36 protein-coding genes and 2 pseudogenes are annotated in these 40,735 nt (G+C 46.0%); 21 read left to right on the top strand and 17 right to left on the bottom strand.

Annotated elements, in window-relative coordinates; all coding sequences use genetic code 11:
* The 5 genes and pseudogenes from A596_RS23610 to A596_RS19290 all read left to right on the top strand — a co-directional run.
* A pseudogene (locus A596_RS23610) lies at window positions 1–210 on the top strand (glycoside hydrolase family 6 protein); the annotation flags it as partial.
* A gap of 187 nt (window positions 211–397) precedes the next feature.
* Complete coding sequence (locus tag A596_RS19305) at window positions 398–643, top strand: TIGR02647 family protein (protein WP_039917858.1); 246 nt, start codon at window positions 398–400, stop codon at window positions 641–643.
* Between the two features lie 147 nt (window positions 644–790).
* Window positions 791–1,777: a DUF4380 domain-containing protein gene (locus A596_RS19300; protein ID WP_160280185.1), complete on the top strand. Its 987-nt coding sequence runs from the start codon at window positions 791–793 to the stop codon at window positions 1,775–1,777.
* A gap of 548 nt (window positions 1,778–2,325) precedes the next feature.
* Window positions 2,326–4,923 (top strand): cellulose-binding domain-containing protein, encoded by a 2,598-nt coding sequence (locus tag A596_RS19295; RefSeq protein ID WP_084128659.1) that lies wholly within the window; start codon window positions 2,326–2,328, stop codon window positions 4,921–4,923.
* A gap of 334 nt (window positions 4,924–5,257) precedes the next feature.
* On the top strand, window positions 5,258–6,082 hold the full coding sequence (locus A596_RS19290) for a MipA/OmpV family protein (protein WP_039917856.1): 825 nt from the start codon (window positions 5,258–5,260) through the stop codon (window positions 6,080–6,082).
* Between the two features lie 82 nt (window positions 6,083–6,164).
* Here A596_RS19290 and A596_RS19285 read toward each other — a convergent pair whose 3' ends face one another.
* The 5 genes from A596_RS19285 to A596_RS19265 form a co-directional block, all read right to left on the bottom strand.
* Window positions 6,165–6,614 carry a DUF2383 domain-containing protein gene (locus tag A596_RS19285; RefSeq protein ID WP_039917855.1) on the bottom strand — a complete coding sequence of 150 codons (450 nt, stop codon included), beginning with the start codon at window positions 6,612–6,614 and terminating at the stop codon, window positions 6,165–6,167.
* A 50-nt stretch (window positions 6,615–6,664) separates the two neighbouring features.
* Window positions 6,665–7,561, bottom strand: a complete 897-nt coding sequence (locus A596_RS19280) for a lipid kinase (protein WP_052417700.1) — start codon at window positions 7,559–7,561, stop codon at window positions 6,665–6,667.
* Between the two features lie 21 nt (window positions 7,562–7,582).
* Window positions 7,583–8,335, bottom strand: coding sequence for a phosphatase PAP2 family protein (locus A596_RS19275; RefSeq protein ID WP_052417699.1), 753 nt, complete (start codon window positions 8,333–8,335; stop codon window positions 7,583–7,585).
* A gap of 124 nt (window positions 8,336–8,459) precedes the next feature.
* Window positions 8,460–10,961, bottom strand: a complete 2,502-nt coding sequence (locus A596_RS19270) for a glycoside hydrolase family 95 protein (protein ID WP_052417698.1) — start codon at window positions 10,959–10,961, stop codon at window positions 8,460–8,462.
* Window positions 10,962–11,164: 203 nt separating this feature from the next.
* Window positions 11,165–12,169: a serine hydrolase domain-containing protein gene (locus tag A596_RS19265; protein ID WP_052417697.1), complete on the bottom strand. Its 1,005-nt coding sequence runs from the start codon at window positions 12,167–12,169 to the stop codon at window positions 11,165–11,167.
* Between the two features lie 155 nt (window positions 12,170–12,324).
* On the opposite strand from A596_RS19265, the gene A596_RS19260 reads away from it, so the two are divergent.
* The 3 genes from A596_RS19260 (at window position 12,325) to A596_RS19250 (ending at window position 14,509) form a co-directional block, all read left to right on the top strand.
* Window positions 12,325–12,759 (top strand): GNAT family N-acetyltransferase, encoded by a 435-nt coding sequence (locus tag A596_RS19260; RefSeq protein ID WP_039917853.1) that lies wholly within the window; start codon window positions 12,325–12,327, stop codon window positions 12,757–12,759.
* A gap of 163 nt (window positions 12,760–12,922) precedes the next feature.
* Window positions 12,923–13,375 carry a GNAT family N-acetyltransferase gene (locus A596_RS19255; protein ID WP_039917850.1) on the top strand — a complete coding sequence of 151 codons (453 nt, stop codon included), beginning with the start codon at window positions 12,923–12,925 and terminating at the stop codon, window positions 13,373–13,375.
* 114 nt (window positions 13,376–13,489) lie between these two features.
* Window positions 13,490–14,509, top strand: coding sequence for an alpha/beta hydrolase (locus tag A596_RS19250; protein ID WP_052417696.1), 1,020 nt, complete (start codon window positions 13,490–13,492; stop codon window positions 14,507–14,509).
* A 4-nt stretch (window positions 14,510–14,513) separates the two neighbouring features.
* Here A596_RS19250 and A596_RS19245 read toward each other — a convergent pair whose 3' ends face one another.
* The 3 genes from A596_RS19245 to A596_RS19235 all read right to left on the bottom strand — a co-directional run bounded on the left by A596_RS19245 (window position 14,514) and on the right by A596_RS19235 (window position 18,837).
* Entirely contained in the window at window positions 14,514–15,902 is a 1,389-nt protein-coding gene (locus A596_RS19245) for an amidase (RefSeq protein WP_039917847.1), read from the bottom strand.
* A 338-nt stretch (window positions 15,903–16,240) separates the two neighbouring features.
* Window positions 16,241–17,557, bottom strand: coding sequence for a methyl-accepting chemotaxis protein (locus A596_RS23820; RefSeq protein ID WP_039917846.1), 1,317 nt, complete (start codon window positions 17,555–17,557; stop codon window positions 16,241–16,243).
* Window positions 17,558–17,709: 152 nt separating this feature from the next.
* Window positions 17,710–18,837, bottom strand: coding sequence for a lytic polysaccharide monooxygenase (locus A596_RS19235; protein ID WP_039917845.1), 1,128 nt, complete (start codon window positions 18,835–18,837; stop codon window positions 17,710–17,712).
* 312 nt (window positions 18,838–19,149) lie between these two features.
* Here A596_RS19235 and A596_RS19230 point away from each other — a divergent pair, with 312 nt between their 5' ends.
* Entirely contained in the window at window positions 19,150–19,908 is a 759-nt protein-coding gene (locus A596_RS19230; RefSeq protein ID WP_039917843.1) for a hypothetical protein, read from the top strand.
* Window positions 19,909–19,982: 74 nt separating this feature from the next.
* Here A596_RS19230 and A596_RS19225 read toward each other — a convergent pair whose 3' ends face one another.
* The 3 genes from A596_RS19225 to A596_RS19220 are packed head-to-tail and all read right to left on the bottom strand — an operon-like array spanning window position 19,983 to window position 21,236.
* Window positions 19,983–20,396 carry a CBS domain-containing protein gene (locus tag A596_RS19225; RefSeq protein WP_039917840.1) on the bottom strand — a complete coding sequence of 138 codons (414 nt, stop codon included), beginning with the start codon at window positions 20,394–20,396 and terminating at the stop codon, window positions 19,983–19,985.
* Window positions 20,397–20,436: 40 nt separating this feature from the next.
* The gene (locus tag A596_RS22975) at window positions 20,437–20,646 is read right to left on the bottom strand and encodes a hypothetical protein (protein WP_152600234.1); all 210 of its coding nucleotides are present in this window, start codon (window positions 20,644–20,646) and stop codon (window positions 20,437–20,439) included.
* A gap of 17 nt (window positions 20,647–20,663) precedes the next feature.
* A complete protein-coding gene (locus A596_RS19220; RefSeq protein WP_039917839.1) occupies window positions 20,664–21,236 on the bottom strand; it encodes a DUF4142 domain-containing protein in 573 nt (190 codons plus the stop codon).
* A gap of 268 nt (window positions 21,237–21,504) precedes the next feature.
* On the opposite strand from A596_RS19220, the gene A596_RS19215 reads away from it, so the two are divergent.
* Window positions 21,505–22,629 (top strand): YihY/virulence factor BrkB family protein, encoded by a 1,125-nt coding sequence (locus A596_RS19215; RefSeq protein WP_052417695.1) that lies wholly within the window; start codon window positions 21,505–21,507, stop codon window positions 22,627–22,629.
* Window positions 22,630–22,651: 22 nt separating this feature from the next.
* Here the strand turns inward: A596_RS19215 and A596_RS19210 are convergent, their stop codons facing one another.
* Window positions 22,652–22,903 (bottom strand): hypothetical protein, encoded by a 252-nt coding sequence (locus tag A596_RS19210; protein ID WP_052417694.1) that lies wholly within the window; start codon window positions 22,901–22,903, stop codon window positions 22,652–22,654.
* Window positions 22,904–22,956: 53 nt separating this feature from the next.
* Complete coding sequence (locus tag A596_RS19205; protein WP_039917838.1) at window positions 22,957–23,160, bottom strand: DUF2934 domain-containing protein; 204 nt, start codon at window positions 23,158–23,160, stop codon at window positions 22,957–22,959.
* A 244-nt stretch (window positions 23,161–23,404) separates the two neighbouring features.
* On the opposite strand from A596_RS19205, the gene A596_RS19200 reads away from it, so the two are divergent.
* The 4 genes from A596_RS19200 to A596_RS19185 all read left to right on the top strand — a co-directional run bounded on the left by A596_RS19200 (window position 23,405) and on the right by A596_RS19185 (window position 25,896).
* Window positions 23,405–23,740, top strand: coding sequence for a GntR family transcriptional regulator (locus tag A596_RS19200; RefSeq protein ID WP_039917836.1), 336 nt, complete (start codon window positions 23,405–23,407; stop codon window positions 23,738–23,740).
* An 88-nt stretch (window positions 23,741–23,828) separates the two neighbouring features.
* Entirely contained in the window at window positions 23,829–24,311 is a 483-nt protein-coding gene (locus A596_RS19195) for a hypothetical protein (RefSeq protein WP_039917835.1), read from the top strand.
* Between the two features lie 23 nt (window positions 24,312–24,334).
* Window positions 24,335–25,219 carry an ABC transporter ATP-binding protein gene (locus tag A596_RS19190; RefSeq protein WP_039917834.1) on the top strand — a complete coding sequence of 295 codons (885 nt, stop codon included), beginning with the start codon at window positions 24,335–24,337 and terminating at the stop codon, window positions 25,217–25,219.
* Window positions 25,216–25,896 (top strand): ABC-2 transporter permease, encoded by a 681-nt coding sequence (locus tag A596_RS19185; protein ID WP_039917833.1) that lies wholly within the window; start codon window positions 25,216–25,218, stop codon window positions 25,894–25,896. The genes A596_RS19190 and A596_RS19185 overlap by 4 nt, the downstream gene beginning before the upstream one ends.
* Before the next feature lie 258 nt (window positions 25,897–26,154).
* Here the strand turns inward: A596_RS19185 and A596_RS19175 are convergent, their stop codons facing one another.
* Window positions 26,155–28,227 carry a S46 family peptidase gene (locus A596_RS19175; RefSeq protein ID WP_052417693.1) on the bottom strand — a complete coding sequence of 691 codons (2,073 nt, stop codon included), beginning with the start codon at window positions 28,225–28,227 and terminating at the stop codon, window positions 26,155–26,157.
* A gap of 75 nt (window positions 28,228–28,302) precedes the next feature.
* Between A596_RS19175 and A596_RS23180 the strand changes: the two genes are divergently transcribed.
* On the top strand, window positions 28,303–28,452 hold the full coding sequence (locus A596_RS23180; RefSeq protein ID WP_160280182.1) for a hypothetical protein: 150 nt from the start codon (window positions 28,303–28,305) through the stop codon (window positions 28,450–28,452).
* Between the two features lie 173 nt (window positions 28,453–28,625).
* Here the strand turns inward: A596_RS23180 and A596_RS19170 are convergent.
* Together A596_RS19170 and A596_RS23895 are read right to left on the bottom strand one after the other, a co-directional pair.
* A pseudogene (locus tag A596_RS19170) lies at window positions 28,626–29,792 on the bottom strand (acyltransferase family protein).
* A 1-nt stretch (window position 29,793) separates the two neighbouring features.
* Window positions 29,794–29,895, bottom strand: a complete 102-nt coding sequence (locus A596_RS23895; protein ID WP_412130338.1) for a PAS domain-containing protein — start codon at window positions 29,893–29,895, stop codon at window positions 29,794–29,796.
* Window positions 29,896–30,151: 256 nt separating this feature from the next.
* On the opposite strand from A596_RS23895, the gene ggt reads away from it, so the two are divergent.
* The gene (gene ggt / locus A596_RS19165) at window positions 30,152–31,825 is read left to right on the top strand and encodes a gamma-glutamyltransferase (protein ID WP_039917830.1); all 1,674 of its coding nucleotides are present in this window, start codon (window positions 30,152–30,154) and stop codon (window positions 31,823–31,825) included.
* A 14-nt stretch (window positions 31,826–31,839) separates the two neighbouring features.
* A complete protein-coding gene (locus A596_RS19160; protein ID WP_200882972.1) occupies window positions 31,840–32,898 on the top strand; it encodes an FUSC family protein in 1,059 nt (352 codons plus the stop codon).
* A gap of 81 nt (window positions 32,899–32,979) precedes the next feature.
* On the opposite strand, the gene A596_RS19155 is transcribed toward A596_RS19160, so the two are convergent.
* Window positions 32,980–33,786 carry a 3-oxoacyl-ACP reductase family protein gene (locus tag A596_RS19155; protein WP_084128648.1) on the bottom strand — a complete coding sequence of 269 codons (807 nt, stop codon included), beginning with the start codon at window positions 33,784–33,786 and terminating at the stop codon, window positions 32,980–32,982.
* Between the two features lie 131 nt (window positions 33,787–33,917).
* Between A596_RS19155 and A596_RS19150 the strand changes: the two genes are divergently transcribed.
* The 4 genes from A596_RS19150 to A596_RS19135 all read left to right on the top strand — a co-directional run.
* Window positions 33,918–34,859, top strand: a complete 942-nt coding sequence (locus tag A596_RS19150; RefSeq protein ID WP_039917919.1) for a LysR family transcriptional regulator — start codon at window positions 33,918–33,920, stop codon at window positions 34,857–34,859.
* A gap of 128 nt (window positions 34,860–34,987) precedes the next feature.
* Window positions 34,988–35,515 carry a DUF4142 domain-containing protein gene (locus A596_RS19145; protein WP_039917829.1) on the top strand — a complete coding sequence of 176 codons (528 nt, stop codon included), beginning with the start codon at window positions 34,988–34,990 and terminating at the stop codon, window positions 35,513–35,515.
* A 49-nt stretch (window positions 35,516–35,564) separates the two neighbouring features.
* Window positions 35,565–36,458 carry a substrate-binding periplasmic protein gene (locus A596_RS19140; RefSeq protein ID WP_052417690.1) on the top strand — a complete coding sequence of 298 codons (894 nt, stop codon included), beginning with the start codon at window positions 35,565–35,567 and terminating at the stop codon, window positions 36,456–36,458.
* 188 nt (window positions 36,459–36,646) lie between these two features.
* A partial coding sequence (locus A596_RS19135; protein WP_152600236.1) for a S8 family serine peptidase occupies window positions 36,647–40,735 on the top strand: 4,089 nt, incomplete at its 3' end.

The raw sequence follows: 40,735 nt of genomic DNA, 5'->3' as shown, positions 1-40,735 counted from the left end.
CCACCGGGTGAGTCGGATGGTGCTGCATCAAAAGAACTTTCCTATGATCCACAAGATCCTGCGAAAGGCTTTGATCGCAACTGTGATCCAACGTACACCAATGCGGCGGGAACCACGACCGGGTCATTGCCTAATGCCCCAGTTGCTGGCCGCTGGTTTAAAGAAGGCTTCCAGGTACTGTTGAATAACGCTTATCCACCGTTGCAATAAATTACGGTGGTACGTTAGAAGTAAAAAACTCCCGGCCTAAAAACCGGGAGTTTTTGTTGTGATTTCCCCTGAAACACTGGCGATACCGGAGGACTGTGCTATTTGTTAACGGGCCAGTTTTTTACAAGACGCATTACACGATAATTTTTAATAATAACTAGTTTAATAATTAACGAGGTAAGTGATTATGCCTATCCCTAGTGACTTGATTGCCGAAATGCAAATTTTGCGGATGTTCACCGCCGACAGCCATCAGTCTGGCCTTAAGGTGCATTCCGATGCAGCACCGGAATTGATTGCGGCTACCCATCGCCTGTATGAAAAACAATTAATTACCCAGGTGGATGGCGGCTACCCGACTGCACTCGGTTATGAATGCGCGCAACATTTGCAGCAGTTATTGCACATCCTGAATACCAAACCTTTATTGTAATTTTTAAATTCAACTAGTGACTTTTGCGAATGGCAATGAGAGCATTCGCCGCCCCGTCCAGAGGGCAATCAATACATAAAAAAACAGATCTGTGAGAGAGCAAATATGTCCCGATTTCGCGCTTCTTTATTAAGGAAATTGTTCATTATGTTTGTTCCTCTCGCATTATCGGCGCACGCTGAAGTGGAAAGAATAATTTTAGACAATGGAACTGTCGCTGTTGAAATAACCCCGGATATTGGTGGGCGATTATTGTCAGTCCATTTGGCGGGGCAGCCTAATTTTTTAAAAATTGGAGAAGCTGTTGTCACTGAACCTAATCCACTGGTGACCCCGGAGGCAAATAATATTGGTTATTTAGGGCATGAAATCTGGGTCGGTCCGCAGAGCGAATGGTGGACACATCAATTGCTAAATGACGAGCGTCGCGCGCGAAAAGCAGTGTGGCCACCGGATCCTTTTTTAATTCTGGCAAAAAATAACGCCGTAGAAAAAACTGATCAAAAAGTCGTTTTACGCAGCCCCAATAGCCCGATTTCCGGCGTTGCGATAAAAAAAACGTATTCGTTAGTGGATGGAAAACCAAACCAAATCCAGCTGAATGTTGAAGCAACCAATATTCGCGATACCAAAGTATCCTGGGATATCTGGTTTAATACGCGGGTTCCTTATAGTGCGCAGGTTTATGTTCCCATCGCGAATGAAAGTGATGCGCGTATCGAACACTTTTCCGATGCAACCTACGATGGTTTAACGCATCATTTCAGCGATGGATTTTTCGCGCTGGAAAATTCCAATTCGACGCAAAAACAGGGCCGCAAAGGCAAAATATTTATCCAGCCTTCCCAGGGATGGATGGCCGCATTTCGCGATAAGCAGTTATTAATTATCCAATTTAATTTACAACCGAAAAGTGCGATCCACCCGGAACAAGGGCAAATCGAGTTGTACCAGGAATTTTTGCACGCGGAGTCTGATGAGGGATTATTGGAACTGGAGGTTCATGCCCCGTACAGAACCTTGCAGCCCGGTAAAAGTATGAGTGCAGCCGAAACCTGGACCCTGCTACCCTATGATGGACCTGCAACCCGAGCCGCCCATATTGCGTTTCTCAAGCAGCTCTCGCTGCCTTAATACTTAACTCCCATCGTATTGCGACCCGAAAGCTTATCGGGTCGTTTTCTCGTGTGAATCTCCTTACCCGTTTTTCAAGCCTACTCCCCAACTGGGATTAACACATATATCAAAAAGTGAGTTTAAGTCAGTTTGACAATAGCTAAATAGTGTTTGGTTATTGATTTTCAATCTATTAGTATTAATTAACATATTTAACTCATAAAACCATTAATTCTAATAAAAATAATTGGTAAAAATAGAGCTATATAGGGCACTGTCCCATGAAAGCCTTGATAGCTATCTCGCGTCACCGAAGGCTACGCGTCACAGAAGACTATTGATGTTTAATGATTTCCGGAGGAAATGGCCTCCGTGTGCAGTTGTTAGCTGATGCAGCTGCCACCCGAATTTGTGCGGTTACTGGCGGCAACCAGCCAGTGAAGGGAGAGGGAAGGCCCGTTGGTAACCGTACAAATCCAGCTACACCCAAGACCACTACTCATTTCCATCAGTGTTAATAACAAGAAGCACGAATAACGATAAATTGCTTTTAACAGGAAACGCCTATGAAACTCAAAACACTGGCCACAGGCTTAGCCTTGGGGGCCGCATTAATCACTCCATTATTCAGCGTTTATTCAATCGCACAGACTTCCGAAGCCTATAACTGGAACAGCCTTGCTATTGGCGGCGGCGGATTTGTCTCAGCAGTTGTGCCCAGCAAAACTGAGCAGGGTTTGGTCTATGCCCGCACCGACGTAGGCGGTGCCTACCGTTGGGATAAAGCCGCCAGCCGTTGGGTTTCCCTGCTGGATTGGGTCTCTGAAGATGAGACCGGCTACCTTGGCGTAGAGTCGCTCGCGCTGGACCCTAAAGATCCTGCCAAGGTGTATCTGCTTGCCGGCATTAGTTATTTCAATAACGGTAAAACCGCTATTTTACGCTCCAGCGATTACGGCAAGACCTTCACCATTATCGATACCACCAGCCAATTTAAAGCCCATGGTAACGGTATGGGGCGCCAAAACGGCGAGCGTTTGCAGGTGGATCCGGGGTCAAGCAACGTGTTGTATGTGGGAACGCGCTGGAATGGTTTATTCAAAAGTACCGATTCCGGTTCCAGTTGGACGCGTCTGGGGGGGTTAAATATCACCACCACGCCCAATGAAAATGGCATCAGCTTTGTTGCGTTGGATCCGTTAAGTGTTTCGGGTGGCACGGCGCAACGTATTGTGGTGGGTGTGTCGCGCTTTGGTTCGGTGGGCGCCAACCTCTACCGCAGCAACGATGGCGGTGCGACTTTTACCGCAATTTCCGGGGCTCCGACAGCCTATATGCCCCAACGCGCTGCCTATGCGGGCGATGGCAATCTTTATATCACCTACGGTAACGGTGCTGGTCCCCATGGCCATTGGGCGCAACCTGAACCTATGGATGCCGGCCAGATCTGGAAATATAACCTCAACAGTGGTGCCTGGACCAATGTAACACCCAGCGGCTATACCCGGGCCTTTGGCGGTATCAGTGTGGACCCGAATAATGCCCAGCGCTTACTCGCGACCACCGTGAATACCTACATGCAGCAGGGCGATGCCTGGGGCGATCGCATTTTTATTTCCACCAATGGTGGCAGTAGTTGGACCGATGTTATCCAGCGCGGTTTTGCGCGCGATGCGCAAGGTATTACCTGGATCAACGGCCATGCCATCCATTGGGCTGGAGCCATTGAGTTTGATCCCTTCGATACCAATGCCGCCTGGGTAACGTCCGGTAACGGTGTATTCAAAACCTCCAATATCAATGCAACAACCACAACCTGGGCTTTCAACGTAAAAGGGTTGGAGGAAACAGTACCGCTTAATATCGTCAGCGTACCCAATGGTCCGTTGCTAACAGTGATCGGGGATTACGACGGTTTCCGCCATACCGATCCCGCGCAATACGCCCCTATCCATACTCCCCGCATGGGAACTACCACAGGCCTGGCCGTTGCAGCGCAAATGACTAACATTGTGGCGCGTGCGGGTGGGGGCGATACGCCGGCTCTTTACACTTCTACCGATACCGGGGTTAGCTGGACCAAAGCGGCGAGCATGAATGGCAAGAATGGCCAGTTGGCGCTATCGGCTAACGGCAGCGTTCTACTTCACAGCCCGCAGGATTCCACCACCACCTATCGCTCCACGAATCTGGGGTCCAGCTGGGTTGCCGTGTCGGGATTGAGTGTTAATAACGCGCGACCGGTTGCGGATTCGGTAAACAGCAACAAGTTCTATGCCTACAACAACGGCACCATGATGGTCAGTACCAACGGCGGTGTTTCATTTGCGGCGGCCGGTTCACTGGCATCCGGTGGTTCCAATGTGATTCGCGTTGCGCCGGGGATTGAGGGCGATATCTGGGTTGCCTTATATGGTGGTGGTTTGGCGCGTTCAACAAACTCGGGATCATCGTTCGCCACGATCAGTGGTGTTAGCTACGCCGGTGCAGTGGGTTTTGGTAAAGCGGCAACGGGTGCAACTTATCCAACGGTTTACATCTGGGGAACGGTGAATGGTGTGCGCGGCGTTTATCGCTCTATCAATGCCGGCAACAGTTGGACGCGTATCAATACTGATGCACAGGAATTCGGTGGTCCCGCCAATGGCCAGTTTGTGATTGGCGATATGAACACTTTTGGATTGGTATATATGAGTACGGCGGGACGAGGTGTTGCCTACGGTAAGCCGTCGGGCGTTGTGACTTCATCCAGCGTATCCAGCAGCATTGCTGCGACCAGCTCAAGCCGCTCCTCCAGTTCCAGTAGCGCGCCATTGAGTAGTTCATCCAGCAGTCGCTCCTCAAGTTCGGGCGCGAGCACCAATAATTGCACCTACGTTGTAAGTAACCAATGGGGTACGGGCTTTACTGCCGCGATTCGCATTAAAAACAATCGCACCACCGCAATAAACGGCTGGAACGTCAGTTGGAGCTACAGTGACGGCAGTGCGGTCACTGGTGGCTGGAATGCAACCATCACCGGTTCCAATCCTTACAGTGCAGTGAATGTCGGCTATAACGGTACCATCCAACCCGGACAAACCGTTGAGTTCGGTTTCCAGGGCACCAAGCCTTCAAACCTCAATGCATCAACACCCATCGTGAGTGGTGCAGCGTGTAATTAATATCATTGTATTAACATGTGATTTATCTCCTTGTAGTTTGATGTTTGTTGTCGCCCGGTTGAAAAACCGGGCTTTTTTTTGCCTGCGGAAAAATTAACCCGCGTAATTTAAATAATGTTCGTACGCAGCATTCGCGCCGATTTAATAGTCATAGACTCAATCGATATTTCGTCACATTGAGTTTCCCGGAGTTTGTGATTATTGTGTGCCCCGATTAATAGTCAGGCTGGCAGTAATCGGGATGGCTGGCAAAACCATTGCCAGTAAAATTATCACCGGCTAAATCATGTTAGCTACGGATATGGGCGAGTTTATGGTCAGGAATATAAATCACATGTTACGCAAGCCAATAGCAAAACGTGCGATGCTATTTTTGTGTTGCATCGGCGCTGATTCCTATGCCGACGAATTCAAACATGAATTGCAATTCGGGCTGGGTGTTGGCGGGCAATATTTGCCACATTATCGTGGGTCCGATGAAACCCATCTCAAAGTGTTGCCAATTCCGGTAGTGGAATATCGCGGCAGGATTTTCAAATCTGATCGCGACGGCACACGTGCAGAATTTTCACTTGCGGAGCGAATTGAATTTAATGTCAGTGCAGATTTGGCTCTCAACGACGGCGCTGAAGATAATCGCATGCGTGAAGGTATGCCGGAACTTGAATCTGAATTCCAGTTAGGCCCATCAATCAATATTGATTTGACTGGCCATGGTTTTAATCGCGGTTTAATTTTGCGTTTGCCTGTCAGGCCTGCATTTGCTGTGGGTAACGGCATTGACTATATCGGTTATACCGCCAACCCAATGTTGACCTGGGTCCAACCAAAAGTGTTTGATAAATGGCGATTATCGCTGGATGTAGGTGCACTCTATGGATCGAGCGATTATCACGAACATTATTACAATGTCGCACCAAAATATGTTACGGCAACCAGGCCGGAATACGATGCTGCAGATGGTTTTAGCGGCACATTCACTGAGTTGAGTATTTCATCGCGGGAAGGGAATTTGGTGTACGGGGTCAGCCTGCGTTATGACAACCTGCGCGATGCTGTTTTTTATCCAAGCCCGTTAGTGGAAACCGGTGATTACTGGAGTTTTTCGTTTGGTGTGGGATGGTTGTTTAAAAGTTGGTCCTGGACGGAAAAAATTTAACCATACCTGGTATCTGGCGTTAATTCTTCTTCACAATACACCTGCAATAAAAACCTTTTTTGCAGGTGTATTTTTTCAGTTTCTACGCCGGCTGTTGTGCCAGGCGGGAAAGTGTTTCGATTGTGCCATTGACTTGTAATGCCAGATCAGCCAGCAATTTTCCGCACACATTGTTTTCGTCACTGCTGTTCGCCTGATCAATTAATTCCACTATTCTTGTTTCAACGTCGATTCGTTGTTGCAGTAATTTGCTGGTGTAATCTTCAGAAACGGCGGCGCTAATATGATGAATCAACATCTCGCCATCTTCTTTATCCGGGTCTGGCATGGAGGGCAAATCCCCGAGCTCACGGATTTTATTTTCGAGCGCCGGGATAAATTGTTTCCGCTCATCCGCTATTTTTTTAAATTCATTGGCAATTTTTTCATCCGTAAGCAACTGCACTGCATCGCGATAGTGATCAACAGATTCTCTGCTGGTCACCAAAAGCTCGTTTAATGACACTTCCAGGTCGGAGAGTAAACGAAACATTTGTTAGCTCCTTTATAACTATGAAATTGCTGGTTCAAACGGGCGAGTTATCAATCTTCAGTGGTACCGCAAATAACTTCCAATGCTTGTGGAATAACTTCAAACTCGGCCGGTGTTTTACTGATTTGTTCTCCATCCGCATGAATTTCAAGGGGCGGTATAGTGGTGATCGTAATTTTTTGCGTAGACAGTGTGCAGGTTTTATTGGTGAGTTGATGTTTGCCAAAGCGCAACAGGGGAGCGCAGGTTAACATTTGCCAAAATGTTAATGGATAAATGCTGTATAGACACAATTGGCCATCATCAATCTCGGATTTCTCATCAATGATATTCCCGCCGCCATAATAACGGCCATTACCTACCGCCAGCTGGATGGATTTCATTGAGCGAGTATTGCTGCCGGTTTGCAAAATAACGCGAAATGTTTTGTGCCTGCTGAACGCACTGAAAATGGCTTTTAAATAACTGAATACTCCCCACTTTTTTTTCAGGTCAGGCGTCAGTTCCTGGGTTACCTTAACACCTAATCCAATATGGGCAACATTGAGAAAGTACTTCCCATTTACTTTGCCGAGATTAATACGGCAAGTCTGCTGTTGCCGTATCACATTAAATGCTTCGGTTAGGTCAGTCGGGATGTTTAACGTGCGCGCCAAATCGTTTGCTGTGCCCAAGGGTAAAATAGCAAAACGTAATTGGTGCTGGTAAAGTTTTTCCAATGCAGAATTAATAGTGCCGTCGCCACCACCAATAATTACCAGTTGTATTTGTTGATGATATTTTTCAATGATTTGTGCAGTGGTTGTTGAATCGTCCAACATTTTTAGCTGGACTGTTATACCAGCGTTATTGAGTGAATCGATACCCTCCTGGATTTCCGCCTCATTACCATTGCGGCTATGAGGGTTAATAATCAGTAGAGCAGAAATTTTTGTCAGGGCACCCAAGATTTTCTCCCGCACTTAACATTATGCATTCGTCGGTGTTTCAGTATCGCGGCTTTGCAGCCACCGTGCTAATAACCAACAGGCTATTGCCCAGGCCGCGCCGGCAGTCCAACCGGCCAATACATCAGTGGGCCAATGTACGCCGAGATAAACGCGGCTTATTCCCACGAGCAATGTAATAGTCGTACAAAATGTCAAAATAAAAATTTTTATCCGTTTGCGCCGTTGCGTAGTGGCTAGCAGCGCACCCAATGTTAAATAAGTGCTTGCCGATAGCATTGAATGCCCGCTTGGAAAGCTTGCGGTATAAACAACCGTATTGTGGGGGACGAGGTCAGGGCGGTCGCGATCAATCGTTTCCTTTAGTGTGCTGCTCACCGCTAATGCCCCCAGCGTTGCAAGAAGTACAACCAAGGCCAACCGGGGTTTTAAATCCATCAATAAATAACCCAGCACTGCCAGGGTTAGCAATATCAGCACCGCGTTGCCGCCCAACGCTGTAATATCCCTTCCAACTTCTTCCAGCCAGCGCGGCCCGAGTGGATCGCTCAAATCACCGGGGTTGCGCATCAATAGCAATAAGTAGCGATCAAGTTCATGCGGCGTATCCTGCACCGCTAACTGGGTCAGTAGTGCAAATATCAAAAGCGCTGCAAATAATGCAAATATTGCCAACAACACTGGCAATTCCCGTTTCCACAACCAATCCCAACTGGTCACCAGCCAACTCTTTGAAAGTTGATTGATATCCTTGTTATCTAAGGTTGTTTTCATTGTTTTTGAATGCTCCGGAAACATTGGTCAATGCAATCTACTGTCTCGATGTACTTACATTTAAAACGTAAGAGCAAGTTACGAGCCAAGAGTTCTACTGTTTATGACGGTATTAAAATGATTGTTATAACGCTTTATTGCTCCATAAATACTCCTGCCCTGCACGAGTGGGTACGTCGATGACATAGGTTTGATCCAGGGATAAGTACGGCAATTTCTTATGGGTATGTATTAACGGTTTCTTAATTGCCGGCACTGCAAATAACGGATTAGGATTTTCTCCGCGCGCATTTTTTATGGGGAATCCGCTTGCCTTTGGTAATGGGGCGTAAGTGCGCAAGCGCAAATTTCCTCCTAGCTGAGACACGATTTTCAATTCGCAAATAACGCCTTTCTCCCAGCGCATATTGACCAGAAAGCCACCGCGCATCAGTAACCCTTTTACTTCACCATCGGGCCAGGCTTGTGGCAGGGCAGGTAAAAGATGGATGGCGCCGTCATGGCTTTGTGCAAGCATTTCTGCAATGCCTGCGGTAAAGCCGAAATTGCCGTCAATCTGGAACGGTGGGTGTGCATCAAACATATTGGGGTAGGTACCGCCTTCTTGTGAAATAGTCTCTGTGTTAAGTGATGCGGGTTTAATTTGTTCGCGAATGAGTTTCAGTGCGCGGTCACCGTCAAGCATGCGCGCCCAAAAATTAATTTTCCAATTCATGGACCATCCGGTCGATGGATCACCACGTTGTTCCAATGTTACGCGCGCCGCGTTGAATAATTCCGGTGTGCGCAGGGGGGATATCTGGTTGCCGGGATGTAGGCCGTATAAATGGGAAATATGGCGATGTGCATCCAACGGATGATCCCAATCATCCTGCCATTCCTGTAATTGATGGTATTGTCCGATTTGCATAGGCGGTAACTGATCAATAATTTTTTGCCAACGTTTTAGTAGTGGTTTTTCCTCTCCAAGGGCGTTTGCCGCTGCGATACTGTTGGTGAATAAATCAAACACTAATTGATTATCCATGGTTACGCCTGAAGCAATTTTTTTACCAGTAGCCACGGGTTCGTTTTCGGGAGACATGGAGGGTGATACAACCAGCCATCCTGTGCGGGGATCTTTAACCAAAAAATCTTCAAAAAATTCACACGCGCTTTTCATAATAGGAAAAATTTCACGCAGGTAATTTTTATCACCGGTGTATAAATATTTTTGCCATAAGTGTTGAACTAACCAGGTGTTGCTGGTTGGCCATGCCCCCCAGGACCAATCAACACCACCGGTGATACGCCAGATATCGGTATTATGGTGCGCCATCCAACCGCGTGCGCCGTACATCTGGCTCGCACTTTGTTGCCCTGTTTGCGCAAGGTCGCGAATCAATTGGATGAACGGCTCTTCCAGCTCTCCCAGATTGGTAACCCGGGCTGGCCAGTAATTCATTTCGGCATTTATATTAATCGTGTATTTGCTATCCCATGCAGGATCTTGCCGGTCATTCCAGATACCTTGCAAATTTGCCGGTTGCGTTCCTGGTTGTGAAGATGAAATTAATAAGTAACGCCCAAACTGAAAATAAAGATTGATCAATTGCGGGTCATGGCGTTTGGAAAACTCACGAATGCGTTTGTCAGTTGGTTCATTAGCGAATTCATTCGTGCCTAAATTCAAACTGGCACGATCAAAATAATTTTTATAAAAACTGCTGTGGGCATTCAGTCGATATGAATAAGCGATAGGCGATTCGGTGAATTTATTGGTGGCATTTTCCATGGCCGCCTGCGCACGTTCCAGCGCATTGGCACTAATATTGTTATAGTTAACAAAATTAGTGGCCATGGAAACCAAAATAATAACTTCGGAGGCATTGGATATTTTCAGCTTTTTTCCATCGCTGGTTAATTTGCCATCATGTTTTGCCACTTTAACCAGGCTGGCAAGTTGTACTTGCCCTTTAATGCCCTCATGGTCACGTGATTTTCCTTGCATTAACAGCGTCGATCCGATTGCATCTGCGTTGACCGGCATATTGTCCGGGTGCGCAAGCGCCATGGAAAAATTCAATGCACCTTTGCGACTTGCGTGAATTCGTATTGCAATTACCTGATCGACCAGTGAGCTAAAAATTTCCCGCTCATAATTCACTCCATTCGCTGAGTAGCGTGTACGCGCAACAGCATTACTAATATCCAGTTCGCGGTAATAATTCGTCGCATGGGTGTGATCGGGAAAATCCAGAAAAAGATTGCCAGCAGTTTGGTAGGGCATGCCGTTAGAGTCCTGGCTAGTGATGGTTTTTTCAGCCAGGGCAGATGCATCAGCATAATTTCCCTGGTTAATTAACTGGCGAATGTGTGGTAACGCCTCCCGCGCTGCGGGATTAATATTATTATGCGGACCACCGGCCCAGAAAGTATCTTCATTTAATTGCAAATTCTCATGTGTAACGCCACCGTACACCATTGCGCCCAGGCGACCATTACCTAATGGCAGGGCTTCTTCCCATTGATTGGCAGGTTTATCGAACCAGAGCTTCAATGGTTTTTGTTCCGCCGCGCAGGGCAGGGTGATAAACGCGATGTAAATTAATGTGTATTGTGTTAATGAGCGCAGAGTGGAATACATACGTTAATTCCCGGAAGCATTAAATAATTTATGTGTTTTATGAATGTGGAATTGTAGCGGCAAATTTATTGTCTGTTGTGTCGTGAGTTGACCGGGTATGATTAAAAAGTGCAAAGGTTTGTGGGGGCGTTATGAAAGGGGATGCCAGCCAGCGGTAAATACCGATTTGCTGGCTCGCCGTTCATCAATATGCTTATATGGTGCTAATTATTTATTTCCAGCAGCTCCATCACTATATCTTCCATTGCTGTCCAGGTATTAATGGCCGGGCTATTTGCCAGGCAAACAATCCATAATTGCTTTTCCGGAAAATTTGCTATCACCGTATTAAAACCAACCCAGCCACCGGTATGGTAGGTATGTTTATAGTGCTCATAAGTATCAAATTCCCAGCCATATCCGTAATCCACTTCTTTGCCCGAGCGTGTTGTGCCTGTAGTAAAAATTTTCTCCATCATGAGAGGGCTGATGAGTGAGTGACTTTCCAGGGCGTAAATCCATTTTTCCAGATCATCAATGGATGAATAAATTCCGCCTTCACCTAATAATGTGTTTCCCCTGTCGAAATCTATATTTTCAAAAAATGGCCAATTAGAATAGGAAATGGCTTGGTGTGGTATTGCAAACGGAGGGCTATAGGTGCGGCTATTGTGCATTCCAAGCGGTGTAAAAATCCTGTCATCCAGAAACCTGGTAAATGTTTGACCGGATACTTTTTCTATAATCGTGGCCAATAAATTATATGCACCATTGCTGTATTCAAAGTGGTGGCCTGATTCGAAATCCAGTTGTTGAATATTTTTATAAAAATTATAAACATCTATATTGAATGCCATTGGTTTATCGCGGTTGGTACCGCATAGGTTGTCGTAACATTCAGGCAGGCCGGATGTGTGATATAGCAAGTCCGCAATTGTTACCGGAATCATACAGGGAGGGAAATCGGTAAAATATAGGGTAATTGAGTCTGTTATCGATAATTTTCCTTGTTCTTCCAGAATCGCAATGCACATGGCAGTAAATTGTTTGGAAACGGAAGCCAGCCTAAAATTGGTTGCAGTCGTAACAGGTTCCTTTGTCTCCAGGTTCCGTAACCCATAGCCTTTCTTGAAAATGGTCTTTCCATTACGGATCACCAAAACGGCAAGCCCGACCTTTTCGTGCAAATTATAGCTTTCAAATTTCCTGTCGAATAAAAATGTATTCATGGCTAGTCCTTAAAATTAATACGCCTGTCATGTGTAGCTTGGGGTGAGAAACGAGCCCAATATGCCTGAATGATTATAATGAAAGCGATTGGGAGAAATGCTATAAAAGCGGTCAAATTAGACCACCGCAATTTACCACAATGCAGGCTAAAGCAATGAGTACGAATTTAGGGTTTCGCGCAGCGACGGAAAAGGATAAACAATTTTTGCTTCAGCTTCGTATTGCAACTATGAACAGGCACATTTCAAATGCAGGTTTGGAACCAAATCATGAAAATCATATTGAAAGAATCAATTATCGTTTTGAGTCTGCACAGATCATTGAGTATGCAGGTCAATCAATTGGTTTGCTGAAGGTAGTAAAAGAGGGTTCAGTGTGGGACCTTGTTCAAATACAACTTGACAGTAATTTTCAAGGGAAGGGGCTGGGTAGAAAAATCATTCAATCAGTTATTGTTGAAGCAAAGGAAAATGGAGCCAGGGTGAAATTAAGTGTTTTCAAAAAAAATCCAGCACTTGGGCTCTATCTTTCGTTGGGTTTTATAACCTATATGGAAACTGAAAATACATATGAAATGCTATTTTCCTAGTTTATTCCTTATCTTGATCTAAAGTGTTTCAAATGCCTGATAAAAAACTGTGCCAAACATCGTTCTGCACAGATTCAAATCGGAACTATGTTCTTTTGCTGAGCAAAACCACATGGCGCCGTAACGTAAAAGCTGCTGTTATGCACAACGCAAGGTGAAAAAAGTGCTTAATTTTATAGATGCCGAAGCAAAACATACCGAGCTTCTTCGAGATATATTAATCACATCGAAAGGTTATTGGGGTTATTCTCAAGAGAAACTTGAGGAATGGCGATCTAATTTAAAGTTTGAAGAAGAATATATTATTCGCAATACAGTCAAACTAATTTTGAACGATAAAGAAGTGATTGGATTTTTTGCCCTCGTAAAAGGCGATAATGATGAGCTTGATCACTTTTGGTTATTGCCCAAAGTCATTGGTAAAGGTTATGGCAATCTGGTATTTGACCAGATTCTTTCAGAATGTAATGCCTTGGGAATATCCCACTTCTACATCATATCTGATCCGGATGCTGAAGGGTTTTATTTAAAGAAAGGCGCATTGAAAATAGGGGAAGTTTACAGCGAACCCCAGAAAAGAATGCTACCTAAATTAAAATTTACGGTGCGGGCATAAATAACGGTGGTAGAAAAATAAATATTATGCAATTTAATTATCTTCCATGTTCCCCTATACGCTATGCTTTTGGCCAGGTGTGTAGCTAAATAACTATTGATAATTGAGCTTTCTATGAAAAAAATTTTATCTATAATAACTGCGATTTTTTATATGGTATTGATCTCTCCTGTGGTATCTGCAGAAGAAAAAAACACTAACAGTACTAACGACCAGAAAACAGATCCTGCTTATTTTTTTCCTCCTTCAATGCAGAGTTTTCGATTGTACGACGATGCTGCGATTCCAAATTCAAAGCCTGTTCCTGATGAAGAGTCAGGCGCAGACAAAGGTTGGATACAAAAAATTTCACAGCCTTATATTCAGGTGTATCTGCCCGCAAAAATTAAGGCCACAGGCGCCAGTGTGGTGATATTTCCGGGCGGAGCTTATTGGGGGTTAACCTTTGATTACGAAGGCGTTCAACAAGCCAATTATTTTGTGGATCATGGAATTGCTGCATTTGTTGTTAAGTACCGAATTCCAAATGATTTATGGATGATTGATAAATCCATTGGTCCGCTGCAGGATGCGCAACAAGCGATGAGGTTTGCCCGTCAACATGCTAACGAGTGGAACCTGGATTCAAATCGAATTGGTGCAGTAGGTTTTTCTGCAGGCGGTCACCTTGCGTCCACGTTGGCTACGCATTTTAATAAGGCCCAAATCGCGAATCCTGGCAATATTAATTTGCGCCCTGATTTTCTCGTACTTGTTTATCCGGTGGTCACTATGGATTCAAAAGTGACGCATCTGGATTCGCGCAAAGCCTTATTGGGCGAAAAGCCATCCAAAGAGCGCATCAATTTTTTTTCAAACGAGCTGCACGTGAATTCCAGCACTCCACCCACTCTGTTGCTACATGCTGTTGATGATAAATTGGTAGATGTTAAAAATAGCATCCTGTTTCTTGAAGCGCTTAAGCATGCGGGCGTACCGGTAGAAGCCCGCCTTTTTGAAAAAGGTGATCATGGTTTTTTTCTCATTCCACGCGACCGCTGGCAGGAACCAATTATGGAGTGGCTTGCATCAAATGGCTGGCTTGATTTGAGAAAAAATAAAGATGAATTAGCCGGTAGTGTTAATCAGCGCTAGATCGTTAACTTGTTATTCGCGCGAATGGTTTGATTAATTCAAATGCCCGCGCTGCACGTAGTACGGCTGCATCGCCCAATGACGGCCCGACAATTTGTAAACCGATAGGTAATCCATTGCTATCAAAACCAATAGGAACAGACGCTGCCGGTTGTTGGGTCAGGTTAAACGCACTTAAAAACGGCGCTTGCGGTGCCGTGCCGCGTTTGCTTACCGGTTGGGATTGTACGGGCGTAATTAGCAGATCGTATTGTTGATGAAACTTGCGTAATTGCACCGCTAATGTTGCGCGTCGCTCCTGCGCTTCAACCAGGTTGGCAATGGAAATTCCCTGTGCATTTTCTACCGAGGTGCGAATGGATGGATCGACCAGCTCCAAACCTTTCGGACCAATTTCCCGCACCAGACGTGCCGCCCGCTCAGCGGCCAGGGCAGTCAGGATCGGGGTCGGGTCTTCAATAACACGATCAACTTCGACCACCGTTGCACCTTGTTCGGTAAAAACGCGCACTGCATTCGCAACGGCTTGGGCAATCTCGGGATGTACCTGAATACCATAAAGCGTTGGGCTAAAAGCGATGCGCACATCGCGCAGGTTTAATGTGGGATCATCCAGGCCCTGGGTCCAATCGCGGGTTTCGCGTGGGAGGCTGGTCCAGTCGCGAATATCCGGTGCAGCGATAATATTGAGTGCCAGGGCCGCATCGCGCACCGAACGCGTGAGTGGCCCAATATGGAAAAGATTGCCATTGAGTGCGGCTGGATAACCGGCAACACGGCCGTAACTCGGTTTAAATCCGAATACGCCATTCACCGCCGCAGGCGCGCGGATGGAACCACCACCATCGGTACCGATTTGCAACGGCCCAAGGCCGAGTGCTGCCGCAACCGCTGCACCTCCCGAACTGCCACTGCTGGCATAGTCAATATTCCAGGCATTTGGCGTAACCCCGGCCAGTTGGGATTCTGTTAAGCCGCGCCAGCCAAATTCGGCTGTTTGCGTTTTCCCCAGCAGCACCGCACCACCTTCACGCAAACGCGCAGCAACCGGCGAATCGTCTTCCTGGCAGGTAGCCGCAGTCGCCAAACTGCCTTTGCGAGTTGGCCAACCGCGGACGTGTAGCAAATCTTTGAATCCCACTGGAATACCATCCACAGCGCTGAGCGGTTTTCCTTTTTGCCAGCGCGATTCAGCCGCTTTGGCAGAGGCGAGGGCAGATTCCGCATCCAAATGACGATAGGCATTGAACTGCGGTTGCAGCTTTTCCGCGCGGGACAATACTGCGCGCGTCACTTCAACTGGCGATACCGCTTTGGCTTTATAAAGTGCAGATAACTCGTGGGCATCAGCGCGGGTGAGGTCAGTGGGGATGGATAATTTGGATTTTGCCATGGCAGAAAAATGCTCCCGATAAGTGGCAGTAACGGTTGGGTTCCTCCTTTGGGCAACTCTTATGCCATATGCAATTGTGTTTTACAGACCTTGAATGACGCGGGTGTGAAGGATGCAGCATGAATAAAATTCAACATGGATTAAGCAAAGGTGAGTCGAAAGACGCATCTTGATGTTGCATCTGAAACAAATTGCGAATGCGTTTGAAATGTTGAGTTGGGAAATCCACTCCATTTTTAAAAGGGCGCCTGGCATTGGAAAAGTTTTGTGCACTCCATCACCAAAAATAAAAACGGGCCTCCATGGCCCGCGTTTATTTCTGTGATATGAAATTTACATCAGGTTGACAGCCTATTTGCAAACTGGCCTACCGCACTAACAACTTTTTGCGCACCGTCCTGAATTTCTACAATAACATCGCCTGCTTGTGCGGAAAGTTCGAGGCCTTGTACGGCCTGGCGTTTTCCATTTTCGATTATTTGTACCGCTTCTTCTGCGAGTTTCTGGTTTTGCGAAACCACGCTGACAATTTCTACTGTGGCCTGGCTGGTGCGTGAAGCGAGTTGGCGGACTTCATCGGCAACGACGGCGAAGCCACGGCCCTGGTCGCCGGCGCGTGCGGCTTCAATAGCGGCATTTAACGCGAGCAAATTGGTTTGGTCGGCAATGCTGCCGATGCTTTTAACAATGGTGCCGATGATTTGCGATTGTTTATCCAGTGCAGCAATTCCTTCGGCAGCCGCCTCCATTTGCGCCGCTAATTCACGCATCACTTCTACGGTTTGTTGTACCACACTACTGCCTTTTTTAGCGGTGGCATCTGTGTGCTGCGACGTGCTGTATGCAATATCAGCGGCTTGCGCAACGGCCAACTCACCATTCACTTGATCAGTAATAACGGTTGCGAATTTTACAATTTTATAAAGGCGATTATGGGAGTCAGAAATGGGATTGTAAGACGCTTCCAGCCAGACAATGCGGCCATAACTATCAACACGTTTGAATCGGTCTGCAATAAATTCACCGCGGCGAAGTTTTTCCCAAAATGACTGATAAGCCTGGGAATTATATTCGCTCGGTTCACAAAAAATGCGGTGATGCTTGCCGACAATTTGATTCAGGGAATAGCCCATCCCTTTTAAAAAACGATCATTGGCTGTCAACACATTTCCATTTAAGTCAAATTCAATAACCGCCGTTGAACGCTGCAATGCTTCAATCAAATTCTGGTGTTCACAAGAGGCTTCAATGGTGCGGGTAAGGTCATTCGCATAGACTGAAAAGTTTTTTATTTCCCCACGGCTGCTTTTTACCGGCTGGACAATCGCACGCAACCAGGCCTCTTCTTCATCCCCGCGAACTATTTGTAGCGCACCTGCCCAATGTGCTCCAAGTTGGATGGCATTTCTCATGCGTTCGAAATGGTCGGTTTTTTGCGCATAGGCGGGAACCAGATCGATCAACTGACGGTTAAGGACCTGGCCACTGGTAAACGCCATTTCCGCTTCAAAATTGGCATTGGCATAAATAATCCGGCCTTGCGGATCCAGGTTGAGCATTAGCATTTCACTGTCCAGGCTTTCGCGTACTTGCAGCATGGACGACAGCTGTTCGGTTAAAACAGCTAACTCTTGTTTCAATTGTGCGTTAAACATTGTGCTTTCCCATTTTTACCGCTCATGATCAGGAAAGCTTAGTTGGCGATTGTTGATCTGTACAAAATGGCGGATAACTTTATATAACAGACAAAAGAAACAGCAGCCGAAGCTGCTGTTTCTTAATAGACATCGCTATCGAAGTTGAAAATTTATTCGATCGCGCAGCCGCGAACCTGGGTCCACGCATAGGTCCAGGCCCAGCCCACACCCGGTGCATAAGCTCCACCGGAATTACACCAGCCGCTGACATTACATCTGTATTCGTACCCGAAGTTTTGGGTCAGATCGCCATTCTTATAGATATAACTGCTGTTATAGGTTGGTGAGTTGCAACCCAATGGGATTGATGAATTTGATCGGCTTGAAGAGGGCAAACTTGAGCTGCTCCGCTTGCTTGATGCGAGTGAACTTGATGCGGAACTCGTTACATTACAGGAACCCAGGTCCAGCCAGTGATTATATTGCCCGGATGATTGCTCGGGGTTATTTCCCTGCGTCCAGTAATTTGCCCGGTAACGTTTATTGTTGTGTTGTACCTGGTTGCCGCCCACGTAAACAGTGCTGCTATTCCAATAGGGCAAGGTGCTGCAATTATCCACTACAGAACTTGAACTACTGCTTACGCTGGATGACGAGTTAGGTTGGAAGTCCACATCAATACATTGGTAATTTGCTTCCGCCGCATCCGTTTTCCAATCACGTTGCCAAATCGCATAAACAATATGTTTACCACTACGTTGAGGTAAGTTGACGATATGGGTGGAGGTGGTTTGTTGGGGCTCCGGGCCGGAATCGTGAATCAATTCCAGGTCGGACCATTTCAGCGGGGCACCCGCAGGGTCAAAACCTGGCTTGGTAATGTAATAACGAAAATAAGTGGTGCGGTGGGATGCAGTATTTGTCCAGATAAATTCACGTGGTCCTGGTGTGACGATTGTTGCAGGCCAGTCGTTACGGGCCAGGTCCACACCGTAATACATAGGTCGGTTGGCACTGCATAATTTTCCGTCAGGAATCCATTGCTGATGATCATCCCTGGCTTCATAGACGGCTACTTCCTGGATGGAATAGAAACCAAGTTCGTTATAGTTCGCGGCTTTCGCGGCAGCACAAGCCGGTAATGCAGGATTTTCAATATTATCTTTATGGCACACCAATACCCTGCTTTGTGGTGAAGAAACATAACCGTGGGCGCTTAAATCAGCAACTGTAAAAAAAGATAAGGCCCCGGCGATAAATGCTGAGATTCGCAAAGACGTTATTTTATTTATTTTCATCGTTTTCTCCCTAAAGAATAAAAACCGGAATTTGTGGAATGCATCATCACGCAAGCTATGAATAATACAGTTCATAACTTGTGCGGCTGGATTCTAGGAGGGCATTATCTAAAAGGCGAGTTCGACTTTCGGGTTGGAATATAAACTACAGAATAACGTGTAAATAGTATTCATCGAAAAAAGTCGAACCTCGTTATTCTTGATTGGTCAGATGCTAATTTTTATTTTTACTGCATTAAATCCAGTTGAAAAGTACATTTGTTGAGCGCCTAATAGTCATCCATTTTACCTTCTCAGTTAAAAGGATGATTTATGAAAAGCCTCACTATTTTAAAACTGCTGTTGATCCCTTTTTTTCTCATTGCGCTTAATGCTCAAGCGATAATTATTGAGGGTGGGTTTCGCGGTACGATCACTTCTTTTTTAGACGGCGATGAGGATAAATATGACGGATATTTTGATGAAGACCTCTTGGGGACGGAGGTTTCAGGTTCATTTTGGTATGACGTAGATAAAGCACCGGGCAGTATTCGGGGAACTCCCACCAATCAATCATACGAAAGTTACACCAATAATTGGCTCACTTTGGTCGTCAACATAAATGGTAAGGTCTTAAGCCCTTCTGTAGAAATAAAGGAGCCGTTTTGGCCTTCGCTTTTAATAGAAGGTGTGAACTATACCAATGATGATATTGGTGATGGCTCTAATATTGAAGCTATCTATCTTTATGAACAGAATATTTATGTATATGGCGACACTCCGGACTATACAACCATGGGCATCAGTTTGGGGATCATGAATTGGGGGAAGCATTTGTTAAGCGGTTTGGGGCTTGTTCAGGAGTTACAATGGGAAGCAGGCCCTGATACTTATGGATATGTTTCAATTGGAATGCAAGATGAACATGAAATCGGGCGATCCAAAGCATCGGCTATAGATATTACTTTGGAAGAATTTTTTATTAGAAAACGCTCGGTAGCTAATGTCCCCGAAAGCCCTTCAATCTATTTATTATTGATCGGAGCACTTTCACTTTTATATAAACGCAAGCATTTTATTTTGGAAAAATAGCAACATTATTATTGCGTGCTGCACCTAATGGCTTAATTTTAAGTGCAGTACGCTAATTTTATTAAATGGCTTATCTAGTGGGCTTTAGCAACACCTTGCAATACAGTGGCACTTGCTTTTTGGCTGCGACAGCTCGCAATATTTCCGAGTGAGACAATCCCAACGAGCCGCTTATCACGATTTAAAACGGGTAAGCGCCTGATCTGGATATCGGCCATATTTTCAGCCACGTGCTGGATGTCTTCATCATCAAAACAATAGCGAATTTTTTCAGTCATCACCTGGCTTATGGGTGTTTCATGGCTTAAACCTTCCGCCACTGCGCGGATTGCAATGTCGCGGTCAGTAATTATCCCTACAAGGCGATCGCCTTCATTGACTAAAATTGCACCGCTATCCACGCGAGCCATAACGCTAGCCGCTTCGCCGATAGTTTTTTCCGGTGAAAGTGTTTCCACGTTTCGAGTCATAATATCTTTAATTTTCATGATATTTCTCCTGTGAAATATGGTTAATACAGCAATCGATTCAACTATTTGCAACTGGATGTGTTGGCTCGGTTGGATCTATAGGCTGGATTGGTTGATCCGGCGTACCGGGGGAATTGGGAGTTGGTTCTGGTGTTGGATCTGGAATCGGAACTGGAGAAGGTTGTGGCGGATCAATCGGATTTGGTGTGGGCGGCGGAGTTTCCGGTGGTGTGGTAATCGCTATAATGTTCTGGCTTTGATTTATCATGGCTCTTTCCTCATCATTCAAACTTTATAATTGGGTTCTTCAACAAAATCGGTATTTTTTAACGGGCTTGTTGGAATATTGTTAGTGTGAAACGTATCTGCCAGATCTTGCGCCATTCTTAAGTGATGGCCCAATTGCTCCAACGCATGAGTAAAAAAAACTTGTATTTCCGGGTCGCCAAAATCCCTGATTTTTTTAAATAATTTAACCAGGTCGTTATGTGCAGTTAATTGATAGTCCACATAATCCTCATCAAAAAATTCATCACTGGCAGGATTTAAAAGATAGGGTTCACCACTATCGATATAATTATCGATAGTAGGTGTGGGAATATTTTTGGAGCGGGTGATCTCTGTTATTTTTTGATTCATGGCCACATGGTCATCAATCATTCGTTGGGCAAATATTTTAATATTGGTTGATTTGGAATTTTGCACAGCTAATTTGGAATTTTTTATTTCGGCAAATCCTTTATAAATTGCCTTTTCAATTAGATGGGTAATGTCTGCTTGTTGGCGTTTGCCGAGTTTGGTTAACAAAAAACCGATAGCAAATGCAGCGCCTATCAATACAATATTTTTTGTACGCATCTTTCATTCACCTATTTAAGTAAAATGCACACCTAAAGAAAAAACCGTCTTTAGGGTGGACCTTTACATACGGCGAATGATTCCGTTAATTATCACCAGGTTTTTATTAAATCGCTTATTTGTCATGGAAAACAACGGTCTTTAGACACCTTAGCCTGCTGAATAGCATAACGAATGGGAACTATCTGCTTGATTTTGTTATCAGAAGTTAAAGTGCCTTGATGTGGCCTAACTCATATTCCTATTCTTTTTAAATAACGGTGTAGTCATGACACAGTATGGGAAAATCAAAGGATATGGAAAAGCTAAAGAATGGGCGTTCATGTTCCGTGATACGTTCCTGCAATGGCTGGATCGCGATCCTTTCCGGAATAGTGCGGTGATTTCTTTCTATACTATTTTTTCCCTACCGGGCCTGCTGGTGATTATTATTAATCTGGCTGGTTATTTTTTTGGCGAAGAAGCGATAACGCGACGAATCAGTGCAGAAGTGGGGGGAATGATTGGCGGTAACACGGCAAAAGATATTGAAGCCATTATCGCAAACGCCAGCGTTCATCATGATTCTACTTTTGCATCGATGGTCGGGATTGCTACGTTGATCTTCGGGGCAACAGGTGTTTTTTACCAGCTCCAGCAAACATTAAATTCTATTTGGGAGGTTAAACCCCAAGCCGAAGGAAAAATCATGAAAATGGTATTGGATAGGGTTTCTTCCTTTGGATTAATTCTTGCGGTGGGATTTATCCTGCTTGTTTCGCTGGTGTTATCTGCATTGTTGACGATATTAAGCGGGTGGGTTGCCTATTATTTCTCCGAGACATTCAATATTGTCTTCCGTTTTCTAGATATATCGTTATCACTTGGTGTTATCACTTTTTTATTTGCGGCCATCTTTAAATTCTTGCCCGATGCGATAGTGCCCTGGCGTGATGTCTGGACAGGGGCGTTTGTTACCGCGGTACTATTTGTATTGGCGAAATATGCATTGGGTATTTATTTTGGCCATAGCAATCCTGCTTCTGCTTACGGTGCTGCAGGAACAATTATTTTAATTATGTTGTGGGTATCCTACGTGGGATTAATTGTTTTATTTGGAGCTGAATTTACGCGAATCTATGCCGGCCGTCGCGGAACCAAGGTTAAACCACTGGATTTTGCTGTATCAACCTGTGATGAGGAGGCTGCTATGCACGACGAGAAAAAACCAGTTTACAGCGAAACAAATACGTTAACTGAGGATAATACCCCTGAACCTGGTTATCCGTTAGATAAGGATTTGGTGCTCGGGCATAAAGCCAGTAAGGCGGCAAGCCCAATTTATTCGTCAGGCGAAGAAGATCCGGGAGTAGGCCTGGAATTTTTGGTGACTAGCAATGAACCTAAAAAATAATTTCTACACAATACTCAATTTTTTATGGCCAGGGCGCAGGATTATCATTGATATATTGCGGGCCACCGTCTTCAGGTTCCGCATCGCTTAATGGATTGTCTGCTTTAATTTCACCGGTTGCTACCTGATGGAAATCGATGCGGACTTTAGCAAAATCAGCATAGGCAAGGTTTGCGTCTTTTATTGGGCATTCTTTTACCGCCCATGCAATGACTTCATCCAGGCGCCGGTCCAATTCTATACCAAATGCAGTTTTATCAAGTTTTCCAGTCATGGGATTTACTCCATTATTTATTGAAGTGGATATTCATTAAATTCAATACTGGCTCAGGTTTGATCCGGTTGTTCTGGCTCTGTTGAACCTTTTGCTTCGGAGGGATCGACAGAGCGCTTTTGATGGGGATGATCATTTTCTTTTTCAGCCATTGAAATTGCAATCTGCCAGTGTTTATCTGATTGCCCCTCAGGTTTTCCTTCAGATAACCATAAATAATACGCCAGCTCTTGTATGTGTTGCTGATTACTAATCATGGTGTGCCCCTGCATTAAAAATTGAATTACATTGTTAGATCACAAGCAATGTGAAAAATTCATATTGCTTGTGATGATTGATACCTTTCCATGTATGAGCTTGGCCGTAGCTTCTCTTTCTAAAGCGTATCTATACACACACTTGCACGCTGTGCATATCTGTGTATACTGTGCATATCAAATATACACAGTTGGAGTTTGCGTGACTGAAGGTTTATTTCTTTCGCAGCAGGATAGTCGGCCCATGTATTTGCAAATCATGGAGCAGATCAAACAGAAAGTCCGTGCAGGCGATTGGCCAGCTGGCCATCCTTTGCCTTCTATTCGCGAGTTAAGTGTCGCGACCAAAGTCAGTGTGATTACGGTGAAACGCGCTTACACAGAGTTGGAAACAGAAGGTGTAATCGTCACCCAGGCGGGGCGCGGTTCTTTTGTTGCCGATGTGATGGATGTGCAGAAAACCCTTATTGAAGCTGAACTGGAAAAATACATCGCAGGTTTGATTGGTGCCGGGCGCACATTGGGATTAAGCGATAACCGGATTATTGAATTGGTAAAAAATGCACTGGTAGCTGATTAATTATGTTACCCGAACTCGTCGCGGGATGCGGTAAAACGACGGGAAGGAAACGATACATTCACGGTGTTTGTAACAATCAGGAGTTTTTATGTACAACAAAATAATTACAGGAATAGCGGGCGTGGTGTTTGCCTGTCTTTGCATAAATGTTAATGCAGATGTGTTGCCAAAATCCGGCACGATCAATCTTCAATCTATTTATAAAGGTACATCCCTGACAAAATTTAATGACGACTACAGTCATGGCACGTTGACGGGAGTGACCTTTAACGAAATGGGAAAAGGGCCTCTGCATTTAGGTAAAGCAGCATGTTCTTTTTCTATCTTTACGCATAAAAAAATTAATAAAAGTGCTGGGTTTTGTGCTTATGAAGATTCAGATGGAGACAAGGTTTTCATTAGGTACGTAGGTAAAAGTGATGCTGTGGGCGAATGGAATGGCGCTGATGAGATTATCGGCGGTACGGGAAAATTTGATGGAATCATGGGGAGTGGCACTGACAGTTGTGCCAATACTGACAAGAAAGGAGAGTTTCCCTGCACCGCAAAACTCGAGTATCGCTTGCCTTAGCCCTAAAGTTGTTTGGAGTGAATATGCAAAACGCGATTGAATTTCAAAACGTGTGCAAACGTTATCCGGAATTTTATCTGGATAACCTCAGCCTGCAGTTACCGCAAGGGCAGATAATGGGTCTGGTTGGTGTAAACGGCGCGGGCAAGTCGACTACGATGCGTCTGCTAATGGGATTGATCCAACCGGATTCCGGTAGTGTGAGCGTGTTGGGCTGCAAACTACCGGCGCAGCAGGTTGCGGTTAAAGCGCAAATTGGTTACGCATCGGATGATATGCGGATGTACAAAAATGAAACCCTGCGCTGGCATATGGGATTTATCCAATCGGTCTATGGCAATTGGGATTCGCGTTATGCGGAGCATTTATTAACAGTATTTGATTTAAAAGCCGATCAAAAAACCAAAGGTTTTTCCCACGGGCAGCGTGTTAAAGCAGGGTTATTGCTGGTGTTGGCACGCCGTCCGAAATTAGTCGTGCTGGATGAACCCACGACGGGGCTTGATCCGGTTGCCCGTGAAGAAGTATTGACGGAACTGGCTGAAATCCTCCGCAACGAAGAACGCAGCGTACTTTTTTCATCCCACAATACACAGGATGTAGAACAACTCTCGGACACCATTAGTTTTCTGCACAAAGGAAAATTGCTGGATTCACAAGATAAGGAAATTTATCTGGATCGCTGGCGGCGGGTTTTGTGTACCGGCATCAGTAATGCCGCTGCTTTGTCGCTGCCAGGATTGGTCAGGGCAAAACAAAATGGTTCATTGTGCGAGTTGGTCTTTAACCGGAATCCCGAGCACGCTGTTGCGCGCTTAAATGAACTGGGTGCACAAATTTCGTCGGTTGAACCTATGTCGTTGGAAAAAATTTTTGTGGCCGCAGTCAAGTCAGGAGTACATGTATGAACCACGGATTGAATACGCCGCTGATTAAAATCCTGATCGCTAAAGATTGGCACATTCAGCGCAAAAATATTGCCATATATATGGTAGGTGGATTATTGGCCCTGAGTTTTATCAGCGGCGGCGAGTGGCAATTTTTTATGGGCACCACGTTGCTGATCAGTGCATTGATCGGTCTTGGTAATCATCAAATCACCAGCTCAATTGTCAACGAACGCAAAGAGCATACATTACCATTTATTATGAGTTTGCCGGTTACGCCCATGGATTACCTGGTGGCTAAATTAATTGCCAATATGAGTTTATTTATAGTGCCCTGGTTGATTGTGTGTGCAGCAACACTGGTTGTATTTTGGATCACGCCTATCCCTAATGGGTTTATTCCGTTGACGGTCATTATCGGAGTCTATTTGTTTTTATGTTACTGCGTGAGTTGGTCGGTGGGGATGATCAGCGAATCGGAAGCGGTAGTTATTTTTACCATGGTGTTTACGAATTGCCTGATTGGCCCGATTATGTATACCGTCACTCGCTTTAGTAGTATTTCTTCCCACATTGCTGCAGCTGAAGCGGTATGGAGTATTGAGGCTGTAGGTGCAATTGTTATACAAGCTGTAATTATCCTGCTTGCATTGGCGTCGGCGTTTTATTGGCAGGCGCGCAAAAAAACGTTCCTTTAATTTCCATTCACTATTCGCGAACGGTGGTTATTAACCGGCAATGCCCGCTGGTTACGAATGCACTGGAAAATCCCGATGATGTGCCGCCGGGCAAATTTGTTATGCCGCCAGCCGCAGTATGAAATTTATCACCTATAGCTCCTATTGGTTGTATTTTTAATGGCCATAAAAAATAATTTTGAATGATTGTAGCGATGAATAAAAATCCCGGCATTAGCCGGGATTTTTAATGTGATACCACGTTCTTTCTGGCTGTTTTTAACGGCCTAGTTTTAACTCTTTAACCAACGCATCTGCTTTGTACACTTTTTTCAATGCTTCAGTCATTGCCGCTGGATGCACCGAAACCGCACGATTCACTGCTTCATCATAAAAATAACTTCCGCCCAGCGATTGGATATTACCGTCAAAAATCAAACCAACCAATTCGCCTTTTGCGTTAATGAGTGGGCTGCCGGAATTTCCGCCTACAATATCGTTAGTGGAGACTTGGTTGAAGCGAGCTTTATGATCCAGTTTTTTCTGCGCACTCACCCAGGTATTTGCTAATTTAAAAGGATCGTATTCCGTTGCCCGACTAAACAAACCGCTAATATCAGTAAAGGGTTTCACCGGAGTGCCGCGTTCATCCCATCCGCGAATAACGCCATGGGAAAGGCGCAATGAAAAGGTTGCATCGGGATAAACCGCTGTACCTTTGAAAGCAAAGCGCGCCTTGGCGAGTTGTTCAATGGCGGCTTTTTGTACCGGCTCTATTTGGTGATCATATTGTTCGCGCAGTTTGCGGCCGTATTCATCCAACAAGCGAGCCAGCTCAATAGCGGGATCATTGCTGTTTTTAATTGCTGCTGCACCACCTTCCCATAATTGTTTACGCAACGCCGCATCACCCAATTTGCTTTGGGTTACAATTTTTTGTGCAAGGGATTCAGGTGACTCCTTACCCAGAATGCGTTTAACAACGGGGTTATCCACGCCCAGCTTTTCGCGCAATTTACTCAATGACCAGCTTAGTTTTATTTGTTCAAATTCAGGGTAGAGTGGTGTTTCCGCAAAGAGCCCTGCCTGTACGCCAGGCAATGCCGCCTGGGAAAATTCACGTAAACGTTCTGCATCGGCTTTCTCGCGTTCAGCTGCACCGCGCACCAGTGTTCTCGCCCAGGTAACCTGTTGCGACATTGAGCCCATACCCAATTCGATCATGACAAAATCCAGGTACAAGTTGCGCCAGGCGGTTTGGGTATTGCTAATGGTTTGCCAGGGATTGCCGAATTGTTGCTGACGTGTTGCATCGGCATTGACCCAATTGCGAAATGCAGTTTCATCATCGCGTTTTTGTTGCATTACCGCCGGTGACAACAGCGCCTGGAACATACCTGTGCGCGCCTTGATACCATTTTCTACCATGGTTAATTCAGTTTGGGCGATACGCGCCTGTTCAGTACCTTCGCGCGAATACTGCAACAGCAAACCGCGATATTCTGACGCCAAAATTAATCGGAACGGTAAAACCAGGTCGCGTTGGGTTTCCAGTTCGCTCATGGTGAGTAAACGTTGGGTTGTGCCGGGATGCCCCAGGGTCATCACCAATTCATTTTCTTTGGCGCCTTTGGGATTAATCGGAAACCAATCTTTGTTACTGATAGGTTTTCCATCGGCGTATACACGCAATAAACTCATGTCCAGGTTGTAACGTGGAAAATTAAAATTGTCCGGATCACCGCCAAAAAATCCCGCTGCATATTCCGGTGAAAATGCCAGGCGCACATCCTGGTAGCGGGTGTATTGATAAATGTGATACTGGCCACCGCCATAAAGCTCCACAATATCGCAACGGCGTTTATCGCCAGCATCGCCAACACATTCTTTTTCGATACGCGATTGTTCCGCCTTTTTCGCATCGCTGAATGCTTTGCCGGTCAAACCGGTTAACGCTTTTTGCATACGCGCCGTAACATCTTCTGTTTTTTCCAGGCGATTTACTTCAACGCCCGGGCATTGTTTTTCTTCATTGCGCGTTTTAGCAAGGAAACCATTATTGACGAGATCCTGTTCCTTACTGGACAAATCTTCTACACAGGAAATAACACAGTGATGATTGGTTAATACCAATCCATCGGGCGATACGAAAGAGCCCGAACAGCCACCAGCGAGGCGCACTGCGCTGCGCATGGATTTTTGAACCCATTCGGCAGTGGGTTTGAATTTGTAATTTTTTTCCAGATCGGCGTAGGGAAGGTTGTCCAATGTCCACATGCCTTCGGCGGCAAATAGAGGGCTGGCCATAGCCAACCCACTTGCAATTAAAAACGCCCTTGTCGCATTTCGCATACACAAACTCCTGCTGATAATGGTGTGATGAATGAAGTGTGGCAGAAGTGTAAACCAGGAACACTGGCGCTGCCTATGCATGCGTTACTTTTTGCGCTGGTTAAAACAGCATTGGTGTGGCGTAGCGATATTGTGAATCGCTTAATGGAACGGTTAACAGCGGTTGCTGCCGGTGAGGCGAGTATTTTATTAACCGGTGAAAACTGCGCCGGAAAAGCCATTTGACGTGCTGGATTCACAGTCCGCTGCATGGCTCGAAAATATTCGTGAGCTAAGCCATATGACGGAACGTGCAGTGCTCCTTGTCCAAAGGTACATAGCTAACGGCGGCAGAATTAATTGCCCGGTATGGCCCACCTGCGTTTGCTATGTGCGAATAAATGCATCCCTTTGAATTATCACTCCCTTGCCAAACCTGTTGGCTGGCAGCTTTTTTTGCGATAATTGGAGGGCACAAGCCGGGCACGCAAATTCATAAACGGTGTTTCGACCATTTTAAAAAGTATCCAGCCGGCAATAATACTGATGGATACGATAATGCCCATCCCCAAATAATCGTCGGTACTAATGCCAAGATTATTGATCGGTTGTTTCAATAATTGATACAGCGGTTTATGGATTAAATAAATGGCGTAAGACCAGAGTGCAAGACTGGCAGCGCCAGGAATTTTGCAACGATAAAGCCAGGATGACGGTGACAACGCGGCTAACACCAATAACGCAAAACTGATAGCTAATAGTGAGTAACCGATACTGGTTGTCCAGGCGCTGGTTCCTATACCGTCCTGATAATGAATATTTAAAAATAAATAAAATACTATTCCGCTACTGATTAAGCCCGCTGCAAAAAAATGATTTCCATAGTGGAGCAATTTTTCAAACGTTGACCGATGGTAGTTTTTGATAATTGCTAGCGCGATCCCCGGCAATAATTCATCAAAACGGGAATAACTCGGGTAATAAATGAATTCATAATAATCCATTATGTCTATTGCCGACTTTTCGTGATTAGTAAACATGATTAAACGTATCAGTATAGCGGCAACAAAACCTGCTACAAGAATGATCCACAGGCGCAAAGCATCGGAGGTTTTTGACAGGGCAAATATACAAATCAAGGGAAACAGTAAATAAAATTGCTCTTCAACACACAGTGACCATGAATGGGTAAATGTTTGGCCGGGGCGCATCTCCAGGTTTTGGGTGAAAGTTATGAATTGCCAGAGCGGTGCAGTATAGGTTCCACTTAAAGCTACTGGCAGAAGCAGGTAAAGGGCAAGAACCACTTAGTAATTGGGTAGGGTGCGCAACAAGCGCCGCGCATAAAAATATCTCAATGAAAAATCTTCTTTACGGGCGTAGGCGCGCAGGATTTGATCACCAATCAAATAGCCGCTGAGCACAAAAAATAAGTCTACACCCACCCAACCAATGCGGGTAATGAAGCCAAACAGTAATTCGTTACTAACCACTGATCGATAATGAAAAATCAGTACCAGAACAATCGCGAGTGCCCGTAAGGTGTCAAGGCCGTGCAGGCGAGTGTTATTAGTTTGATGATGCATATTATTCCATTCCTTCAAATAATTGTGCGAAAGCGCCATTGGTATAAGTGAGTCGTTGCTTGTGATCGAACACCAGGATTGGTGTGCTCAAGTGATCGATCATTTGATAGAGCGTGAAAGATATGAGGTGTCGTTGTAAATTCAGACAGTTTTATTTTCTGTATGAGCACTGGTGATGAATGTTTTACGAACAGATTAGATAGATAATGCTGTTATATACAAACAGGGCTCACCAATTTAGCCTTACACTATAGCTCCGGCCGCGAAATACGCATAGGCTTTTGTCTGTTAAGCTATATTCATCGTGCTTTTTAAGTTTACTGCTTCTGCTAAATTCACTGATTCTGGTAGTTATTGCAATGAAAAAGACAATATTGGTTTTGCTGCTCTGTGTATTGCCGCTGTTTTGTTATGCGGAATATCCCGTTACCGGCCATGCACAAGTCTCTGGCGATGGAAAAGTTGCTGCGGCGAGCGTTAACCCTGATGCAACCACTATCGCAATGAATGTGGTGAAGCGCGGTGGCAATGCGGTTGATGCCGCGATTGCGATTGCTTTTGCACTGGGGGTTGTGGACCCGCATAACTCGGGAATTGGTGGCGGCTGTTTTATTCTGGTTCGCCTGGCAGATGGCCGTGTGATAGCGATTGATGGCCGCGAAATGGCACCGGCAGCGGCACATCGCGATATGTTTGTGCAGGATGGCAAAGCCAATCCGGAATTGAGTCGCACCGGCGCCTTGGCGATTGGTGTGCCGGGTTCGGTGCTGGCGTTACATAAATTGCAACGCGAAGGCGGAAAATTAAATTTTTCCGATGTGATTTTGCCAGCCGCAGAATTGGCGGAAAAAGGTTTTGCGGTGTCACCACTGGTGGCTGATCGAATGGTAAGTACGGCAAAAGAGTTACAAAAATTTCCAGCCACCGCTGCAATTTATTTGGATAAGTCGCAGCAGCCTTTCGCAGCAAATACCATTATTACCAATCAAGATCTTGCACACACTTATCGAGAGTTGGCGCGCCTGGGGCCGGATTATTTTTATCGCGGTGACTTTGCGAGGAAAACAGCTGAATGGATGAAGAAAAATAATGGATTGGTCACGCGCGATGATTTTGCGAATTACCAAATAAAATTGCGCGAGCCGATTGTTAGCCAATTTGCGGGTTATACCTTGTATGGTTTTCCTCCGCCGAGTTCTGGCGGTATCCACGTAGCGCAAATTTTAAATATCCTGGAAAATTTTGATTTGCACAAAACGACCAGCTCCGAGCGTTATCACTTGATGGCCGAAGCAATGAAGTTTGCATTTGCTGATCGCGCCCATTGGCTGGGCGATTCGGATTTTGTCAAAGTGCCGTTATCGCTAACGGATAAAACCTACGCAAAAAAGATTGCCCGACAAATACAGCTGGATAAAGCAGTGAACAATGCAGTCCATGGTGATCCTGACCTGGATATTCCGCATTTGATGAACAAACACACCACGCACATCGCGGCGGCTGATCTGGAAGGTAATTGGGTCGCCATAACATCAACGATAAATACCACTTTTGGCAGCAAGGTGGTAATTCCTGGCACTGGTGTTGTGATGAATAACCAGATGGATGATTTTTCTGCACAAGCCGGTGCGGCCAATGCATTTGGTTTGGTGGGTTCGGATGCTAACGCAATTGCTGCTAAAAAACGGCCGTTATCAAGTATGAGCCCAACGATCGTATTTAAAGACAACCAACCGGTGATGACGCTGGGCGCAGCTGGTGGGCCTACGATTATTTCGCAAGTAGTGCAAAATTTGTTGTACACGCTGGAATTTAATATGCCGGCCGAAATAGCGATTAAACAACCGCGCATCCATGAGCAGTGGAGCCCGGATTTATTATTTGTAGAGCCCACCATGCATGAGCAGGTACGCAATGCATTGGTGCAAAAAGGCCATGAAGTAAAACTTTGGCCGAATATGGGATTTTCACAAATTATCCAACTACGCGATGGAAAGCTGGTTCCGGTGGCCGAACCGCGCGTGATCAAATAAACAGGAAAATTGCTGTGCATAAACTTCTGGCTCATATCAGGCAATTACTGGTTTTGAAAAAGGCGACTCGCCCCTGGCATATTCCGTTTATGGCATCGCTGGCCATAGGTGTGCCGGCATTACTGGGCGCGTATTTTTCGCGTTTTGATATGGGGATTTTAGGGTGCATGGGAGCAATGGTGTTTCTTTATATTCAGCCGATTCCTATGTCGCAACGTATGCTTCGCTTGATTGTGAGTTCCTTTGGTTTTTCGGTGTGTTTTGCATTGGGATTAATCACCGGTTTTAATCATTACCTTGCCGCGGCAACACTTTTCTGCGTTGCCTTCTTCGCCACCATCATCACACGCCTTTACGCTATTCCACCACCCGGGAGTTTCTTTTTTATTTTAGTGGCGGTGATGGGGATGAATATAAAATTTGATCTCGCGTTGATTCCGGTGCGTGTTGGTTTAATTACGCTCGGGGCAATTTTATCCTGCGTGCTGGCATTTTTTTATAGCTTGTGGGCAATTCGCAGGCAGCCAGTAATTATCCCGGAGTCAGTGGAAGCGCCACGTGTTTATGCGTTGGTACTTGAAGCGGGTGTTATTGCTTTTTTTGTGGGCGGTTCGTATGGAATTGCATTGTCGATAGGATTGGGAAATCCTTATTGGGTTCCTATTTCATGCGCGGCAATTATGCAAGGGGCAACATTTCGCATGGTATGGCAGCGTAAGGTGCACAGGATTGTGGGAACTGCGATTGGCTTGAGCCTGGCCACGGTTATTTTTAAATTACCGCTGAATCCCTATGAGGTCGCATTATTGATTATGTTGCTTAATTTTATTGTGGAATTTTTGGTGGTGCGCAATTACGGTTTGGCGGTTGTTTTTATTACACCGCTGACGGTTTTATTTGCTGAAGTGTCATCTGCTACTTTACTGCCTGATGTTCTCTTGACGAATCGTTTGCTGGATATTGTGTTGGGGAGCGTCATTGGTTTTGTGGGGGGCTGGTTGATGTATCAGCCAGGCATTTTTATTTGGGCTGAAGGAAAATTAAAAACGGTGTTCGGAAAAAGCCAGCATTAACAGAAACGAGTGCATCCATATCAATGGATGAAAAAACCGGAGCACGATTTTGCCCCGGTTTTTCTATCAGTAATTATTTCATTAGAGGCCAAAACCACCATCAATATTCCAGCTGGCGCCGGTGACGTAAGCCGCTTCATCACTTGCAAGGAACGCCGTCAGGTTGGCAATTTCTTCTGCTTTGCCGTAGCGGGGCAGGGCCATAATACCGCGCAAGGTATCGGCAAAATCACCTGATGCGGGATTCATATCGGTGTCCACCGGACCGGGTTGGATATTGTTGGCAGTAATACCGCGAGGACCCAAATCGCGCGCAAGGCCGCGTGTGAATGTCGCAATCGCACCTTTGCTCAAGCTGTAAATCGCCATGCCGGGGAAGGGCACAATCTCAGCGTTAATGCTGCCGATATTAATAATCCGACCACCGGTTTTTATATGTTTTAACGCTTCCCGGGTCGCGATAAAAACCCCTTTCACATTAATCGCCAGTATCCGGTCAAATTCTTCTTCCGCGAAATCTTCCACACTGCCAAGGCCTAAAGTGCCCGCGTTGTTGACCAGGATGTCGAGTCCTCCCAATTCTGCGACGGTGGTTGTTACCGAATTTTTGATATCGCTGACGTTCGCACTGTCTGCGTGAATCGCGATAGCTTTACCGCCGTATTGGCGAATGTCGTTAACAACTTGTTGTGCGGCGTCGGTACTGTTCGCATAAGTGATTGCTACCGCAGCACCTTCGCTGGCAAGGCGTTTTGCGATAGCGGCGCCGATACCGCGTGAGCCGCCGGTAACCAGTGCGACCTTGCCGTTTAAGCGAGTGGAAACACTATTTGTTGAAGCATTGTTGCTTGAAATGTTGGTGTTAGCAGATGAGTTTTGAGTCGTCATGATAAGGCTCCGTTTAATGTTGGAAATCAGTAATGTTTTGCTACGAAGCCAGTGTCTGATATTTATCCTGTGGAAATTAGCTGGTAATTCAGGCAATCTTTTTCAACTGTTGGTTGAAGATATAAATGCTTATGGAAACCCTGACCAGTATTGAATCTTTTGTGCGTAGCGCTGAAACCGGCAGTTTTTCTGCCGGTGCGCGCCTGCTCGGGTTAACACCGGCAGCGGTTAGTAAAAATGTGGCAACGTTGGAGCGGCAGTTGGGAATCCGTTTATTTCAACGCAGCACGCGCCGGCTAGCGCTAACCGAAGCGGGTGAACGGTTTTTACTGGAGGTGGGTGCAGGGCTGGAAACGGTACAAATGGCGTTGGCTAATGCCAGCCTGAACCAGGGTAAACCTGCCGGGGTGTTGAAAGTCAGTGTCGCCTATGCCTTTGGTCTGAATTACCTGTTGCCACTAATGCCACGGTTTTTAGCGATGTATCCGGATATTCAGCCCGATTGGCGCTTTGATAATCGCCAGGTTGATCTTATAAACGAAGGACTGGATGCCGCGATTGGCGGGGGGATTGAGTTTTCTCCCGGCGTTGTCGCCCGTGAATTGGCACGGCCCAACCTGGTGTTGGTGGCATCGCCGGACTTTTTAGCGGCGCGTAGCCTGCAATCACCCCATGCTATGCCCACGTCTCCGGCCGACCTGCACGGTTGGCCCGGGATTGTCCGGCGCTCTTCTAACAGCGGGCGTATCCAGCATTGGCAATTGCAGACTCGCCAGAATGAGCAAGCGCATGTGGAACCCAGGGTGCAGATTGTGCTGAATGATCCCGATGCGATTTGCCAGGCGGCGGCCATGGGGCTTGGCCTCGCGTTGGTGCCCATGCCTCATGCATTACCATACCTGGCTGAAGGTGCCCTGGTGCGCCTGTTGCCCGACTGGTACAACGATGTAGGGCCGTTGGCGATTTATTTTTCCAGCGCAAAAATGTTACCCGCCAAAACCCGTGTATTTGTAGATTTCATTGTCCAGCATTTTCGGGACGAAAACCTGGCAACGACATTTGCTGGTTATTGAGCGCATATTACTCATGCTTCTGAGTAATTCCACGCATATCGTCCTTTAGCATTCTCCCGCATCATTTCTCCCAGGCATCACGCTCGAACCTGCCATACCTGGACTAACTCGATAGTGGATTCGGTAGAATGAAGAAAGTGAACTATTTCCTCGTGTGCGCATTCTGGTTAATGGCCCCGGTGATGGCTAATGCCGCTGCGGCTGAGGAATTTGTGACTGCCGATTTTATCCGTTTCGTTTCCGCGAAAAATATGAGTGAAATGGCCGCTGCAAAACTTGCCTTGAAAACTTCAAGCTCTCCCGATGTACAAGCTTACGCACAGCGCCGCCTGGAAGAGCAGGTCGCGCTCCTGGCTTCGCTGCAATCATTGGCGCAGCAACAGGGAATTTTGTTGGATCATCAGCCGCGAGGTGCGTATGTTTTTATTCGCAAAGGCGAAACATTTGATACGGCTTATACCAATAAGCGTGCTGCTGAAGTAAAGCGCATGGTCAGGATTGTGCGTAAGGCAACACTCTCAGAGAATCCTGCGGTGCGTGATTATGCTGAACAAACCTTGCCGGCGTTAATGCAACATTGGTATCAGCTCCAGCAACTGGTTGCGACATTGAATAATCCGGTAATTTCAGCAGACTCTCGGGTGGCAACTCGTTAACCTGCTCTTATACTTATGGGCCATAGCACATAGTAATAAGGTGAGAGTTATGCCAGGGTTGATGTTTAGCCTTATATCGCCGCTTTTGACCATCTGCGTATTTATCATTTCCGGTTCTGTTGCGCATGCAGAGGAATTTGCGGCAACGAAAGTTGAGCGCATCGTCATTCCCCAAATGAGTTCCAGGGAAAATATTAATCATGAAGATTATTATTTTTCGCGGTTGCTCCAGCTTGTGCTTGAAAAAACCACGCCAAGCCATGGACCTTTCCAAATAGTGGAAGCGGATCAATGGTTGGTGGATAAACGCCTGCGCACTGCATTGGTCCAACATAAGGTTGATGTATTGTGGTCACCCGATAATGCCGATTTCAAACAGCAAATTCTGCCCGTGCGTATTCCCCTGTTAAAAGGATTAAATAATTTTCGTCTGTTATTAATCCGTAAAGGCGACCAGCCGCGCTTTTCTGCAGTTCATTCATTGGATGATTTGCGCAAATTAAAAGGTGGTATGAGCGCGCAGTGGGCCGATACTGAAATCATGCGTGACAATAATTTGCCGTTAGTGGAAGCCGTTGGTTATGGAAAATTATTTAAAATGCTCGCTGCGGGGCGCTTCGATTATTTTTCTCGCGGGCTTTACCAAATCCAGCCGGAAGTGAATTTATATCCGGAACTGGAATTGCAAATTGAACAGGAGTTAATGCTGCATTATCACAACGAAGTTTATTTTTTTGTACACAGGGACAATGCAAACCTCGCCAAACGAATCGAGGCTGGCTTGGTTGCGGCACTGGCTGATGGCAGTTTTGATCAGCTGTTTAACAGCATTCCCCATTACCAATGGGGAATGGAACTTTTGAAGACGCATCAGCGCAGGGTGATCAATTTGAACGCCTTGCCAATGGCAACCGGCCCGGCATGGCCTGCGATTTCCCAATAGACTTTTTCCTGGCAATACAACCAATTTCACCCTGATCCGGGATTAGGGATTCTATTTCCAGCGATAGCAAACCTGGTCCTTGTTTTGATAGACTACTTAAGCGTCAGGACACGTCTGGTGAAGTTTGTTTTCACTGAGCAATCCGGTGTAAATCACTAATGAAATAATAACGATATTATGGAGCTTGTATGTTCAAGGGGATTCCGTTTGTTGCCGGCATATTATTGTGGAGTGTATTTGCGGCAGCGAATACGCAGGATCAAACACCGGGGGTCACGCAAGTAAGGTCGGTTGCCGGACTGCATATCAATAATGTGGATAGCACCCCGGCTATTAACACATTTTCGCAAGATGCAACTGTTTCAATTGTTAATGTGCCGTCTAACCAACAACCTGTGCTGCACAGTTTGAATGGCGGGGTTGAATCCCGACGATTATTGGTGCGTTTAAAATCCTCTGCTTCACTTCCTTATTTCAAGCAGCAACGTGAAAAATTAAGTGCTGGCGGAAAAGTATCGCGCACCGGGCAACAAGCGCTTGCCAAAACAACCGCCAGCTATCGCCAGGGTTTGCAAAAAAGCCAGCTGCAATTAGTTGATGAGTTGCGCCGGAAAAATTATGTGCAACAAGTCCATCATCGTTTTGTGGATTTAACCAATACTCTGAGCGTTAGCGCTCCCGTCGATGCCATCCCTGCTATACGCAGCCTGCCGCAAGTTGCGGAGGTCTATGTTGATAACGAAGTTAAAGCGCTGCTGGATGATAGTGTTGCGGTTACCCAGGCTCCATCACTCTGGTCAATGCGCGATACCAACGGCAATTTTGTAACCGGGCGTGGCGTTTCAGTGGCAATTCTGGATACCGGAATTGATTACACCCACCCGGATCTTGGTGGCTGCATTGGTACTGGCTGTAAAGTGGTTGCCGGGTACAATTTTGTGGCAGGTGAGCAGCCTGGTAATTTTATTGATCGACATGGGCACGGAACCCATGTGGCGGGAATCGTCGCGGCGAAAGGCCGGCTACAAGGTGTCGCACCGGATGTGAGCCTTTATGCGTACAAAGTTCTGGATGATCGCGGTGGTGGATTTGATAGCGCGATTATTGCAGCGCTTGAAAAAGCGGTGGATCCCGATGGTGATCCGCTGACCCAGGATCAAATCAACATCGTCAATATGAGCCTGGGTGGTCCCGGTAAACCTGATTCGCCCTTAGCTGAAGCGGCTAATAATGCGATGGAAGCGGGCACACTGGTAGTCGTTGCCGCAGGTAACTCCGGTAGCGATTATTCTACGATTGGCGTTCCGGGCAATGCCGAACAGGTATTGACTGTCGGGGCGACAGATAACAATGGGGCACTTGCCAGTTTTACCTCGCGCGGGCCTGTTGTTGATGCAACTTATGTGAAGCCGGAATTAGTGGCACCCGGTGTGGATATTAATTCCACGGCTCCCGGTGCCGGTTACGCCATTAAAAGCGGCACCAGTATGGCCACCCCGCATGTAGCTGGGGGCGCCGCGTTGCTCAAACAGTTAAGGCCGCAATTAACCGCGGCGGAAATAAAAGATTTACTTATTTCGAGTGCCAGTGATCTTGGCCAGGATGTTTTTATCCAGGGCGCGGGGATGATGAAATTGGCTGAGGCGGCCAATGCTAATGTATTGGTTTCGCCCGTGTTGCTTAATGCCGGACGGGTAGATCTTACGCAACCGGCGTTCGCAAAAAATATTTCATTCCAGGTTAAAAATCTCACCAACACCTCCCAAACACTTTCATTCACCCCATCGGTTAATTTACCGCAAGGTGCAAGCCTTAAAGCATCGGCTAATTCCGCAATTCTGGAAGCCGGTGCAGCAACAAAAATAGATTTGCAACTGGATGTAGATACTGCGGTATTACCATTTGCGGATTCCGCGACGTTGCACCATCAACTAAACAACAATTTGCAAGTTGGCGGGCAATCATTGCGTTTGCCATTAGTGTTTTCCAAATCGGCATTACTGAATATCCAATGGGGCGGGCGCCCATTTGTATTAATGGTATTCAATGATGATGGCACCCAGGCAAAAATGTTTTCTTATCCTTGTGATAACTCATCATTGGCTAACGCTCCACCTCCGGAAGCTGTGTATGTGAAGCCCGGTAAATTTCATATAGCAGTGTCTTTTATGGCGGATAATAATTGCTACACCGTTGCCGCCCTGGTGTTCAAAGAAAATATCGACGTAAAAACAATTGCTACGATTGATGCGTCTCCCGCAACGGCAATTTATGATTTTTCGCTAACAGGGGTAATCTCTCCTGCCGGTCAAAACATTGAGCTTGATGAGTTGAATGTTTATGCCAAGGATGTAGCCTGGGCACATAATCGTATTGATAATTTGGGACAGGTGCTGTCGCTTGGTGATGGTGGAAGAAAAATTATAAAAGTTTCCGAGGTCTCCCCCAATTTTCGCTTGAGCACATCTATTTTTCTAAAGAAATACGAATTGGATGAACAAACACCAGCAACATTTTATGTATTGCAGGACAGCTTTGCTGCAGGCATTAATGAAAACAAAACATTGAATATCGATGCGCGAACTGCGGCTGGTATGCATTTTCGCTACGATGATCCGCTTCACCTGGCAGACGGTGTTGTACTCCTTTCAGGTTTTGAACAGTTGCGGTCATTAGCCAGTGGCAATATGTCAGTGGGAGCGTCGCGCCTTGAAAATACAGTGTTTCATAAACCGTTAGAAGTAGATGTTTACAGCGATGTTTCCACATTTATGCCGAATGAATGGTATCCCTATTTTGGCATTTTTCAATCAAACCCGAATGTTCCTTATGATTGGTCAAAACCGTTGCTGCGCACTGGACTCGTTGCGTTTGAGGATACCAATTCATACACCAAACTGAGGGGAACACTCAGTAAAAAAGAGGATAGTGTTTATCGCAGTAAAGACCGTAATTTGATTGTTGAAAATAATGGGTATTTTTTAACGGGGGCTTTCCTGTATACCCCCGCATCAAAAAATATTATGTTTTACGATAACAACAATTCTTACGGCATCCAGGGCGTGCAATACGATTATGCGCAAAATATGTTTTACGACCCGATGCGTTACCAGCAATTTTGTAATGGTGTTCCAATCAAAAATGGTGAAACTACCGGCTCAGGTTTTGAGGCTAAATTTGACGGGGTTACCTGCGCTACCCTCGGGCTTGAATTTGAATTGTTGACACGGTTCCAGCAGCAGGAACACAAATCGTACATCATGCTGACAGTAGAGACAAAAATTGCAGATGCTTATCAAAATACAAGGGACTCACCGACCGTACAGCAGGTTATTTTTCTGAATGATGGTATTCCTTCGCGCATATTAAATGGCAAGGATGCACAACTGCGGGTTAAAGCGGCTGATCGATACTGGCAGCGTTCAACGCTGTCGGAGAAAACGTTGGTTGAGTATCGCCTGAAGGATGATGAACCCTGGGTGACATTGAGCACGGAAGTTGATGGTGGTGAGTTGAAAGCGACTTTACCGGATGTCAGCGGAGGCCATTGGCTCTCTGTGCGGCTGACCATAAGCAATGACAACGGCATGCAAATGGTGCAGACGCTGAATGATGTTGCGATGATTGGCAATAACTTGCCAAAAGCCCCGCAATTTGATGCTTTGCCGGATTTGGTTGTGGAGGCCACAGGTCCTTTAACCGCATTTACTTTGCCGCCGGTAACCGCGAAGAATGAACAGGGCGAGGCCACTGTTGCGACCACGGCTGACCTTGGTCCCTACGCATTGGGAACACATCAAATTCGCTGGCAAGTGATTGATGCTAACGGTAAGACGAGCAAGGCAACCCAACGGTTAATTGTGCGTGACACTACACCGCCTGAATTAATTGCTCCTGCGGATATTCGTATAAAAGCCACGGGAGTTTATACACCGGTATTTTTTGTACCCATGGTAGCAACGGATTTAGTGGACGGCATTATTGGCCCATCGGTTAGCGATGTTGGTCCTTTTACAGTCGGCACCCATACCCTAATCTGGAGCGCAGCTGATAAGGCGGGAAATACAGCCACAGTCCAACAACAAGTGATTATTGACCCTATGCCACAATCATCGGGGTCATCATCCAGTACAATCTCGGCTATTGCATCAAGTAGGGCTTCCTCTAATTCCGGTAACACCGATAATAACGGTGGCAATTCCGGTGGTGGCGGTGGTGGAAGTAGTGGCGGAATTTTATTGTTACTGTTTGGATGCCTTGGTTTATTCAATATACTT

Source organism: Cellvibrio mixtus subsp. mixtus J3-8, assembly GCF_000766945.1.
GTDB lineage: Bacteria > Pseudomonadota > Gammaproteobacteria > Pseudomonadales > Cellvibrionaceae > Cellvibrio > Cellvibrio mixtus_A.
The sequence above is the reverse complement of the archived record's forward strand: the minus strand, read 5'-3'. Positions and strand labels throughout refer to the sequence as shown.

Excerpts from the sequence above, each read along its gene's own strand:
- A596_RS19145 (WP_039917829.1), top strand. The coding sequence starts at position 34,988 with ATGAAGAAAGTGAACTATTTCCTCGTGTGCGCATTCTGGTTAATGGCC.
- A596_RS19150 (WP_039917919.1), top strand. The coding sequence starts at position 33,918 with ATGGAAACCCTGACCAGTATTGAATCTTTTGTGCGTAGCGCTGAAACC.
- A596_RS19295 (WP_084128659.1), top strand. The coding sequence starts at position 2,326 with ATGAAACTCAAAACACTGGCCACAGGCTTAGCCTTGGGGGCCGCATTA.
- A596_RS19210 (WP_052417694.1), bottom strand. The coding sequence starts at position 22,903 with ATGACTGGAAAACTTGATAAAACTGCATTTGGTATAGAATTGGACCGG.
- A596_RS23820 (WP_039917846.1), bottom strand. The coding sequence starts at position 17,557 with ATGTTTAACGCACAATTGAAACAAGAGTTAGCTGTTTTAACCGAACAG.
- A596_RS19260 (WP_039917853.1), top strand. The coding sequence starts at position 12,325 with ATGAGTACGAATTTAGGGTTTCGCGCAGCGACGGAAAAGGATAAACAA.
- A596_RS19155 (WP_084128648.1), bottom strand. The coding sequence starts at position 33,786 with ATGACGACTCAAAACTCATCTGCTAACACCAACATTTCAAGCAACAAT.
- A596_RS19235 (WP_039917845.1), bottom strand. The coding sequence starts at position 18,837 with ATGAAAATAAATAAAATAACGTCTTTGCGAATCTCAGCATTTATCGCC.
- A596_RS19220 (WP_039917839.1), bottom strand. The coding sequence starts at position 21,236 with ATGCGTACAAAAAATATTGTATTGATAGGCGCTGCATTTGCTATCGGT.
- A596_RS19300 (WP_160280185.1), top strand. The coding sequence starts at position 791 with ATGTTTGTTCCTCTCGCATTATCGGCGCACGCTGAAGTGGAAAGAATA.
- A596_RS19290 (WP_039917856.1), top strand. The coding sequence starts at position 5,258 with ATGTTACGCAAGCCAATAGCAAAACGTGCGATGCTATTTTTGTGTTGC.
- A596_RS19225 (WP_039917840.1), bottom strand. The coding sequence starts at position 20,396 with ATGAAAATTAAAGATATTATGACTCGAAACGTGGAAACACTTTCACCG.
- A596_RS19205 (WP_039917838.1), bottom strand. The coding sequence starts at position 23,160 with ATGATTAGTAATCAGCAACACATACAAGAGCTGGCGTATTATTTATGG.
- A596_RS19275 (WP_052417699.1), bottom strand. The coding sequence starts at position 8,335 with ATGAAAACAACCTTAGATAACAAGGATATCAATCAACTTTCAAAGAGT.
- A596_RS19175 (WP_052417693.1), bottom strand. The coding sequence starts at position 28,227 with ATGCGAAATGCGACAAGGGCGTTTTTAATTGCAAGTGGGTTGGCTATG.
- A596_RS22975 (WP_152600234.1), bottom strand. The coding sequence starts at position 20,646 with ATGATAAATCAAAGCCAGAACATTATAGCGATTACCACACCACCGGAA.
- A596_RS19185 (WP_039917833.1), top strand. The coding sequence starts at position 25,216 with ATGAACCACGGATTGAATACGCCGCTGATTAAAATCCTGATCGCTAAA.
- A596_RS19265 (WP_052417697.1), bottom strand. The coding sequence starts at position 12,169 with ATGAATACATTTTTATTCGACAGGAAATTTGAAAGCTATAATTTGCAC.
- A596_RS19200 (WP_039917836.1), top strand. The coding sequence starts at position 23,405 with ATGTATTTGCAAATCATGGAGCAGATCAAACAGAAAGTCCGTGCAGGC.
- A596_RS19215 (WP_052417695.1), top strand. The coding sequence starts at position 21,505 with ATGACACAGTATGGGAAAATCAAAGGATATGGAAAAGCTAAAGAATGG.
- A596_RS19140 (WP_052417690.1), top strand. The coding sequence starts at position 35,565 with ATGCCAGGGTTGATGTTTAGCCTTATATCGCCGCTTTTGACCATCTGC.
- A596_RS19195 (WP_039917835.1), top strand. The coding sequence starts at position 23,829 with ATGTACAACAAAATAATTACAGGAATAGCGGGCGTGGTGTTTGCCTGT.
- A596_RS23895 (WP_412130338.1), bottom strand. The coding sequence starts at position 29,895 with ATGATCGATCACTTGAGCACACCAATCCTGGTGTTCGATCACAAGCAA.
- A596_RS19270 (WP_052417698.1), bottom strand. The coding sequence starts at position 10,961 with ATGTATTCCACTCTGCGCTCATTAACACAATACACATTAATTTACATC.
- ggt (WP_039917830.1), top strand. The coding sequence starts at position 30,152 with ATGAAAAAGACAATATTGGTTTTGCTGCTCTGTGTATTGCCGCTGTTT.
- A596_RS19230 (WP_039917843.1), top strand. The coding sequence starts at position 19,150 with ATGAAAAGCCTCACTATTTTAAAACTGCTGTTGATCCCTTTTTTTCTC.
- A596_RS19245 (WP_039917847.1), bottom strand. The coding sequence starts at position 15,902 with ATGGCAAAATCCAAATTATCCATCCCCACTGACCTCACCCGCGCTGAT.
- A596_RS19190 (WP_039917834.1), top strand. The coding sequence starts at position 24,335 with ATGCAAAACGCGATTGAATTTCAAAACGTGTGCAAACGTTATCCGGAA.
- A596_RS19250 (WP_052417696.1), top strand. The coding sequence starts at position 13,490 with ATGAAAAAAATTTTATCTATAATAACTGCGATTTTTTATATGGTATTG.
- A596_RS19305 (WP_039917858.1), top strand. The coding sequence starts at position 398 with ATGCCTATCCCTAGTGACTTGATTGCCGAAATGCAAATTTTGCGGATG.
- A596_RS23180 (WP_160280182.1), top strand. The coding sequence starts at position 28,303 with ATGCATGCGTTACTTTTTGCGCTGGTTAAAACAGCATTGGTGTGGCGT.
- A596_RS19285 (WP_039917855.1), bottom strand. The coding sequence starts at position 6,614 with ATGTTTCGTTTACTCTCCGACCTGGAAGTGTCATTAAACGAGCTTTTG.